The organism is Streptococcus toyakuensis, assembly GCF_024346585.1.
GTDB classification, from domain to species: Bacteria; Bacillota; Bacilli; order Lactobacillales; family Streptococcaceae; genus Streptococcus; species Streptococcus toyakuensis.
In genome coordinates, this window is the sequence record NZ_AP024523.1 from 115343 (window position 1) to 173013 (window position 57671).

54 protein-coding genes and 1 pseudogene (2 of these 55 running past the window's edge) are annotated in these 57671 nt (G+C 38.8%); 40 read left to right on the plus strand and 15 right to left on the minus strand.

Going from position 1 to position 57671, the window contains the following annotated elements; genetic code table 11:
• Positions 1–2182, plus strand: partial view of a type I restriction endonuclease subunit R gene (locus STYK_RS00565; RefSeq protein WP_261805047.1) — the 3' portion only. 1181 nt of this gene lie to the left of the window's left edge; only the last 2182 of its 3363 coding nucleotides appear in the window; its start codon lies off the left edge, out of view; the stop codon is at positions 2180–2182.
• A 2-nt stretch (positions 2183–2184) separates the two neighbouring features.
• Here the strand turns inward: STYK_RS00565 and STYK_RS00570 are convergent, their stop codons facing one another.
• Positions 2185–3426: a Fic family protein gene (locus STYK_RS00570; protein WP_261805048.1), complete on the minus strand. Its 1242-nt coding sequence runs from the start codon at positions 3424–3426 to the stop codon at positions 2185–2187.
• Positions 3427–3685: 259 nt separating this feature from the next.
• Here STYK_RS00570 and STYK_RS00575 point away from each other — a divergent pair, with 259 nt between their 5' ends.
• From STYK_RS00575 to STYK_RS00585, 3 genes are all read left to right on the plus strand, one after another.
• Positions 3686–4762: a bacteriophage abortive infection AbiH family protein gene (locus tag STYK_RS00575; RefSeq protein ID WP_261805049.1), complete on the plus strand. Its 1077-nt coding sequence runs from the start codon at positions 3686–3688 to the stop codon at positions 4760–4762.
• On the plus strand, positions 4759–5925 hold the full coding sequence (locus tag STYK_RS00580) for a restriction endonuclease subunit S (protein ID WP_261805050.1): 1167 nt from the start codon (positions 4759–4761) through the stop codon (positions 5923–5925). Before STYK_RS00575 ends, STYK_RS00580 begins: the two co-directional genes overlap by 4 nt.
• A gap of 173 nt (positions 5926–6098) precedes the next feature.
• Positions 6099–7700, plus strand: coding sequence for a type I restriction-modification system subunit M (locus tag STYK_RS00585; protein WP_261805051.1), 1602 nt, complete (start codon positions 6099–6101; stop codon positions 7698–7700).
• 327 nt (positions 7701–8027) lie between these two features.
• Here the strand turns inward: STYK_RS00585 and STYK_RS00590 are convergent, their stop codons facing one another.
• Positions 8028–8783, minus strand: coding sequence for a hypothetical protein (locus tag STYK_RS00590; RefSeq protein WP_049531669.1), 756 nt, complete (start codon positions 8781–8783; stop codon positions 8028–8030).
• 284 nt (positions 8784–9067) lie between these two features.
• Between STYK_RS00590 and STYK_RS00595 the strand changes: the two genes are divergently transcribed.
• The 4 genes from STYK_RS00595 to STYK_RS00610 are packed head-to-tail and all read left to right on the plus strand — an operon-like array spanning position 9068 to position 12789.
• Positions 9068–9841, plus strand: coding sequence for a hypothetical protein (locus tag STYK_RS00595; protein WP_261805052.1), 774 nt, complete (start codon positions 9068–9070; stop codon positions 9839–9841).
• A gap of 13 nt (positions 9842–9854) precedes the next feature.
• The gene (locus tag STYK_RS00600) at positions 9855–11360 is read left to right on the plus strand and encodes a serine/threonine-protein kinase (RefSeq protein WP_261805053.1); all 1506 of its coding nucleotides are present in this window, start codon (positions 9855–9857) and stop codon (positions 11358–11360) included.
• A 16-nt stretch (positions 11361–11376) separates the two neighbouring features.
• Positions 11377–12039 carry a hypothetical protein gene (locus STYK_RS00605; RefSeq protein WP_261805054.1) on the plus strand — a complete coding sequence of 221 codons (663 nt, stop codon included), beginning with the start codon at positions 11377–11379 and terminating at the stop codon, positions 12037–12039.
• A gap of 60 nt (positions 12040–12099) precedes the next feature.
• Positions 12100–12789: a DNA/RNA non-specific endonuclease gene (locus STYK_RS00610; protein ID WP_261805055.1), complete on the plus strand. Its 690-nt coding sequence runs from the start codon at positions 12100–12102 to the stop codon at positions 12787–12789.
• A gap of 98 nt (positions 12790–12887) precedes the next feature.
• On the opposite strand, the gene STYK_RS00615 is transcribed toward STYK_RS00610, so the two are convergent.
• From STYK_RS00615 to rpmF, 3 genes are all read right to left on the minus strand, one after another.
• A complete protein-coding gene (locus tag STYK_RS00615; protein ID WP_261805056.1) occupies positions 12888–14129 on the minus strand; it encodes a hypothetical protein in 1242 nt (413 codons plus the stop codon).
• 286 nt (positions 14130–14415) lie between these two features.
• Positions 14416–14565: a 50S ribosomal protein L33 gene (rpmG, locus tag STYK_RS00620; RefSeq protein WP_001265622.1), complete on the minus strand. Its 150-nt coding sequence runs from the start codon at positions 14563–14565 to the stop codon at positions 14416–14418.
• Positions 14566–14580: 15 nt separating this feature from the next.
• A complete protein-coding gene (rpmF, locus tag STYK_RS00625) occupies positions 14581–14763 on the minus strand; it encodes a 50S ribosomal protein L32 (protein WP_000290417.1) in 183 nt (60 codons plus the stop codon).
• 316 nt (positions 14764–15079) lie between these two features.
• On the opposite strand from rpmF, the gene STYK_RS00630 reads away from it, so the two are divergent.
• The 6 genes from STYK_RS00630 to ilvD all read left to right on the plus strand — a co-directional run bounded on the left by STYK_RS00630 (position 15080) and on the right by ilvD (position 22481).
• Positions 15080–17110 carry a BglG family transcription antiterminator gene (locus STYK_RS00630; protein WP_261805057.1) on the plus strand — a complete coding sequence of 677 codons (2031 nt, stop codon included), beginning with the start codon at positions 15080–15082 and terminating at the stop codon, positions 17108–17110.
• 3 nt (positions 17111–17113) lie between these two features.
• Complete coding sequence (locus STYK_RS00635; RefSeq protein WP_000912474.1) at positions 17114–17398, plus strand: PTS sugar transporter subunit IIB; 285 nt, start codon at positions 17114–17116, stop codon at positions 17396–17398.
• 12 nt (positions 17399–17410) lie between these two features.
• Positions 17411–18757, plus strand: coding sequence for a PTS ascorbate transporter subunit IIC (locus tag STYK_RS00640; protein WP_000975289.1), 1347 nt, complete (start codon positions 17411–17413; stop codon positions 18755–18757).
• A gap of 3 nt (positions 18758–18760) precedes the next feature.
• Entirely contained in the window at positions 18761–19618 is an 858-nt protein-coding gene (locus STYK_RS00645; protein ID WP_033687490.1) for a transketolase, read from the plus strand.
• Entirely contained in the window at positions 19615–20547 is a 933-nt protein-coding gene (locus STYK_RS00650; protein WP_101782272.1) for a transketolase family protein, read from the plus strand. The genes STYK_RS00645 and STYK_RS00650 overlap by 4 nt, the downstream gene beginning before the upstream one ends.
• Positions 20548–20777: 230 nt before the next feature.
• Positions 20778–22481 carry a dihydroxy-acid dehydratase gene (gene ilvD / locus STYK_RS00655; RefSeq protein WP_000137346.1) on the plus strand — a complete coding sequence of 568 codons (1704 nt, stop codon included), beginning with the start codon at positions 20778–20780 and terminating at the stop codon, positions 22479–22481.
• Positions 22482–22646: 165 nt separating this feature from the next.
• Here ilvD and STYK_RS00660 read toward each other — a convergent pair whose 3' ends face one another.
• On the minus strand, positions 22647–22988 hold the full coding sequence (locus tag STYK_RS00660; RefSeq protein WP_001204052.1) for a metal-sulfur cluster assembly factor: 342 nt from the start codon (positions 22986–22988) through the stop codon (positions 22647–22649).
• Between the two features lie 123 nt (positions 22989–23111).
• Here STYK_RS00660 and STYK_RS00665 point away from each other — a divergent pair, with 123 nt between their 5' ends.
• From STYK_RS00665 to STYK_RS00730, 14 genes and pseudogenes are all read left to right on the plus strand, one after another.
• On the plus strand, positions 23112–23963 hold the full coding sequence (locus STYK_RS00665) for a helix-turn-helix domain-containing protein (protein ID WP_084954125.1): 852 nt from the start codon (positions 23112–23114) through the stop codon (positions 23961–23963).
• A 197-nt stretch (positions 23964–24160) separates the two neighbouring features.
• The gene (locus STYK_RS00670; protein WP_033687967.1) at positions 24161–25408 is read left to right on the plus strand and encodes an MFS transporter; all 1248 of its coding nucleotides are present in this window, start codon (positions 24161–24163) and stop codon (positions 25406–25408) included.
• Positions 25409–25589: 181 nt separating this feature from the next.
• The gene (gene hisS / locus STYK_RS00675) at positions 25590–26870 is read left to right on the plus strand and encodes a histidine--tRNA ligase (RefSeq protein ID WP_000775866.1); all 1281 of its coding nucleotides are present in this window, start codon (positions 25590–25592) and stop codon (positions 26868–26870) included.
• Positions 26870–27337 (plus strand): hypothetical protein, encoded by a 468-nt coding sequence (locus STYK_RS00680; protein WP_261805058.1) that lies wholly within the window; start codon positions 26870–26872, stop codon positions 27335–27337. The genes hisS and STYK_RS00680 overlap by 1 nt, the downstream gene beginning before the upstream one ends.
• Positions 27338–27346: 9 nt before the next feature.
• Positions 27347–27553, plus strand: a complete 207-nt coding sequence (locus STYK_RS00685; RefSeq protein ID WP_020900531.1) for a helix-turn-helix transcriptional regulator — start codon at positions 27347–27349, stop codon at positions 27551–27553.
• Positions 27553–27741: a hypothetical protein gene (locus STYK_RS00690; RefSeq protein WP_112444826.1), complete on the plus strand. Its 189-nt coding sequence runs from the start codon at positions 27553–27555 to the stop codon at positions 27739–27741. The genes STYK_RS00685 and STYK_RS00690 overlap by 1 nt, the downstream gene beginning before the upstream one ends.
• Entirely contained in the window at positions 27728–27925 is a 198-nt protein-coding gene (locus STYK_RS00695) for a hypothetical protein (RefSeq protein WP_033682914.1), read from the plus strand. Before STYK_RS00690 ends, STYK_RS00695 begins: the two co-directional genes overlap by 14 nt.
• Positions 27922–28669: pseudogene (locus STYK_RS00700) on the plus strand (DUF3169 family protein). The gene STYK_RS00695 and the pseudogene STYK_RS00700 overlap by 4 nt, the downstream one beginning before the upstream one ends.
• A gap of 10 nt (positions 28670–28679) precedes the next feature.
• Positions 28680–29504: an ABC transporter ATP-binding protein gene (locus STYK_RS00705; protein ID WP_033687477.1), complete on the plus strand. Its 825-nt coding sequence runs from the start codon at positions 28680–28682 to the stop codon at positions 29502–29504.
• On the plus strand, positions 29497–30195 hold the full coding sequence (locus STYK_RS00710) for an ABC transporter permease (RefSeq protein ID WP_261116182.1): 699 nt from the start codon (positions 29497–29499) through the stop codon (positions 30193–30195). The genes STYK_RS00705 and STYK_RS00710 overlap by 8 nt, the downstream gene beginning before the upstream one ends.
• Positions 30196–30204: 9 nt before the next feature.
• Positions 30205–30846, plus strand: coding sequence for a CPBP family intramembrane glutamic endopeptidase (locus tag STYK_RS00715; protein ID WP_000771205.1), 642 nt, complete (start codon positions 30205–30207; stop codon positions 30844–30846).
• 17 nt (positions 30847–30863) lie between these two features.
• Positions 30864–31094, plus strand: a complete 231-nt coding sequence (locus tag STYK_RS00720) for a hypothetical protein (protein ID WP_000832184.1) — start codon at positions 30864–30866, stop codon at positions 31092–31094.
• Between the two features lie 154 nt (positions 31095–31248).
• Positions 31249–33012 (plus strand): aspartate--tRNA ligase, encoded by a 1764-nt coding sequence (gene aspS / locus STYK_RS00725; RefSeq protein ID WP_261805059.1) that lies wholly within the window; start codon positions 31249–31251, stop codon positions 33010–33012.
• Positions 32990–33931, plus strand: coding sequence for a YitT family protein (locus STYK_RS00730; protein ID WP_261805060.1), 942 nt, complete (start codon positions 32990–32992; stop codon positions 33929–33931). The genes aspS and STYK_RS00730 overlap by 23 nt, the downstream gene beginning before the upstream one ends.
• A gap of 28 nt (positions 33932–33959) precedes the next feature.
• On the opposite strand, the gene STYK_RS00735 is transcribed toward STYK_RS00730, so the two are convergent.
• The 5 genes from STYK_RS00735 to STYK_RS00755 all read right to left on the minus strand — a co-directional run bounded on the left by STYK_RS00735 (position 33960) and on the right by STYK_RS00755 (position 39421).
• Positions 33960–34946, minus strand: a complete 987-nt coding sequence (locus tag STYK_RS00735) for a LacI family DNA-binding transcriptional regulator (protein ID WP_261805061.1) — start codon at positions 34944–34946, stop codon at positions 33960–33962.
• Between the two features lie 9 nt (positions 34947–34955).
• On the minus strand, positions 34956–35756 hold the full coding sequence (locus STYK_RS00740; protein WP_153199358.1) for a DUF1189 domain-containing protein: 801 nt from the start codon (positions 35754–35756) through the stop codon (positions 34956–34958).
• Positions 35757–35901: 145 nt separating this feature from the next.
• Positions 35902–36744, minus strand: coding sequence for a sugar ABC transporter permease (locus STYK_RS00745; RefSeq protein WP_261805062.1), 843 nt, complete (start codon positions 36742–36744; stop codon positions 35902–35904).
• A gap of 1 nt (position 36745) precedes the next feature.
• Positions 36746–38038, minus strand: a complete 1293-nt coding sequence (locus tag STYK_RS00750; protein ID WP_020902369.1) for a carbohydrate ABC transporter permease — start codon at positions 38036–38038, stop codon at positions 36746–36748.
• Between the two features lie 111 nt (positions 38039–38149).
• Entirely contained in the window at positions 38150–39421 is a 1272-nt protein-coding gene (locus STYK_RS00755) for an extracellular solute-binding protein (RefSeq protein WP_261044098.1), read from the minus strand.
• Between the two features lie 485 nt (positions 39422–39906).
• Between STYK_RS00755 and malQ the strand changes: the two genes are divergently transcribed.
• The 3 genes from malQ (at position 39907) to STYK_RS00770 (ending at position 44159) form a co-directional block, all read left to right on the plus strand.
• Complete coding sequence (malQ, locus tag STYK_RS00760) at positions 39907–41424, plus strand: 4-alpha-glucanotransferase (RefSeq protein WP_261805063.1); 1518 nt, start codon at positions 39907–39909, stop codon at positions 41422–41424.
• Positions 41425–41449: 25 nt separating this feature from the next.
• Positions 41450–43708, plus strand: a complete 2259-nt coding sequence (glgP, locus tag STYK_RS00765) for a glycogen/starch/alpha-glucan family phosphorylase (protein ID WP_261805064.1) — start codon at positions 41450–41452, stop codon at positions 43706–43708.
• 244 nt (positions 43709–43952) lie between these two features.
• The gene (locus STYK_RS00770; protein ID WP_000265676.1) at positions 43953–44159 is read left to right on the plus strand and encodes a hypothetical protein; all 207 of its coding nucleotides are present in this window, start codon (positions 43953–43955) and stop codon (positions 44157–44159) included.
• Positions 44160–44264: 105 nt separating this feature from the next.
• On the opposite strand, the gene STYK_RS00775 is transcribed toward STYK_RS00770, so the two are convergent.
• The gene (locus STYK_RS00775) at positions 44265–45113 is read right to left on the minus strand and encodes a putative RNA methyltransferase (protein WP_261805065.1); all 849 of its coding nucleotides are present in this window, start codon (positions 45111–45113) and stop codon (positions 44265–44267) included.
• Between the two features lie 151 nt (positions 45114–45264).
• On the opposite strand from STYK_RS00775, the gene STYK_RS00780 reads away from it, so the two are divergent.
• Positions 45265–45543: a DUF6110 family protein gene (locus STYK_RS00780; protein ID WP_261805066.1), complete on the plus strand. Its 279-nt coding sequence runs from the start codon at positions 45265–45267 to the stop codon at positions 45541–45543.
• A 1-nt stretch (position 45544) separates the two neighbouring features.
• A complete protein-coding gene (locus tag STYK_RS00785; protein WP_261805067.1) occupies positions 45545–47608 on the plus strand; it encodes a heavy metal translocating P-type ATPase in 2064 nt (687 codons plus the stop codon).
• A gap of 75 nt (positions 47609–47683) precedes the next feature.
• Here the strand turns inward: STYK_RS00785 and tyrS are convergent, their stop codons facing one another.
• Positions 47684–48940: a tyrosine--tRNA ligase gene (gene tyrS, locus STYK_RS00790; protein ID WP_261029228.1), complete on the minus strand. Its 1257-nt coding sequence runs from the start codon at positions 48938–48940 to the stop codon at positions 47684–47686.
• A gap of 140 nt (positions 48941–49080) precedes the next feature.
• On the opposite strand from tyrS, the gene pbp1b reads away from it, so the two are divergent.
• The 7 genes from pbp1b to STYK_RS00825 all read left to right on the plus strand — a co-directional run bounded on the left by pbp1b (position 49081) and on the right by STYK_RS00825 (position 56610).
• Positions 49081–51564, plus strand: coding sequence for a penicillin-binding protein PBP1B (gene pbp1b, locus STYK_RS00795; protein WP_261805068.1), 2484 nt, complete (start codon positions 49081–49083; stop codon positions 51562–51564).
• A gap of 82 nt (positions 51565–51646) precedes the next feature.
• Positions 51647–52558, plus strand: a complete 912-nt coding sequence (locus tag STYK_RS00800; RefSeq protein WP_261805069.1) for a DMT family transporter — start codon at positions 51647–51649, stop codon at positions 52556–52558.
• A 228-nt stretch (positions 52559–52786) separates the two neighbouring features.
• Positions 52787–53485 (plus strand): 2,3,4,5-tetrahydropyridine-2,6-dicarboxylate N-acetyltransferase, encoded by a 699-nt coding sequence (gene dapD / locus STYK_RS00805; protein WP_049493502.1) that lies wholly within the window; start codon positions 52787–52789, stop codon positions 53483–53485.
• A gap of 67 nt (positions 53486–53552) precedes the next feature.
• Positions 53553–54683, plus strand: a complete 1131-nt coding sequence (locus tag STYK_RS00810; protein ID WP_261805070.1) for an N-acetyldiaminopimelate deacetylase — start codon at positions 53553–53555, stop codon at positions 54681–54683.
• An 11-nt stretch (positions 54684–54694) separates the two neighbouring features.
• Positions 54695–55234 carry a 5-formyltetrahydrofolate cyclo-ligase gene (locus STYK_RS00815; protein WP_150922924.1) on the plus strand — a complete coding sequence of 180 codons (540 nt, stop codon included), beginning with the start codon at positions 54695–54697 and terminating at the stop codon, positions 55232–55234.
• Positions 55218–55898: a rhomboid family intramembrane serine protease gene (locus STYK_RS00820; RefSeq protein WP_150922923.1), complete on the plus strand. Its 681-nt coding sequence runs from the start codon at positions 55218–55220 to the stop codon at positions 55896–55898. Before STYK_RS00815 ends, STYK_RS00820 begins: the two co-directional genes overlap by 17 nt.
• Positions 55899–56082: 184 nt before the next feature.
• Positions 56083–56610 (plus strand): AAA family ATPase, encoded by a 528-nt coding sequence (locus tag STYK_RS00825; protein WP_000426562.1) that lies wholly within the window; start codon positions 56083–56085, stop codon positions 56608–56610.
• A gap of 136 nt (positions 56611–56746) precedes the next feature.
• On the opposite strand, the gene galU is transcribed toward STYK_RS00825, so the two are convergent.
• Both galU and STYK_RS00835 read right to left on the minus strand, forming a co-directional pair.
• Positions 56747–57646 (minus strand): UTP--glucose-1-phosphate uridylyltransferase GalU, encoded by a 900-nt coding sequence (gene galU / locus STYK_RS00830; protein ID WP_261096833.1) that lies wholly within the window; start codon positions 57644–57646, stop codon positions 56747–56749.
• Between the two features lie 21 nt (positions 57647–57667).
• A protein-coding gene (locus STYK_RS00835; RefSeq protein WP_214614879.1) for an NAD(P)H-dependent glycerol-3-phosphate dehydrogenase crosses the window boundary here: on the minus strand, positions 57668–57671 show its 3' end. It continues 1013 nt past the right edge of the window; only the last 4 of its 1017 coding nucleotides appear in the window; its start codon lies beyond the right edge, outside the window; the stop codon is at positions 57668–57670.

A 57671-nucleotide genomic window follows, 5' to 3' on the forward strand; every position in this document is an offset into this window, starting at 1 on the left:
CATTGAAGCCATCCGTGAAGCCAGTCGCAAGCGCCAGTCGGGCTATATTTGGCATACGACTGGTTCAGGAAAGACCCTGACCTCTTATAAGGTTTCGCGCAATCTGCTCCAGATTCCATCTATCGAAAAGACAATCTTTGTGATTGATAGGACAGACCTTGACCAGCAGACGACCAGTTCTTTTCAGTCTTACGCAGAGAACGATATGATCGATATCGACGAGACCGATGATACACAGGAATTGGTTAAAAATCTAGCTTCTGATGACCGCCGTGTCGTTGTGACGACCATCCAGAAAATCAATGCTATGATTCGTCAGTTTGATGAAGGTCGTCACCAAAGGGTCTACAATCGTATCAAACAACTCAAACTAGCCTTTGTCGTCGATGAATGCCATCGCGCAGTGACTCCTGAACGCCAGCGCCACCTAGAGCATTTCTTTACAAATTCTCTCTGGTATGGGTTTACAGGAACTCCTATCTTTACAGAAAATAAACGTGAACAAAAAGGAGACCTTGCTCAGACGACCGAAGAGCAGTACGGTGACTGCCTCCATCAATATACCGTCAAAGAAGCCATCCATGACAAGGCGGTTCTTGGCTTTAATGTAGAGTATCAGACAACCATGCCTGGTTGGGCAGAAGATGAGATTGACGAGGAGCGTTATGATGACGAAGGTCATATGCTTGCAGTTTTAGATGCCATTCTCAATCGCTCAAGACGCAAACTCGGCTTCCAAAATGGGGTAGGAAAAACCTATGAAGCTATTTTGACCGTCAAAAGCATCGCCCGTGCGCAGGCCTATTATAACCTGATTAAGCAAGTCAAAAATGGAGAAAAGTCTTTAAGCATTTCGGAAAATGTTAAAAAGGTCTTACCAGACTTTCCTAAGGTTGCTATTACTTACTCTGTGACAGAAAATGAAGCAGACTCCTACGTCAACCAAGCCTACATGGAGGAGAGTTTAGAAGACTACAATGCCATGTTTGGTACCCACTTTAGCCTAGTAACCATTGCTTCCTACAATAGTGACCTCAACGACCGTCTGGCCCGTAAGAAAGAACGCTTTGCCTTCCGTGAAGAGCAGTTGGACTTGGTTATCGTGGTGGACCGCTTGTTGACAGGCTTTGATGCCCCTTGCCTATCGACCCTGTTCATGGACCGTCAGCCCATGAAACCCCAGCATATCATTCAGGCCTTTTCACGAACCAACCGCCTCTTTGATGAAGGCAAGAAATTCGGTCAAATCGTTACCTTCCAAACGCCTGACCGCTTTAAAGAAAAAGTGGATGAAGCTCTGAGCCTTTACTCAAATGGTGGCGAAACCAGTGTCTTAGCCCCAGAATGGCAGGAGGAGAAGGCCAAGTTTCTGGAGAAGGTTCATCAACTACTGGCTATCGCTCCAAGTCCAGAGCAGGTACCTGATTTGGATACAGCGACAGATGCAGAATTAAAACGCTTTGCCAAGGCCTTCCAAGAATTTGACAAGCTCCTATCCTCTATACAAGTCTATTCGGACTACGATGAGAAAGTCATCCTCAGAGAGATTGGTCTCAGCCTAGAAGACATCGAGAACTTTGCCGGCCAATATCAAAATGTCATCGAAGAACTCCGCAGACGCAGAAAAGAAGACCAAGAAGATGAAGGGGTTCTCCTAGATATCGAGTATGAGCTCGAATCCATCCGCACCGACGAGATAAACTATCACTATATCCTCTCTCTCATCCAATCCCTGATTGAAAATCGAGAAAACCTCATCGGTAAAAAGGAAAAGAGTCTGGTAGATAACTATATCGAAGATTTGAACAAATCCAATCCTAAGTTATCCAGCATCATCTCCAAACTCTGGCAGGATGTCCAAGCTGATGCCAAGAGCTATCAGGGACAGTCTGTAACCCATAAGTTGGATGAGATGATTGAGCTAACTACCCAGCAAAAGATTCGTGAAACGGCAGATTATTGGCAGATAGGAGAGGATGAACTCCAGTTCGTAGTGGACAACTACCGCATCGGACGCGACAAGCAAAATGGTGAAAAAGCCATCACAGAATCTCAGGACTACCTCGCCTATAAGGAAGCCCATGGAGACAAGGCACTACCAAAACTCAAATACAAAAAAGCCCTCAAAGAGGACTATATGCGCATGATTTCAGAGGATATCCTACCGCTAAGGGGGAGATAGGCTTAAAAATGGTCAGAAAGATAATGTTGGGAAGGTTTTCTACCAATTAGGGTCAAAATTCCCCTCTCTTCAAGATGCAAGAAAGCATCCTTGACCTTTTTCTTAGAGTAATGATGGTTGGACTGATTGGCCAGTTGGATGATGCTTCTATCTTCTATACCATCTCTCTTATCATCGACAAAGAGCTTGGACTGAGCGAGTAGAAACAAGATGTATTTCTCGACTTCTTCCAGCCCTTCTGTTTGCTCTATCTTAACTTTATAGCGATGCAGTTGTTCTTGTTTTTCAAGGAGGGTTTGGATAATATTTTCCTGTCCTTCCTTGATAAAAGTTAACAAGGTTTCAACGAAGAAGGTAGCATCGGCACGGTTGAGATGATCACCAGTATTCCTAAAAGCCTTATAATAGTCTTGCTTATGGTGATTGATTTGTTGGGATAAAACTAACCCTGAAAATTTATCGAGCTTTCTCGACAAGTACTTGGCAAGGATATAGTGGCCTGTCCGACCGTTACCGTCATAGAAGGGATGAATATTTTCAAAAAAATAGTGTCCAGCACAAGCCTTGACAAGGTTTGGGATAGAATGGTCGTTTATAAAACGAATCCACTCTGTCAGCATAACCTGAATCTGTTCCTCCTTTTGAGGTGGGATATAGATGACTTTGCCAGTCTTGTCGTCTTGGATAAAGACCGATTTCTGTCTAAAAAACTCTCCATCAAGTTGATCCTTTGGCGAGATTTCTCCTTGTGTTAATTGATCATAAATCCCTCTGATATCTTCAAGTGATTGGATTTGGAGAAATTCATCCTTAAGGATTTGTTGGTACATTCGCAAGGTGGAAAGATGTTTGATTTGTTCGGTCTTATAGGGGTCTTCCTCTAGGAGTTTCTCCACATCGACCAACTCTTTACGAGTTGTATGGATACCTTCGATTTCATTTGTGGAAATAATCGATTGGTAGAGTTGTTCTTTATAAAACTGATCGTGGGCAATCTTAGGGAGGGTATCAGCTATTTCGCTAATTCGTTGAGACTGCTGTGAGATAGTTTCCATCAGTTGGGAAATCCCAAGATGCAGGGTAACAAATAAAGGGTATTGACTTGTTTTGACAGTATCGCGTTGCATTAAATGAGGATAAAGAGATGTTCTAATGGAACTATATCCCTGTAAGCGTAGTTGATATTCTTCCTCATATTGGTCACGATGACTGTAGTAGATTTTTCTAAGTTCTCTATAGTTCATATGTAGTCATCCTCGCATTTCAACGTTTTTTAACATTATATCACAAAATCAGCTCTTCTATTGTTTCAAAATAGGAAAAATTGAAGAATAGAATAGCATAGTTGCCGTTCTAAAGTGCAAAAATGGCCAAAATTGAACAATAGAAATGACAGATGGACATCCTAAAGTGTAAAAACTGCCAAAATTGGAGAATAGAAATCAAAAAAGAAGATCTAAAGTGTAGAAATAAGAAAATGGAGTAATATAAAAGGGGGATAGAGTGGAGAAATTATTTATTATCGGAAATGGTTTTGATATAGCACATGATTTAAAGACAAATTATCTATATTTCAAAAAGTTTGTTTATCAGCAGGCTTATGGGAAGGATGAGTTGTTAGAGTCGTTGCAAAGTGAAGATGCCATAAAATTATATCTAAATAGAATTGATGAAGAAATATTGCTAGAAGAAATTGATGATGATACAATACCTGAGATGCAAATGGGATCAGATGGGGGAGATTTATATCCAGATGATGTAGATTTGTATAAGTTATTGTATCAGTTAATGGGTCAAATTACAGGAACTGAGAAATTTTGGTCTGATTTTGAAGAGAAATTAGCAGATTTTAATAAAGTGTCTATTGTTAATACAGATTGTATATATAACGCTAGAGATTTGGATGGCAGTATAATAGCTAGTAATGCTAATGAAATAGGAGAAACTCTAGCTAAATATGTATTATATTCTTTAAATAAATTATTTAAATTGTGGATAGAAGAAACATATTTTGAATGGACTGATAGAATTCTTAGAAATGGTGAAAATTCGTGTTATAAATTGTTAAAAGCTACAGTTTTGAAAAACTCTGATGCAACATTTCTAAATTTTAATTATACAAAAACGTTAGAAAATTTATATAGAATTTCTGAGCAGAACATTTTTCATATGCACGGCGTTATTGGTGTGAGTCAATTTGTTTTTGGACATGGTCATGATGGTGAGGAAGACGATTTTAATCCTTTAAATGTAGGAGCATATATGGAAGAAGTTGTTAATAAGTTAAAGAAACCAGTTGATAGTATATTAACTGATAATATACAGTTTTTCAAAAGTTTAAGTTCTATCAAAGAAATCTACTTCATTGGTTTTAATATTCGGGATGAGAATGGAGTGGATGCTCCGTACTTTAAAGAAATTTTTAAACAGACACCGGATGTGAGCATTTATGTAGACAAGTTCAATGAGAAGTATGAAGATAATATTAAGGAAATACTTAAGGTATGGGGGGCTCGTAAAGCTTATCAATTGCAATTTATCGATACAGATAAAGATGAAATAGTTGGAGGAGTAATATGACAAGGAAACCAAGTTATCGCTTTGTGGGACATACTGAACCTTGGGAAGAGAAGAAGTTGAGTGATGGTATCTCCAAAATAGGAGATGGTATTCATGGGACGCCTGTTTATTCTGAAGATGGAGATTGTTATTTTATAAATGGAAATAATCTTGTCGATGGGAAAATTTTTTTATTTCCAGAAACTAAAAAAGTTCAAAGTAACCAATTAACAGTGTCAGATACTAGTTTAAAAAATACTATTTTGATGTCTATAAATGGAACAATAGGCAGTTTAGCGTGGTATAGAGATGAGAAAGTAATGTTGGGGAAAAGCGTAGCTTATTTAACAACTGAGGAATTTGATAGAAAATTTATATATAGCATTTTACAAACTCCTAAGATTGTGAAACATTTTAATAATAATTTAACTGGTACGACTATAAAAAATTTAGGTCTAAAGACTATTAGAGAAACTGTCATTTCCCTCCCCTCCCTTCCAGAGCAAACTGCCATTGGTTCTTTCTTCCAAGATATTGATCAGCTTATTAGCCTTCAACAGCGTAAGTTGGAGGTGCTCAAAGAGCAGAAGAAAACCTACCTCAAGCTCCTCTTCCCAGCCAAAGGACAAACCAAACCAGCCCTTCGCTTCGCAGGATTTGAAAATGAGTGGAAGGAAGTTAAGTTGGGGGATTTTGTAGAAATATCTAAAGGGATTCAGCGTAATAAAGAGTTTCTATCCCCAAATGCAGATAGCAAGAACTGCTACCCAGTGTATAATGGTGGTAAACAAGAATCTGGTTATACAGATGAGTTCAATCGTGAGGGGAATATAATGATATCTGAAGGTGGAGCCTCAGCTGGATTTGTGAATTATTTTGATGGGAAATATTGGTCTGGGGGCCATAATTTTACAATTGATGAATTAGAAAATGATATTTACTATGTTTTAGCCCTCTTAGAATCACAGCAACAAGAATTGTATTCGTTACAAGTTGGTTCTGGACTTCCAAATATACAGTTAAATTCATTAAAAAAAGTTATCATTACCTTTCCTGCTTTCCTAGAACAACAAGCCATCGGTTCTTTTTTCCAAGACCTAGACAAGGTCATTGCCAAGCAAGAGGAAAAAGTCAACCAGCTCAAAGAAAGCAAACAAACCCTACTCAGAAAAATGTTTATCTAAGATACAAAGACCGTCAAAAGCCCAGTAAAAATAGGAAACTGGCACAGTCTTTGATGAAGAGCAGACAGTTTATCTTTTTTACCCAGCTTTTAGGTCGTGTTCAATTCAGAAAGATACCAAGACCATAAAAAGCTACACTAAACGAATGAAAGTAGAAATTGATAGGAGACCCTATGTCACAAACAGATTTATCAAGAGAACTCTACCAATCCCTCTGGAATGCGGCAGATATCCTGCGTGGCCAGATGGAAGCCAATGAATACAAGTCCTACCTCTTGGGCTTGATTTTCTACAAGTACCTATCCGACAACATCCTCCAAGCCGTCTGTGATAACTTGGACGAGACTTTTGAGTCCTTCCAGCAAGCGCAGCTTCTCTATGAGGAAAACTTTGCGGATGCAGATGTCAGTGAAGATCTCATTGAGGTCTTAAATGACGATCTGGGATATGTGATTGAGCCTTCTCTGACCTTTACCAAGCTGGTTCAGTCTATCCACGAAGGAACCTTCCAGCTAGAGTCCCTAGCCCAAAGTTTCCGTGATATCGAGCAGGCCAATGAAAAATTTGAAAATCTCTTCGAAGATATCGACCTCTATGCGAAAAAGCTAGGCAACACCCCACAAAAGCAAAACAAGACCATCTCTGAAGTCATGAAACAGCTCAACGACCTCAATGTGTCTGGTCATGCTGGTGATATCTTGGGTGATGCTTATGAGTACTTGATTGGCCAGTTTGCCAGCGATTCTGGAAAAAAGGCTGGTGAGTTCTATACACCTCAAGCAGTCTCTCACCTCATGACTCAGATTGTCTTTGCAGGTCGTGAGCATCAAAAGGGGATGTCGGTTTACGACCCGACTATGGGTTCTGGTTCTCTCTTGCTCAATGCCAAGCGCTATAGTAAGGAAGCTTCGACGATTTCTTACTACGGTCAGGAGTTGATTACTTCGACCTTCAACCTTGCTCGTATGAATATGATGCTTCATGGGGTCGCGATTGAGAACTACCACCTCAGCAACCACGATACCCTAGACGAAGATTGGCCGACTACCGAGCCGACAGACTTTGATGGGGTTTTGATGAACCCACCCTATTCACTGAAATGGTCAGCAGATAGTGGCTTCCTGCAAGATCCTCGCTTTTCAAGTTATGGAGTTCTGGCGCCTAAGTCTAAAGCAGATTTTGCCTTCCTCCTTCACGGTTTTTACCATCTCAAGCACAATGGTGTCATGGCTATCGTCCTTCCTCACGGAGTTCTTTTCCGAGGAGCAGCCGAGCAAAAGATTCGCCAGCACCTGCTAGAAGAAGGCGCTATTGATACAGTTATCGGCTTGCCAGCAAATATCTTCTACAACACCTCTATCCCGACGACCATTATCATCCTTAAAAAGAATCGTACCAATAAGGATGTCTTCTTTATCGATGCCTCAAAAGAGTTTGAAAAAGGGAAAAATCAAAACAATATGACCGAAGACCATATTGCCAAGATTTTGGAGACCTATCAAAAACGCGAGAATGTCGAGAAGTTTGCTCATCTAGCCAGCTTTGAAGAGATTGTCGAAAATGACTATAACCTCAACATTCCACGCTATGTCGATACCTTCGAGGAAGAACCAGTTGTTCCCCTCACCGACCTCACCGACCAGCTCGCAGAGATTGATAAAGAGATTGGAGAGGTAGAAGCCAGACTCGCATACATGCGCAGCCAGCTAGTAGGCACAACACCAGAAGCCCAAGCAGAATTAACCGCCTATCTCGAAAAATTGAATGAGATTTAGAGAGTAGGCTAAGAATGAAAAAACGCAGGACGGTCTGAGCCTGCGTTTTGGTTTCTGCAAATGTTCCGAGAATTATTTTTCCTTCCTAAAATATAATGTTGATTAAATTTGTTTTTTAAGACGATTGTCACGCGAAAAAGTAAATTTGATTGATAATTAAAATCATTGATTTTATCGTGTTTCTAAGATATATTTTAAAATATTCACGCGAAAATCACGCGAATATTTGTAATCAAAATTCAATTAAAAAACATAGTCATTCGAATGATTTGCCTTGCAATGTAGTGAAATTAACAAAAGAAAAAACTCTTCCTATAATTTTTAGTTTTATCCTTGACTTCTTCTAAACATAATTGAAGAACTAGATACAGTTTTAATTTGTGGATGGTTGTTATAGAATTCGATTTGCCCAATAATAGCAAGATCATAATTTTGATGTTGGTCTATTTTATCCTTGTTTTTCCCTCTATATATAGTTGTCTTTATTTTCCACTCGCCATCTTGTTTGGTCTTCACAATCAATCTGTATTGAGTCTCCCCCAATTTAGTTTTAAATTCTTTAACTTCTAAATGGACGCTCCCATAAAATAGAAAGACGTTATTTTCTTCGTCCTTATCAAACCAGCTCTTCAAAGATTTTCTGGGGATACATTTTCTAGTATTAGGTTGACCTTCTCTTCCGACTAATATTGTAAAAGGATTATCGCCTTCATCATTAGCAGGAATTTGATTTTCTTCTCGTTCTCTTGGCAACATTCGATTTAACATTGCTTCAAGTCTATCTTGCATCTCCTCCTCACCTAAATTACTAACGTAATCCTTGATTTCCTTCCTGGATACAGATTCATATTTGAGAGAACAATCTGCCATATGACCTGACGACGGTAATGTAGACAAAAAAGCTCTTTTTTTTGATGTTTTATGAGTAAATGCTAGCTCAGCAATCCTACATTCTGGACAAAATATTCTACCCCGGTAACTCGATATATCTCCACTTTTTTGTTCATATTCCTTTTCTAATTCATCTAAATTATGAAGTCTTTGATCCCCAGTGAAATAGAATTCTTTAAATTTCTCTCCCATTTTACCTACTCCTTAACTCGATAATATTTCATATATACTATATTATACCTAATTCAAAGAAAATGCTATTATAAACTTGAAAGTAAATTATAGAAATCTTATTTTTGGTTAAAATATTGATAAACAGAAGAAATTAATAATATCGTAAGAGCTATAAATAATTAATTCTACTAGTTAAGAGCAATATTTAGCATCATACATCTAAATTAATTTTATAATGAGTTATTACTTCAACAAACCAACTCCTTTACACATTGATGGTATAATGATATGGAGGAATTACTATGAAAGAGAATTTAAACCCTAATATTGACCCACGTATAAAATTCAAATTGTTACCACCAGCTACTATTATTAAAAATTTTGTTGATGGAGAGCCCGATTGTAATTATGAGAACTATTTACTAGAGCTACTTAATAAGTCATCTCATTTTAAAGATAAAGGGCAATCTCCTTTCTCTAAACCGTTAAATGAAAATAATGGTCAATGTGATGCAATCTCGAAAAGTTATGAAATAGACTTTAAACTATTATCATCTAGCACTAGATTACAAGCTAGTCATTTGTTTTCTATGGGTATTAGCAATTATGGTGGTGGTATAATTGGTACTCATGAAAGTAAAAAGAAATTCGGTGAAGTAAAAGCTACTCAGATTCATGTTGCATTCCGAACAAGAGATATATCAGAGCTCACTCGATTAGGGGAAAACTTTTTAAATATTAGAAAGTATGGTATTGAAAGAGATATCATAAAAGTGTTGAAAATGCTGGAAAAACAGAAAAACCTTTTATTATTTTTTCCATATTCGTTTAAGCTGATTGATATACTCGAGACAGATAATTCGGATGATATTATTGTAAGTGCGTTAAATTATGATTTTCACTCACTATTTGAATACAGAAGTTTAAAAGCAAAGGAATTTGAGACTTATTTTGTAACTATATTTCAAGATAGATTTTATATTTTTTCTATTCTTGACGACACCCTCTGTTTAATTGAGAAAGTAGATTGTATGTCACTGCCTACATTTATTAAATTAAAGAATTACCATCTATAAGGAGGACGAGTTATTGATCAATCCAGATTTTTACAAAAGAGTAGCAAAGATATTCTGTGGAGATGAGATGGGGATGTTTACTTATAAATCAGGACCTCAGCTAGTTTCTTTTTTCAATACCCATTTCCATACTCAAGATAGTTATGGTCAGGGTTTTCCTACAAGATGGATATATGTTAATGATAAGCTATTGGACTTTTCATCTAGAGGCATTATCAATTCATTTTTCAACCTTATACTCAGCAAACAATATCTTTTAACAGAGCGTCAGATAAGTGAAGTGGATGCTTTAGAGCATCAGCAGAAAATAATAAATGAATTAGATAAAATTTGTTCTGTTTATTCTTTAAAACTCTCAAGAAGAGGAAATGAATTTTATTTAGTAGAAATTGATTTAGATTTAGTTGAGATTGGAAAGGGTGGCTTTGCTGATATTTATTTCCAAAAATCTACAGGATTAGTGGTAAAAAAACTAAATGAGGAATCTGTGAGACGACAATCGTTGAGAAGTAGGTTAAAAAGAGAGTATGAAATAACTAAGTCTTGTTCGGATATTGAGAGCATTATTCGAGTATTTGATTTCGATAGTAGTAATTGTTCATACACAATGGAAAAAGCCGATGATACATTGGGAAATTATATTGAAGCAAGTGAGCTGACAGAGGACTCTAAGCTCAATATATTGCGTCAAATACTTTATACTATGTCTCTTGTCCACCAAAGAGATGTTCTGCATAGAGACTTAAGTCCAACCAATGTTTTCTTCGTGAATGGGATAATTAAGATTGCTGATTTTGGATTAGGAAAAAACCTAAATACTCTGACATCTCATCAAACAACGGACACAACTTCCTTTGGTCAACTCTTTTATTGCGCGCCAGAGCAATTAATACTTTTAAAAGATGCTGATAAACGAAGCGATGTGTATTCACTGGGACGTATTATTAATTTTGTTATGACTAAGAATCCTAATATTTTTTCTCATTCACTTCGTTCTGTTAGTGAAAAAGCTACGAATTTAGAACCTGATTATAGGTATCAAGATGCTACCGAAATGTTGAAGGCATTAAATGCATGGTTGAGCATTAGAAGCGACGAAACATTTAAGAAAACAATATGGGGAAAAATTAATCACGGTATTTTTGATGATGACATAGAAAACTATATTTATGAAATGCCAGCAAGAGAGTTATGTCAAGCATGCATCAAAAAAAGTGATGTTTTTATTGAAAGCTTAATGGTCTTTATGAAGTTAGATGATACGCACGCGATTTATATCATTCAGACGATTCATTCTAACTACGAGCAATATTTGAAGCGATTTGAAGATGCAGATCCTTTCGCCACTCTTTCTTATAGAATTTTAAAGGGACAATTTTCCTTCAATGTCAATGAAGTGGCTGCTCAGATTTTACACTATGTGGCTTATGAAGTTGGGCGCTTTTCTGCTCAGCATAATATAGATAACTTGATTGAAAATGGGATTGAACCAATGATTGAGTCCATATTAGAAAGGTAGATTAGGAGGAAATGTAATGACAAATGATGAATATTTCAATGAAATAGAGACATATTTTAATAAATTAAGAGAATATCGTGAAGAATCAAAGTCAATAGCTGCAGATATTATTGGTGAAAATTTTACTGAAGATGATATTTTTTTTATTTCTGCACTTAACAGACGAGTTCAATTTATTGATGGAATAATAGACTTATTAAGAACGAGAAATCTGACTTGTGCAGGAATCTTAGTACGAACACAACTTGATAACCTTATGAGAGTCTTCGCGGCTTTTATATCAGAAAACAGAAGATTATTTATTAAAGAGACTTTAAGTGGTAAAAGTATTAGAAATTTGAAAGATAATCAAAACAGAAGGATGACTGATACCAATCTTAAGAAAAGGATGTCAGAGTATTATCCTGAGATTGAGGAAATTTACAATAAATCATCTGGTTATGTTCATTTGTCTGAAGTCGCATTTCATCAGGCTTTTTGGACAGAACAATCTGATGGAGATTTTGGAATTAGATTTTCAGTTGGTTTGTCTCCTAGGGAAGAACTAAATCCTATTCTAATTGAGTGTGCTGAAGTATTCTGTTATTTTACTGAGATTGAATATGATTTTTACCAAAAAATCATTGATTCAAAAAAAGTTTTTGATAATAAACAAAAAGATATTTTAGAATTAACGTGAGCTATATTAAACTATCAATAATGACGAAGATAAAAATAAATAATAGGGGAAAAATGAATTATGACAACAAATAGTATTAGCTCATATATCACATTGATATCGATTGCTCATAACCAATTTGGTGATGAGTTGAACATTGATAATTGGGACTGTGAGTTTAAAAATTGGGAAATGCAGTTAATTTCAAATGGTAAATATTATACTTTTTTGAAGAAAGTAGAAATAGATTGTAGAGTAACCAAAGAACCTATATATCGGGAAAACCCAATAATGTGGAAGATTATACTTAGAAAAAATCCTAAAACTAACTATTTCGTTGCTTCTCTAAGTAATGTTAACCATGTTAAGGACAGAAGTCATAATCCTGATGACCCATCCATTCCAGGTGAGAATACAAAAGATCGAGGGCATTTTATTGCTGACTCATTTGATAAGTATTTACTTACAAATGATGAACGTAATGCTAATAACTCACAATCCAATCAATTTTTTGCTATAAATAATAAAAGCAATATCTCACCTCAAGATTTTAGAGCAAATCGAAACTCCAAGGAATATGCTGGACAGTTGAGATTCGAGCAAAAAGTGAGAAATTATCTTGAGAAAAGTACTAATGCAAATGAAGAAGTTTATTATGAAATTGAGGAAATTAAGATAGAAGAAAAGGTATTAGGTCGCAGAATATTCATTCATTGGGATCAAAGTGATGAAGCTGATATTCATGTATTTATTCCAGAAGACCGTGATTGAAAGTTTATACGTATATTAAAAAGAGCAATATTGCTCTTTTTTGATTTTAGACGTATTGCTTATTTGTAATTTTTCCATTTGGCTATAAGATATCTTTTTCAATTATTTTTTACATCAATTCGAGGTAGTAATTTTGTAATTTCATCAAAAGCAGACTTTTTCATATCCATAAATTTTCTATAGTTTGGAACTGATATTACATTTCCATCGGTTATTCCTCCACCTATTGGTCGTAACTGACAATAAAAGAAATGATTTTCTAGTCTTTCCATAACATTATTAGCAAAATCTTCCCCCTTTTCTTCTTTAAATAATTTTCTAAACAATTTCTCCCATGCTGCATCATATTTACGAAAAACAAAAACCGGTTTTTGTGATTCCTTATTATATAAATATTTATAGATTCTTCTCAGTACAATGAACGCACCCAACTTAGATAAGTCTGAATTGAGAATAATCTTTTCACCAATGCCATTTTCACCTAAATTAGGTTGAGCACATGAAAAAGGATAAATTTCTAAATTACATATTTGTTGAGCGATCTTTTCAATTTCCTTTTGCTTTCCTTCCAGTTCTATAAAATCTAATACCTTATTTATCTGAATGAGTTGAGAATAATACTCTCTCAAATAGTAATAATTTTCTAACAGATTTTTTTGACTTTTTTTAGAATTGTTTTTGAAATTAAACTTAGATTTTAAATCAAACATATGTTTAATTTCACTCATTAAATTGCTTTGATTACTATAAATGATATCTTTGACGTCTTTAATACTTTTTAATTTATATCTTCTTTCTATAATTGATTTAACATCAATTTCCTTTTCTTTATATCCTTTTAAGATCTTTTTAATATTTTTAATAGTTTTCTTTTTCTCAGTACCAGCTATCAAAATCTCGGTTTTTCCATAATATCCTTTTAGGCTTGTTTCCTCGAGACCTTTATCAATTTGATTATCTTGATAAGCCCCTAAATAGCCTCTAGGATTTTCCAAACAGTGGAAAATAGTAGCTGTATCTATATCTCCATGAAAATGAGTTGGAATTTGGTAGCGCATATTCAAATGACTACCTGCTTTTTCTATTTCTTTTTTTAAGTCATCTGATAGAATCTTCAGCCAAGAGAAGTCCATAGTTGTTTCAGACTTCTCAACTTTTTTTAGAAATTCATTAATCAGATTGTTACCCTTATCTTGATGCCAAGGGCTAAACTGTTCTAAAAAAAATTTCTTATCTTTAAAGTAAAAAATCTCTACGTTGTCTTGGGGTATGATTTCTTTAAAATAATCTTCTAAATCTGATTTTAATTGTTCCAAATCTTGATCTTCATGATTTTTCATGATATGTCCATCCTACTTTATTGATTTATTACTATTAATTCTTTAAACCTATTATACTACAGTATTTCTACATTAGTTCAAAATCAATTTTTTAGAAATTGAAGAATGTATTACATTTAATTTTGTTGCGAAGTTAGTTCTTCCTGTTTCTTATATATTCGAACCTCTAATTTATTTCATAAATAATGTAGTCATTCGAATGATGTTTATTGTAATGTACTGAAATTAACAAAAAGAAAAAACGCATATTATGCGTTTTTCTTCTGTATTGATTCGTATTGAATGCTTACTTAACTTCTGTAAACACAACGTGTTTGCGAAGTTTTGGTGAGTATTTCTTCAATTGAAGACGGTCTGGAGTGTTACGTTTGTTTTTAGAAGTAAGGTACAAGCGTTCACCAGATTCTTTGTGTTCAAGTGTAATATTTACGCGCATGGTATCTCCCTTCTATTATTCAGCTGATGCAGCTTTAGCGATTTTACGTCCTTTGTAGTATCCTTTAAGTGATACACGGTGAGAACGTGAGTAATCTCCAGTAGTTTCGTCAAAGTTCACAGATGGAGCTGTTACTTTGTAGTGTGTACGACGTTTGTTTTTCTTCGCTTTTGAAGTGCGACGTGCAGGTACTGCCATTTTGATTTCTCCTTTAGGTATTTATATTCGATTCAATCTACTGATTTTCATCAACCATACTAGGATAACACATTTTTTTTGTAAAGTAAAGTTACTTGACAAAAAAAGATGAAAAAATTAGAAGATATTACTCAGTTGATATTACTAAAACCTAAATGATATCATTTTGTTTTTAAAAATTAATAGAAAGTTGACAAATAATCACTAAAAAGTTTCAGCCCAATAATTACTTGTAGGAGGTGAGATTATATTGTGCTGAAATATTCTTTTATTCTTATAACTTTTACACTATAATTGTAGTTAGAAAGGAAGAGAAATGTTTGATTATAGAGCACTAGTTATTTTGATGACTTTGATGGATCATTGTGAGCTATCATTATATGAATTATCTGTTAAGGTGAGCTTACCTATAAAGGAAGTCAAAGAAGGAATAGATTATTTAGTGCCTTATCTAGCTAATAAAGGGATAGTGCTGGATAAAAAACAAGGTCGCTATAGTTTATCAAATCGTACGAAGCAGTCTTTGACAGATATTATTAAGTCGGATGAATTGGTTTTACCAAAGTCGACTCGCTTAGCATTAATCTATCTTTACACTTTTTGCCGATTAGATTTTATATCGAATAATCATTACCAAGACTTTTTGAAAGTAAGTAAGAATACAACCTTATCTGATATTCAATCATTAAGAAAGATTATGTTAGATAATGATTTGGAGCTAGGGTACAGTAGAGCAAAAGGTTATACTTTACACGGCTCAGAGTGGAATAAGCACCGTTTAGCTTTTCAAATGGTTAGTGAGTTGCTGGAATCCTCCATAGGGATTTGGGGGTTGGATTATGTTTTATCCAGTTGGGGGTATTCATTAACTTATGATTTGATTAATCAGGTAGTTAAAGATTATTATGAAAAGCTACAGCTAGTACCTATTGTTAATCAATTAAAAGTTTGCCTTTTCGGTTTAGTATTCATTATATGTAGGTATCAAAGGGATGTTGAAAGAGTATGTCTTTCAGAGACATTAGTATCTCCTATTATTCAAGATATAACGACTATTTTATTGGATACAGTAGTTGATTTGGGAATTATAGATACGGTATTTTCAGAGGATGATTATCGCTATATCACAGTTTTATTATCAAGTTGCTTTGAAGGTGAAGTAGATGTTGCTTCGGTTTACTTTAATCAATTAACAGAGGCTATTATAAGTAGAATGGAAGATATTTCTTTGTTACATTTTAAACAAAGAGAAGTATTGAGAGAAAATCTTCGCCGCCACCTTATACCGGCTTATTATAGATTAAAATTCGGCTTACCTAGTTCAAATGAATATGTGTTGCATGTTAAAGAACATTATCCTGATTTATTTGAACTAGTAAAAGATTCTTTGACTCCCTTGATGGACGCTATTGACAAGCCCATACCTGATAGTGAAACAGCATATTTTGTTATCCATTTCGGAGGTTATTTAAAGAAAGCAGATACTTTGCCTCAAAAATGCTATAAAGCAGCAATCATTTGTCCTAATGGTGTTAGTTCTTCATTGATGTTAAAAGAGAATCTATTAGCATTATTTCCTCAAATTGAGTTTATAGGAACCTCAAAGATTGATGATTTACAGGTGAAAGCTAGTAGTGACTATGATATGGTTTTTTCTACCATAAAGGTGGAGACAGAGAAGCCAAATTATCTAGTTTCTGTTATGATGACGGAAGAACAAACAACACAGTTAGTTGAATTGGTATCAAAAGATTTCCCAGATACAGGTTATCGAGATATTGAGCTGAATCAGATAATTAGCATAGTAAGACGATATAGTGTAATCACACAAGAATTAGAGTTAAAATTAGCATTAAAGAGGTATCTCTATCAAGAAATGAACAGAAAGGAAGTGTTACCATTGTTAGAAGAATTAATTACAAAAGAAACTTATCAGGTTAGTTCGGAAAAATTAGGATGGAAGGAGGCGATTCGTTTAGCAGCTAAACCGCTTTTGGATCAAGATAAGATAACTGAGAACTACCCTGAGGCAATGATTCAAAAAGTAGAAGAGTTTGGACCTTTTATTAATTTAGGGAAGGGAGTAGCAATTCCTCACGCTCGGCCAGATGAAGGTGTGAATGAAATAGGAATGTCAATGTTAGTTTTGGAAGAACCGATTTATTTATTGGATAATCCAGAACAAGAGGTAAGATTGTTGATTTGTATTGCAGCCATTGATAATGAGAGTCATTTAAAGGCTTTGTCACATTTAACAACAATTTTAAGAGATAAAAATCATGTTCAAACTTTAATATCATCAAAAAACTATGATGACATTAAAATGATAATTAAACAGGAGGATTAGATAATGTTAAAAATTGGTACAGCTTGTGGTTCAGGATTAGGTTCAAGTTTTATGGTACAGATGAATATTGAATCTGTATTGAGTGATTTGAATGTTTCGGATGTAGAAGTTGAACATTATGATTTAGGTGGAGCAGATCCAAATGCAGCTGATATTTGGATTGTTGGTCGTGATCTAGCTGATTCAGCTAGTCATCTTGGAGATGTTCGTATCTTAAATAGTATTATTGATATGGACGAACTACGAGAATTAATTACTAAAATTTGTGAAGAAAAAGGACTTATATAGGAGGCTAGCGTCATGATGAAGTTCATATTGGATATTGTTAGTACACCAGCTATTTTAGTAGCTTTAATTGCAATCTTAGGATTAGTTCTTCAGAAGAAGAAATTACCTGATATTATTAAAGGTGGAATTAAGACCTTTGTTGGTTTCTTAGTTGTATCTGGTGGTGCAGGAATTGTACAAAATTCTTTAAATCCATTTGGTACCATGTTTGAACATGCTTTTCATTTATCTGGAGTTGTGCCGAATAATGAAGCAATTGTAGCTGTAGCTTTAACAACATATGGCTCAGCTACTGCAATGATTATGTTTGCAGGCATGGTGTTCAATATCTTAATCGCTCGTTTTACTCGATTTAAATATATCTTTTTAACAGGGCACCACACTCTATATATGGCATGTATGATTGCGGTCATTTTATCAGTTGCTGGCTTTACTAGCTTGCCTCTCATCTTACTAGGAGGATTAGCACTCGGTATTATTATGAGTATTTCCCCGGCATTTGTGCAAAAATATATGGTTCAATTAACTGGAAATGACAAGGTGGCTTTAGGTCATTTCAGTTCTTTGGGATATTGGTTAAGTGGTTTCACTGGTAGCCTTATCGGTGACAAATCAAAATCAACAGAGGACATTAAATTCCCAAAGAGTTTAGCTTTTTTACGTGATAGTACTGTTAGTATTACTTTATCTATGGCAGTTATTTACATTATTGTAGCTATCTTTGCAGGGTCAGAATATATAGAAAAAGAAATCAGTAATGGTACAAGTGGTCTAGTTTATGCTTTACAATTAGCAGGTCAATTTGCAGCAGGTGTATTTGTTATTTTAGCAGGTGTTCGCCTTATTTTGGGTGAAATTGTTCCAGCCTTTAAAGGTATTTCAGAGCGTCTTGTACCTAATTCAAAACCTGCTTTGGATTGTCCGATTGTTTATACTTATGCACCTAATGCAGTCCTAATTGGATTTATCTCTAGTTTTGTTGGTGGTTTAGTAAGTATGGCAATTATGATTGCTTCAGGAACGGTTGTCATCTTACCAGGCGTTGTGCCTCATTTCTTCTGTGGAGCGACTGCAGGTGTCATTGGGAATGCATCTGGTGGTGTTCGTGGAGCCACTATTGGAGCATTTTTACAAGGTATTTTAATTAGTTTTCTTCCAGTCTTTTTAATGCCAGTTTTGGGAGGACTTGGTTTCCAAGGGTCAACTTTCTCAGATGCAGATTTTGGTCTATCAGGAATTATTTTAGGAATGTTGAATCAATTTGGCTCACAAGCAGGCATTGTTATTGGTCTTGTTCTTATTCTAGCAGTTATGTTTGGAGTATCCTTTATTAAAAAGCCATCTGCAAAGGAGGAATAAGGGATGATTTTAAGTGAAAATAGAGAAGATGAGTTAAGAAAATTTGCAACAAAAATCCGATTAAATACTCTTAGAACATTGAATCATCTTGGATTCGGCCATTATGGAGGGAGTCTGTCTATAGTAGAAGTTTTAGCAGTGCTTTATGGTGAAATAATGCCGATGACTCCAGAAATATTTGCGTCACGAGATAGAGATTATTTTGTTTTATCCAAGGGACATGCTGGACCAGCTTTGTACAGCACACTCTATTTGAATGGTTTCTTTGACAAAGAATTCTTACATTCTTTAAATACAAATGGAACCAAATTACCGTCCCATCCTGATAGAAATCTAACGCCGGGCATAGATATGACAACTGGCTCTTTAGGACAGGGAATTAGTGTTGCAACCGGACTTGCATATGGTCAGAGAATAAGAAAAAGTCCCTTTTATACCTATGCTATTGTTGGAGATGGTGAGTTAAATGAGGGACAATGTTGGGAGGCTATACAGTTTGCTTCTCATCAACAGTTATCTAATTTAATTGTATTTGTAGACGATAACAAAAAACAATTAGATGGTTTTACAAAGGATATTTGTAATCCAGGTGATTTTGTAGAAAAATTCTCAGCATTTGGGTTTGAATCCATTAGGGTCAATGGTTCAGATATTAGAGAAATTTATGAAGGGATTATCCAATTAAAACAGTCAAATAATTCATCCCCTAAGTGTATTGTATTAGACACTATTAAAGGTCAAGGAGTTCGAGAGCTGGAAGAAATGAAATCCAATCATCATCTTCGCCCTACTGTAGAGGAGAGACAAATGTTAACTTCAGTTGTAGAAAGATTAAGTCAGGAATTGGAGGAAACAGAATGATGAGAAGTGCGAAAGAATTACGACATGTGTATAGAGATTTCCTTCTAGAAGCTAACCAAAGTTATTCTGATATAGTAGTTTTAGAAGCAGACTTGTCAAGTTCGATGGCTACTAATAATCTTGAAAAGGACTTTGGAGACCGTTATGTGAATGTTGGGATCATGGAAGCAGAAATGGTCGGGCTTGCAGCAGGTTTATCTATTCAGGGGTTTAGACCTTATCTTCATACATTTGGCCCTTTTGCTTCACGAAGAGTATTTGATCAATTATTTATTTCTCTTGGGTACGCACAATTGGATGCCACTGTGATTGGCTCAGATGCAGGAGTAACGGCAGAGATGAATGGTGGAACACATATGCCATTTGAAGAAATTGGATTGTTACGTTTAATTCCTAAATCAATCATTTTTGAAGCAACTGATGATATCCAATTTCGTGAAATCTTGAACCAGACATTAGAATTAAAAGGACTAAAATATATTCGAACAATTAGAAAAGCTCCAGAGGCTGTATATCAAGGTGGAGAAGATTTTTCTAAAGGCTACATTGAGTTAAGACACGGTGAAGATGTTGTAATAGTTGCTTCTGGCATAATGGTTGCTCCAAGTATTCGAGTTGCGGATGAACTGTCTAAATTAGGTTATTCAGTAGGTGTGATAGATTTATTTAGAATCAAACCGATACCAGAACAGATAAAAACAATGTTAAGCGGAAAAACTATATTTACTGTAGAAAACCACAATCAGATAGGTGGAATTGGCAGTGCTTTATGTGAATTATTCTCTGATGATGGAATAACAAAAATTCATCGGATGGGTGTTCAAGAAAGATTCGGTCAAGTAGGGAAAATGGATTATCTTCTTAATGAGTATGGTTTGAGTGAATCGAATATAAAAGAGAAAGTTTTAGCGTTTTATAATGCAAGATAGATATTAAATACACTTATCTGAAAGAACTTCTGTAAAAATTACATTACGTTATTTAAAGCGAGCGGATTAAAAGCATATTCTGGTAATCAGAAAGTGCCCTGATCCGCTTTGTTGTTTTTAATTTAAAATGTTTATATGTGTATAGAATTTTCTGAAAATTCAAGAATTTTCTTCTGTTCATTGCTTTTAAAATGTGCTATAATAGTAAAAACTGAAATGGGAGGGAACAAATGACTGAATTAGATAAACGTCACCGCAGTAGCATTTATGACAGCATGGTAAAATCACCAAACCGTGCCATGCTTCGTGCGACTGGTATGACAGATAAGGACTTTGAAACACCGATTGTAGGGGTTATTTCGACCTGGGCGGAAAATACACCATGTAACATTCACTTGCATGATTTCGGGAAATTGGCTAAAGAGGGTGTCAAATCAGCAGGTGCTTGGCCTGTGCAGTTTGGGACTATCACTGTAGCGGACGGGATTGCTATGGGAACGCCTGGTATGCGTTTCTCTTTGACATCTCGTGATATCATCGCGGACTCTATCGAGGCGGCGATGGGTGGTCACAACGTCGATGCCTTCGTCGCTATCGGTGGCTGTGATAAGAACATGCCTGGTTCTATGATTGCCATTGCTAATATGGATATTCCAGCTATTTTCGCCTATGGTGGAACCATTGCACCAGGAAATCTTGATGGCAAAGACATCGACTTAGTTTCTGTTTTTGAGGGTATTGGAAAATGGAACCACGGTGATATGACAGCTGAGGACGTGAAACGTCTTGAATGTAATGCCTGCCCTGGCCCTGGTGGCTGTGGTGGTATGTATACTGCTAATACCATGGCGACTGCTATCGAAGTTCTCGGTATGAGTTTGCCAGGCTCTTCATCTCACCCAGCTGAATCAGCTGACAAGAAAGAAGACATCGAAGCAGCAGGACGTGCTGTTGTTAAGATGTTGGAGCTCGGTCTCAAACCATCAGATATCTTGACTCGTGAAGCCTTTGAAGATGCTATCACTGTAACTATGGCTCTCGGTGGTTCTACAAATGCCACTCTTCACTTGCTTGCCATTGCCCATGCTGCCAATGTTGACTTGTCACTTGAGGACTTCAATACAATTCAAGAACGTGTGCCTCACTTGGCTGACTTGAAACCATCTGGTCAGTATGTCTTCCAAGATCTCTATGAAGTTGGTGGTGTGCCTGCGGTTATGAGATACCTCTTGGCAAATGGTTTCCTTCATGGAGATCGCATCACATGTACTGGTAAGACTGTCGCTGAGAACTTGGCTGATTTTGCAGACCTCACTCCAGGTCAAAAAGTTATTATGCCACTTGAAAATCCAAAACGTGCGGATGGTCCGCTTATCATCTTGAACGGGAACCTTGCACCAGACGGTGCGGTTGCCAAGGTATCAGGTGTTAAAGTGCGTCGTCACGTTGGTCCAGCTAAGGTCTTTGACTCAGAAGAAGATGCTATCCAGGCTGTTTTGACAGATGAAATCGTTGATGGCGATGTAGTCGTTGTTCGTTTCGTTGGACCTAAAGGTGGTCCTGGTATGCCTGAGATGCTGTCACTTTCATCAATGATCGTTGGTAAAGGTCAAGGAGACAAGGTGGCCCTCTTGACGGATGGGCGTTTCTCTGGTGGTACTTATGGTCTGGTTGTTGGACATATCGCTCCTGAAGCTCAGGATGGTGGACCAATTGCCTACCTCCGTACAGGCGATATCGTTACTGTTGACCAAGATACCAAAGAAATTTCCATGGCTGTATCTGAAGAAGAACTTGAAAAACGTAAGGCAGAAACAACCTTGCCACCACTTTACAGCCGTGGTGTCCTCGGTAAATATGCCCATATCGTATCATCTGCTTCACGCGGAGCCGTGACAGACTTCTGGAATATGGACAAGTCAGGTAAAAAATAAACTCATACTCTTCGAAAATCTCTTCAAACCACGTCAACGTCGCCTTGCCGTACTCAAGTACAGCCTGCGGCTAGTTTCCTAGTTTGCTCTTTGATTTTCATTGAGTATCAAAAAGCAAGCCAACTTCGGCTTGCTTCTTTTCATCTTCAAAAGTGATTTGCCTGCTTAACGAGGTGGTAGTCCAAGGGCAATACGGCCGTAGCGACTGATTCGTGTGATCTTCCATGCAGGCGACCAGGTAACTTCAACCTTGACATCTTCTATCCCCTCGATTTGTTTTAGACCTGCCACGATTTCAATAGGCAAGCTTTCTGCACAATCGCAGGCAGTGTCAGTGAAGGTCATGACAATCTTGCAGAGCCCAGTTTCATCCAGATTGATTTCATAAATCAGTCCTAGATTGTAAACATCCAATTCCACATCTGTATCAAAAACCTTCTCTAGTTTTTCGATAATTTGGTCTTGTAAGGCCAAAGCGCGGTCATTGATTTTGATATCGTCTCTCATAGCAGTCCCTCCACCTGATAAATATCCTCTATTTTCTCATAATTCTGACAATTTGGCAAGTTTTTGATGAATTTTCTGAAAAATATGATAAAATGAAGAAAATACGGAATTAAGGGGAAGTCTATGGAGCAGATTGGAAAAGTCTTTAGGCAATTACGAGAGTCAAGAAATATCTCACTGAGACAAGCAACTGGGGGACAATTTTCGCCGTCCATGTTGTCCCGATTTGAAACTGGTCAGAGTGAGCTTTCGGTAGAAAAGTTTCTATTTGCCCTAGAAAATATATCTGCCAGTGTGGAGGAAATCCTCTTTCTGGCGAGAGGTTTTCAGTATGATACAGATTCTGAGCTAAGAAAAGAAATCATAGATGTCTTGGATCCAAAGAATATAGCTCCGCTTGAGGACTTGTATCGCAGGGAGTATCAAAAGCATGCCCATTCTCAAAACAAACAGAAACATATTCTAAATGTCATTCTTATCAAGTCTTATATGAAGAGCATGGACGAAAGGGTAGAGTTAACGGCAGAGGAGGGGAAAGTCCTTCATGATTATTTGTTTTCTACCGAGATCTGGGGAATCTATGAACTCAATTTATTTTCAGTCAGTTCACCATTTCTATCTGTTTCTCTTTTCACTAGGTATGTTAGAGAGATGGTACGAAAATCTGATTTTCTAATGGAAGTGTCTGGCAATCGAAACCTGTTTCACACTATACTATTGAATGGCTTTTTAGCTAGCATTGAGTGTGAAGAATTTACCAATGCCTCTTATTTTAAACGTGTTATCAAAGAGCATTTCTACAATGAAAATGAAACCTATTTCCGAATTGTCTATTTGTGGGCTGACGGTCTCCTTGATAGCAAGCAAGGTAGAGTCAAGGAAGGCCAGAAAAAGATGGAAGATGCTGTCCATATTTTTGAGATGCTTGGCTGTAATAAATCTGCTGAATACTACAGAAATACGATCGATTGTTGAATATTTGCAAACCAAGAAAAAAATTTGAAATTTGAAGCGATAGAACTCTTGCCCTCTCTCAGGTTATCAAAGAAGTTCTATCGTTTTTTTGCTTATTTTATGTGTTGCATATATTCAAAAGTTTTCCCTTTCAATTTCTAAGTGATATACTGTAGTCATACTTCATATAGGTATTATAACAAGAAGGGAGATTACCTATGAAACTATTGTTCAGAAATCAAGCTTATCGTCTCTTGACTTTGTCACGCTTCTTCAATGCTTTTGGTGCTTCGATTTTCAATCTGGTCTTTATCGTCTATGCATCGACCTTGCCACAAGCCTCTTTTGCGGTTGCTATGGCGAATATTGTCATGCTTCTTCCGACTCTCTTTACAGTTTTTGTAGGGATTCGGGCAGATTACACGAGGGACAAGGTCAAATGGATGGTCTATAGCGGTTTGTTTCAGGCGGTTTTATTTTTTCTAGCAGCCCTAGTTGTTCAGCAAGCTAGTCTCTTTGCCTTTTCCAGCCTGTGTTTAATCAATGTCATTAGTGATGTCATCAGTGATTTTGCTGGTGGTTTGCGCATGCCTCTCATTAAGGAAAAAGTAGCTGAAGATGATCTGATGGAGGCTTATTCTTTTTCACAGTTCATCACCTATATTTCAGCTATTGGTGGTCAAGCTTTTGGAGTATGGCTCTTAGGTTTATCGGTCAACAATTTTTCTATCGTTGCGGGAATCAATGCCTGTTTTTTCCTCGTATCAGCCTTTGTTCTCTTTTTAGGAAAAAGCAAATTAAGCCTGTCAATTTCATCTGATGACGGTGAAATACTAAAAAATGAGAAGCTTTCTATTAAAGAGCAGTTCCTAACAATTTACCGAAATTTACGCCTCGTTTTTCTTAAAAGTGGACAGAAAAACTTTGGTTTCATGATCTTTGCTGTCTTGCTTATCAATGCCTTGGGTGGCGCTCTAGGAAGCGTTTATAACATCTTCTTTTTGAGCCATTCTCTCTTGAATTTTTCTTACACAGAGGCACTATTTATCGAGCAAGTCTGTGTTTTATTAGCAATTATCATCAGTAGCCTTACGGGAAATGATTATTTTGGGAAGCAGTCCTTGCCTAGATTGATGATGTGGGTGACATTAGGAGTCAGTCTAGTTGGTCTGGCTAACTTATTCAATCAAGTCGTGCTTGGTTTGCTATTTCTCTTTTTAACTCTCTATGTGTCTGGTAAAGTTCCACCAAAGATTAATGCCATGCTCCTGAAAAATCTAGCTCCAGAGGTTCTAGCTCGTACCAGTAATTTTTTGGGTTTATTGTTCACCTTATCAGTACCTCTTGGTACAGCCTGTTTTTCACTTGTAGCTGTATGGAATATACAGTTGACTTGGATTTTATTTGTTGTCCTTTCTTTGCTGGCTATTCTTTTGACAGGTCTTAATCTCAAAAATGATATCTAATACTCTTCGAAAATCTCTTCAAACCACGTCAACGTCGCCTTGCCGTACTCAAGTACAGCCTGCGGCTAGTTTCCTAGTTTGCTCTTTGATTTTCATTGAGTATAAATCCTAATTTTTTCTCACTGTTTTAATCCCTCTATTTATGGTAAAATAAGACTATTAAGTTTAAAGAGGATTCCTTATGAAATTACAAAAACCAAAAGGAACGCAGGATATTTTACCTGCTGAATCTGCCAAATGGCAGTACGTTGAGGGCTTTGCCCGTGAGATTTTCAAGCGCTACAACTATGCAGAAGTTCGCACGCCTATTTTTGAGCATTACGAGGTTATCAGCCGCTCTGTCGGAGATACAACGGATATCGTAACCAAGGAAATGTACGATTTCTATGACAAGGGTGACCGTCATATTACCCTCCGTCCAGAAGGAACTGCGCCCGTTGTCCGTTCCTATGTGGAAAATAAACTCTTCGCCCCAGAAGTGCAAAAGCCGAGCAAGTTCTACTACATGGGCCCTATGTTCCGTTATGAGCGTCCACAGGCAGGGCGTTTGCGCCAGTTCCACCAGATTGGTGTTGAGTGTTTTGGCTCTAGCAATCCAGCTACCGATGTGGAAACCATCGCGATGGCAGCCCATTTCTTGAAAGAAATTGGCATCCAAGGTGTAAAACTACACCTCAATACGCTTGGAAATCCTGAGAGCCGTGCGGCTTACCGTCAAGCCTTGATTGACTATTTGACACCGCTCAAAGAGACCTTGTCTAAGGATAGCCAACGTCGCTTGGAGGAAAATCCTCTCCGTGTCTTGGACTCTAAGGAAAAAGAAGACAAGGTAGCAGTGGAGAATGCACCGTCTATCTTGGATTTCCTTGATGAAGAAAGCCAAGCTCATTTTGATGCTGTGCGTCAGATGTTGGAAAATCTTGGAGTAGACTATATCATCGATACCAATATGGTGCGTGGTCTAGACTACTACAACCACACTATTTTCGAGTTCATCACTGAGATTGAGGGCAATGACTTGACAGTCTGTGCGGGTGGTCGCTATGATGGTTTAGTTTCCTACTTTGGTGGTCCTGAAACTGCTGGATTTGGTTTTGGACTTGGTGTAGAGCGCCTGCTTCTCATTCTTGAAAAGCAAGGTGTGGCCCTCCCTATCGAAAACGCCCTAGATGTCTATATCGCAGTCTTGGGAGACGGAGCAAATGTCAAGGCCTTGGAATTGGTACAAGCTCTTCGCCAACAAGGTTTCAAAGCAGAGCGTGATTACCTCAACCGTAAGCTCAAAGCTCAGTTCAAATCAGCCGATGTCTTTGCGGCTAAGACCCTCATCACCTTAGGAGAGAGTGAAGTCGAAAGTGGACAAGTGACGGTCAAGAACAACCAAACCCGAGAAGAAGTGCAAGTGTCACTTGAGACAATCAGCCAAAACTTCTCAGAAATCTTTGAAAAACTAGGATTTTAATGATAGATAAAGTGGTCAGGAACCTACTCCTGACCTTTTTCTTTTGCAAAATGACAAAAATCATAAACTTTTTGACAAATATGCTTGTCAAAAAGAAAAAGATGTGTTACAATAAATTCAAGTTAAGAAATAAAGAAATAGGAGGGAGTCACATGTGGGTATGGATTTTTTTCCCTTTTCTCGTCTTGATTTATACGAGTCAATCTAAAAAAATCAAGCGGTTAGAGAAGAGGTTAAAGGTAATCGAAAGAAAAGAGAAAGGAAATATAGATATGTCAAGATTATTGCAAGAATTAATTGGGAAAAATCCAACAATCGTTGGACAAGTGTTTGGAACATCTTTATGGGAAGTTGTGGATGTTGATGAGGAATGGGTCAAGCTACGATACGTAGATAAGACGGGAAAAGAAAAAATCAAGTTGCAACGTATTGAGGATATCCAAGCCGTTGAATTTGACGGAGAGTAGGTGTGTGACATGCAACTAAAAAATCGTCTAAAAGAGTTGCGGGCTCGCGATGGCCTTAATCAAACCGAACTAGCCAAGCTAGCAGAGGTTTCCAGACAGACTATCAGTCTATTAGAACGGGATGAATACACCCCGTCCATTATCATTGCCCTGAAAATATCTCAAATTTTCAACGAAACAGTCGAATCGGTATTTCGCTTGGAGGAGGACGAGTGATGAACAAGTATAAAGTGATTTATTGTATGAGTGTTCTTGCCCTTATTGTGAATGCTTTTGCTATGATTGGAACATTACTGGGTTGGTTCTATTTTGTTGAAAGTAAGTATTTGTTTTGGGTTAACTTAGTCCTCTTGTCCATTTTCAACTGGTTAAAGAAAAAGGAGAAAAATGATGAACAAGTATAAAGTGATTTATTATGTAGTTGCCATAGCTTTATTAGTCAGCGTGTGTCTACTAATTGGAACAAATCTAGGATGGTTTGATCTCTATTACAGTGACCAATTTATTTGGGCCTACTTTGCCCTCATCCCAGTCGTTGACTGGATTGAAAAGAAAGCAAACAATTTAGCGAGTGAAAAAGGAGAATGAATATGAAAAAGAATAAGAAAGGTGTCTTGTTATTTTTAATGTCTGTTGTCTTTGGAGGCTTCTTGGGCATGTTTGTAGGGATGTTTAAGGCACGTGCCGAATCCTACGAAGTTATTTTAGATGTAAAAGTCTTGATACCTTGGATATCAGCTATTTGTTTAGTATTAGGTTTCATTAGTCTTTTTTTTGACTTTCAATTTCTTAAAGAAAAGCAGAAAATTTCATTCCTTGTATCAAGAGGAAATGGATGATGATCTGAATGAAAGCTATTATGTGCAAATGTATCGGAATCTTGAGTTTGGAAGTATTGCTTTTAATAGTGCAAGTGTAGTGATTTTATTGGCTCTCTTCATTTCAGCAAGTGAAGTGGTTATACTAAATAGAAGCAATCTAACCTTATCTCTTTCTTTTTTGGGATTAGTGTTGACTTTTAATGCTCAAAAATATTTTTATAAAACCATTGCGATTGTTCGTCAGTTTGATTTGGCTCTTTTCTCTACACCAAAGGATATCTTGAACTATATTAATTCTTATGATGAAGGGGAGCGTCAGGCTAATTTGGAACAGAGTTTTCGAATTTTATTCCAATTAAATCAGTATGTCTTACCAGTCTTATATGTTTTTCTTTTTATCATTTCTGTCTTGACAGGAGAGATTCAGTTACTAGCCTTCTTGCTTGTCGGAGCAATCCATATTTATATCAATATGATGCAGTTACCTATGGTAAAACGCTATTTCAAATAAAGGAGTTTCTATGATTCGTGTTGAAAATGTAAGCAAAAGTTTTGGGAGCAAAAAAGCTCTTCATCAGATTTCTTTTGAGATTAAGGAGGGGGAAATCTTTGGTTTTCTTGGGCCTTCTGGCTCAGGTAAAACAACCATGATTAACGTCTTAACAGGTCAGTTGGCTGCAGATCAAGGTAACACAATTTTGTTAGGCAAGAATTCTCAAGATTTAACCTCAAATGATTTGGAACAAATTGGTATTGTTAGTGATGGCAGTGGTTTTTATGAAAAGATGAGTCTTTACAAAAATCTTCTCATCTATGCTAAGTTATATGGCCTCAAGTCAGATAGAGTAAATCAGGTGCTCCAACAGGTTGGATTGGCAGATGCTAAAGATATTATCGCAGAAAAACTATCTACAGGAATGAAACAACGAATGTTCTTGGCTCGTGCCCTTCTGAATGCTCCTAAGATTCTCTTCCTAGATGAGCCAACTAGTGGCTTAGACCCTACAACATCTAAGATGATTCATATCCTACTTCAAGAATTAAAGCAGGCGGGGACAACTATCTTTCTGACCACGCATGATATGAATGAAGCAACTCTGCTTTGTGATCGCTTATCTCTTTTGAATAAGGGGAACTTAATAGAGTATGGAAGTCCGCAAGATATTATCCAGAAGTACCATGTGGATAAGAAAGTACGTGTGGTTTATAACGATGGACGAGAACAGATAGTTCCATTTGAAGAATTGCCACATTTAGACACGACAGATTTGATGGTGGTCCACTCTTGTGAGCCAACTTTAGAAGAAATCTTTATCAGATTGACAGGAGAAAAGTTAGATGTTTAGAAAATTAAATGCCCTACTATGGTTAAGATTACAAGTTCTTATCAGCAATTCAACTTTGTTGGCGACTCTATTGATGCCTTTTGGAGCGACTGTTCTATATAATGAATTTTTAAATAAGAATGGAGAATTGAGCCTGTTTTTACTATCTGCTAGCTTGACGATGGTCTTGAGCATGGGAAGTGGTTATATGGTATCGATTATGATGGCAGAAGATAAGGAAAAACGAAATCTTAAATCACTCCTCCTAAGTGGTGTGACAGCAACAGAATATACTTTCAGTATGCTCGTTCTCCCTATTCTGATAATGTTACTTGCTATGATTGTACTTCCCATCTATCTTAAAGTAGATCTATCAGGTTATTTATTTGCCTACGTTATCTATTTGCTCCTAGCAACGATTAGTATTATTTTTCTCAACCTTCTAATCGGTGCGGTGTCAGATACTCAATCTAAAGCGCAAGTTTATAGTATCTTCCCTATGTTAATTGTCTCTGTTTTACCTATGATTGCTTCTCAAAATGATACGGTTCAAAAAGTGTTGGATTACTCGTTCGTTGGTCCTATTGTAAATCTTTTAAATAAAAAAGGTGGAGAAATATCTTTTTCTAACATCGGTATGTTACTTGCCTGGGTACTTGTGTTAGGAATAGCGAACCTCTTTGTATTGAAAAACAGCTATAAAGCAAGATAGGAGATTTATATGAAACTACTTAAAAACCTTGGCTGGTTTCTTCTAGCCATTCTATCCTTTGTGTTTATCTATGGTACCGTTCAGAGTGGGGCTGTAGAAGCTTTGAATCTAGGCGCTTCACCCTATGCTACTACCTTGCTTTATGTGGCCTTGGCTGGAGTATATGTGTACGTCATTTATAAATGGTATCAGAAAGGTCCTGTTCATATTGAGAAGAGTGGCTTCAACCGATTTATTTGGCTTCCTGCTCTGGTTTGGTTCTTATCTCTGCTTGTCCAGTTTTTCTTGCCAGATGATCCTTCGGTAAATCAACAAATGGCGACAGACTTGACCTTGGCTCAGCCACTCTTCTCCTTCTTTGCGGTCGTTATTTTTGCTCCTTTGACGGAAGAACTTATCTTTAGAGGGATGTTAGCACGCTACCTCTTTCCTAAGCAGGACAATAGTAAACAAACTCTAATTTTTCTTCTGGTAACTAGTGTTCTGTTTGCCTTGATTCATTTCCCAGGAGATGTGCAACAATTTTTAGTTTATGCTAGTCTTGGTTTTAGCTTGGGCTTGGCTTATATTAGCAGAAAAGGTCTGGTCTACAGTATTTCTCTTCACGCTTTAAATAATTTAGTCGGCTTTTTGATGATTCTCATGCTATAATAGAGTCAGGAGGTCACATGAAACGAGTAATTTTATTAGCAGTGATTCAGGCAGTCGTTCTATTTTTCATCATTGGAGCGCTAGCTTATGCCTTTAAGGGCGATTTCTTCTACAACTATCTAGCAGTTGTATTTGCTCCTATTGCAGGTGTCTTGCGCTTTGGGACAGCTTACACAACGGAAATTGTCTTGCCTCGAAAGGCAGCTGAAATTGCTGAAAAACGTAAAGCAGGCAAAAATTCAAAATAAAAGAGTCCGGTGAAGTTCATCGGATTTTTGTATCAGCGCTAATTTTTAGAGTCTTCACTTGATTTTTAAAGACTGGCAAACTTTTCTGATGATTTTCATGAAGAGCCTGCGCTTTTATGGTAAAATAGTAACAGAATAAAAGAGGAGAGAAACAATGAAACGTAGTATGTATGCTGGTCGTGTTCGTGAGGAACACATCGGACAAGAAATGACCTTGAAAGGATGGGTTGGCCGTCGTCGTGATCTTGGTGGTTTGATTTTTATCGACCTTCGTGACCGTGAAGGAATCATGCAGTTGGTTATCAACCCTGAAAAAGTATCTGCAGAGGTCATGGCAACAGCTGAGAGCCTTCGTAGTGAATTTGTTATCGAGGTGACAGGTCAGGTCGCTGCGCGTGAGCAAGCTAATGATAAGTTACCAACTGGTGCAGTTGAGTTAAACGTGACAGCTCTGACAGTGCTTAATACAGCTAAGACAACCCCATTTGAGATTAAGGATGGGATTGAGGCCAATGACGATACACGTTTACGTTACCGTTACCTTGACCTTCGTCGTCCAGAAATGTTGGAAAATCTTAAACTTCGTGCTAAGGTGACCCACTCTATCCGCAACTACTTGGATGAGTTGGAGTTTATCGACGTGGAGACACCATTCCTTTCTAAGTCAACTCCTGAAGGGGCGCGTGACTATTTGGTGCCATCTCGTGTTAATAAAGGGCATTTTTACGCTCTTCCTCAAAGTCCACAAATCACGAAACAGCTCTTGATGAATGCTGGTTTTGACCGTTACTACCAAATCGTTAAATGTTTCCGTGACGAGGACTTGCGTGGTGACCGCCAGCCTGAGTTTACCCAGGTCGACTTGGAAACATCTTTCCTTACTGAGCAAGAAATCCAAGATATCACAGAAGGTTTGATTGCGCGCGTGATGAAGGAAACAAAAGGCATTGAAGTCACTCTGCCTTTCCCTCGTATGAAATACGATGATGCGATGGCTCTTTACGGTTCTGACAAGCCAGATACCCGTTTTGACATGTTACTTCAGGACTTGACAGAAGTGGTCAAAGGTGTAGACTTCAAAGTCTTTTCAGAAGCACCTGCTGTAAAAGCCATTGTGGTCAAAGGAGCTGCGGACAACTATTCACGTAAAGACATCGACAAGATGACGGAAGTAGCTAAACAGTATGGTGCCAAAGGTCTTGCTTGGGTCAAGGTAGTTGATGGAGAATTAAACGGACCAGTTGCCAAGTTCTTGACAGACATCCAAGCAGAATTGACAACAGCGCTTGCTCTTGAAGATAAGGACTTGGTTCTCTTTGTGGCGGATACGCTTGAAGTGGCCAATGCAACACTCGGTGCCCTTCGTGGACGTATTGCCAAAGAGCTTGATTTGATTGATAGCGATAAATTCAACTTCCTTTGGGTGGTTGATTGGCCAATGTTTGAATGGTCTGAAGAAGAAGACCGTTACATGAGTGCCCACCATCCGTTCACCCTTCCACAGGAAGAGACTGCTCACGAATTAGAAGGTGATTTGGCTAAGGTTCGTGCCATTGCTTACGATATCGTCTTGAACGGTTATGAGCTTGGTGGTGGTAGCCTTCGTATCAACCAAAAAGACCTTCAAGAACGCATGTTCAAGGCTCTTGGTTTCTCAGCTGAAGAAGCAAATGACCAGTTTGGTTTCCTTCTTGAAGCCATGGACTATGGTTTCCCACCACACGGTGGTTTGGCTATTGGGCTTGACCGTTTTGTCATGCTCTTAGCAGGAGAAGAAAATATCCGTGAAGTTATTGCCTTTCCTAAGAACAACAAGGCAAGTGATCCAATGACACAAGCTCCTTCAACAGTAGCTCTCAAACAACTAGAGGAACTCAGCTTACAAGTAGAAGAAGATGAAACAAGCAAAACGAATTAAGCGGTGGCGCTATTATCTGCGCCGCTTTGCTCATCAGATAAAAATTTTACGTGTCTTACAAAGCATCTCTCGCGAAAAATATGATGAGAAGATTTCGGCCTCTCTGGTCTATGGTTTTTTATCAGCAGTAGCGGTCAATTTCTTTTTCCAACCAGGGCATGTGTATTCGAGTGGTGCGACAGGTCTGGCACAGATTATCTCTGCCTTGAGTAATCACTGGTTTGGTTTTCATATTCCGATTTCGCTGACCTTCTACGCCATTAATTTTCCTTTGATGGTCTTGGCTTGGTATCAGATTGGCCATAAGTTCACCGTCTTTACCTTTATCACGGTATCCATGAGTTCCTTCTTTATCCAGTTTGTCCCTGTAGCAACCTTGACGGAGGATCCCATTATCAATGCCCTTTTTGGGGGTGTTGTCATGGGTTTGGGGATTGGTTTTGCTCTTCGCAACAATATCTCCAGTGGTGGGACCGATATCGTCAGTCTGACCATTCGCAAGAAGACGGGTAAGAATGTTGGTAGTATTTCTTTCTTGGTAAATGGGACCATCATGCTGATAGCTGGTTTGACCTTTGGTTGGAAATACGCTCTCTACTCTATGATTACCATCTTTGTCTCTAGCCGTGTAACAGATGTAGTCTTTACCAAGCAAAAACGCATGCAGGCCATGATTGTGACCAATCATCCAGACAAGGTTATTGAAAAAATACATAAAAAATTGCACCGCGGAGCAACCATGATCCACGATGCAGAAGGAACCTATAATCACGAAAGAAAGGCAGTTTTAATCACTGTCATTACACGTGCAGAGTTTAATGAATTTAAACAGATTATGAAACAGGTGGATCCAGGCGCCTTTGTCTCTGTATCTGAGAATGTTCATATTCTGGGACGATTCGTTGAAACAGAAAATTAGTAACCAAAAAACCAGCTCGAGCTGGTTTTTATTTTTCGATAATTTTGTGGGCAATCAACTGACGGTAACAAATTTGTTTATTGCTTTTAGCATCGCTGATAATCTGGAGGATAGTTTCAAAGGAAACACGACCAAGCTCCAAACTATTGATATCGACATAGGCTGCCAAGTTTAGCTTGGGATTGACTGAGTCGAAGCTGAGGACAGGGACATCCAGTTGGTGTTTTGCGATGTAATCACAGATCCCTGCAGCAAGGAGACTATCAGTTGTAATGATAGCATCAATCTGTGGGTCATGCTGAAAGAGGAGTTGGCTAAACTGATATCCTTTTTCCTCTAGGAATTCATTTGCAAAGTAGGTCAGATTTCCGTCCATAGGCAGTTGGTAATGTTTAAGCGCCTGTTCATAGCCTGTTAAACGGTCTTTGGTCACGAAGAGCTTTTTACTTCCTCCGATAAAGGCAATGCGTTTGCAGCCTTTTTTGATAAAATATTCGGTTGCATCAAAACCAGCTTGGACATTGTCATTGTCAACAAGAGGGATAAAGGGTGAAATGGATTTTCCTAGGATGAGGAAGGGGAACTGCTCATCAGCAACTAGTTTGACCAAGGGATCTTCCTCTTCGGCATAAAGGAAAATCAAACCATCCACACGTTTACCGTAAACCATCTGTGAAATCGCTTTAAGTCGCTCTTTTTCATCTTTACCTGTTGCAATCTGAATAGCATAGTGGTTTTCAGAAGCGACTTGAGCGATACCACGGAGGACAGATGGGAAGAAGGGATTTTGATAGAAGGCGTCTGAGTCGTCAGGAAGGACCAAGCCGATAACTTGGGTATAACTACTTACCAAGCTACGAGCGTTGAGGTTGGGGTGGTAATTGAGCTCCTTCATAGCCTTGCGAACGCGTTTTTTAGTTTCGTCGCTAATGGTTGATTTATTTTGAATAACACGGGTTACGGTTGAAGGTGAAACACCAGCAGCCTTGGCCACATCTTTAATCGTAACGGGCATAAAAATCTCCTATTTATGATAATCTGGATCACGGAAATGCGTTTTATAAAAAATAGTGACCAGATATAGAACAAAAAGAATGTTTTGTATAGTGATGAGGGTTGTCATATTTTGGCCAAATAATCCCAAAATAAGTGTAATCAGAGTTGGTAATCCTAAACAGTTCAAGATAAAATGGTAGCACTCTTTAAAGGTCCTAAATGAAAAGAGGCGTGATTTCTTAGTGATATAGAGGAGAAGACTCGCTCCTAGAGAGACGATAAAGAAATTCAAACCAAAGAGGAAGCTCGCACCGAGAACTAGAAAGAGACTGATATAGACACGATTCTGCTGGTACCAGTCTTTAGAAATGGCTTGGGTCAAGCTGTCTTTACTTTTGAAACTCTCAGTCTGAATCGCTCGGTAAGAGATACGGGTCAGCTCTTTACTTTCCTTGCTGATGACTAGCTCATTCGTATCGAAATGCAGTTGCAAGTTCTTAGGTAATTCCTTGCTTTGACTTGGACCGATCACAATAGAAGGGGCTTGACTAGCTGTTCCTGTATAAGTTAATTTGCCATCAACAATTGTAGCGTGTTCAGAGAGATCCTGTACAACCTTATCTGTCAATGGTTCATAGACATTATCGATAAAGGTTTCTAGCGGATAAGTCTCCTGTGAGCTGTTTTGGATGGCAATAGGTACCATAGATAAGCTGATAAGGAAGATACTGGTAAAGAGAAGCTGAAACCAGTTGAGTCCGAAACGTTTGGACAGGGGCTTACGAAATCCCCAAATACTTGAAAAATATGAAAATGGATATGGAAGCATTTGTATCTTTCTAAAAGGTGTTTTCTATATGAGTATTATTATATAGAGAAATGTACTTTATTTCAAGTCTAGGAGACAAATTGCTTGCTACAAGGATATTTTTACAGTAACAAGTTTTAAAATGAAAAAGGGTGGCGGGGATATATTATCCCTTGTCGCCACCACTTGTAAGTCCTGAAACAAAGTTCTTTTGTAGGAAGAAGAAGAGAATACAGATTGGAAGGGCGATGAGGATAGCACCTGCTGAGAAGTAGGCAATCTTCAAGTTCTTCGCATTGTTGACGAAGGTTTGGAGACCAACGGCAACAGTAAAGTATTCTTTCTCACGAAGCAAGAAACTAGAGAGGATGTAGTCCCCGAAAGGTCCCATGAAGGCCCAGAGAGCTTGTACGGCAACCATTGGGCGAACAAGTGGAAGAACAATTTGCCAGAAGCGACGGAAGTGTCCTGCACCGTCTAGTTTTGCAGATTCGTCTAGAGACATTGGCACTGTATCGAAGTAGCCTTTCATGAGCCAAGCATTCATCGGGATACCACCACCAACGTATAGGAAGATGAGGAACCAGCTGTGGTTAAGGGCGTTCAACATAAGCGCCATAACGAAGAAGGCTGTCAAAGCGGCCATGGTTGGCACCATTTGGATAATCAAGAAGAAGACCAAACTTTGTTTACGAGCCAAGAAGTTGTAACGGCTGTAGGCATAACCAGCAAGTACGATAATACTTGTTTGAACTGCCATGGTAACCAAGGCGATGATCAAGGTATTGAGATACCATGTACCGTATAGGGTTTCAGTAAAGAGTCCTTTAAAGTTATCAAAATTGAAGTTGATGTTCGTATCGAGTTTAAAGGCTGCGACGTTACCTGCTTTAAAGGCTGACATGATGGTAATCAATAGTGGATAGATGATGATAATTGATAGGCCGATCAAGTAGAGATAAGTAAGGGTTTGAGTCAGTCTACGTTTGAGTTTAATTGAGTTATTCATCTTAGACGTCCTCCATATCAAATGCGTGTAGTTTCTTGAATGCGATCATAGAGATTGAGATGACAATGATAGAGATAATCAAGGTAACAGCTGCCGCCATTGAGTATTGAGGAGATGTACCTGTTGTCAAACGGTAGATCCATGAGATCAAGATATCAGTTGAACCAGCTCCACCACCGACACTACCAGGTCCTCCACCATTGAAGAGGTACATGATAGAGAAGTTGTTAAAGTTGAAGGTGTATTGACTGATCAAAGTAGGTGCCGCAACAGCTAAGATCATTGGGAAAGTGATGTTGCGGAATTTTTGCCAAGCATTGGCACCATCAATATAAGCTGCTTCGTAAAGGTCGTTAGGAATAGATTGCAAGATACCCAAAGTCAAAACGTAGATGTATGGGAATCCAAGCCAACCTTGCATCATAATCAAGGCAATCTTAGTCCAAGTTGGGTCTGTTTTCCAAGGAATAAGAGCACCATCAAGGAAAGGAAGGAATTTAGCCAAGATTGGCAATACTTGAGTGTTGATAGCACCAACACTATCGTTAAACATGTTTGAGAATGTCAAGATAGTGATGAAGGCTGGAACAGCCCAAGGAAGAAGGAAAATAACACCAAAGATACGTTTTCCTTTGATAAATGGTTGGTTAGCAATGATAGCTGTGAAGATACCAATCACGATCTGTAAAGTTGAGGCAGATAAAGCCCAAATGATAGTCCAAGAAAGAACGGCACCAAAGGCTGAACGGAAGGTACTCAAGCTCCAGATGTTTGTGAAGTTAGTTAAACCAACCCAGTCCAACAATTTGTTTGGTGGCAAGTGTTGGAAGTCATAGTTGGTAAAGGCAATCATCAAGGTTACGATAACTGGGAAGATAATCGCAAAAGTCATGGCAACATAAGATGGAATGATCAAGAGGTAAGGGAAGCCATTTTCATAGATTCCTTTGACCATTTCTTTAAAAGTAAGAGCTACTGGTATGCCATTGTTAATGTGTTTAGCAGTTGTATGTGCATCCTTGATATTTGCGAAATAAAAGAGTACATAAACGACTACAAAGATTAAATGGAAGGCACCACGAATCAGCATAAAGAGGGAATTATCACGACCTGGTTTGTCACCAAGAGTGATAAGATTGCTCAATTCAGGGGCTGCAAGTGCTAGGAAGTAGAGGACAAATACAAGGGTTACACCAAGGAAGATAAAACCTTTGGCTTTTTGTTTATTGTAAATCTGTCCTAACCCAGGAATGATAGACAGCAGGGCTGCTTTACTAGGTTGTTGCTTTTCCATAATAACTCCTTTCATAGGATACTGGTTTCTAGTTAAAACCCAAACTATATATGTTTTCTATTGATAAATTCAAAGGGGGATTTGAATTCCACCCCCCTTGAACAAATTTTTTTATTCACCAAATTTTTGTTTGATTGTTTCTTTGATCAATGTTACAGCATCGTTAGCAGCTGTTTTCGCATCTTTCTTACCACTTACAGCATCGAAGAGCATATTTTTCGCTGGATCCCAAACTGCAGACATTTGAGAGATGTTTGGCATTGGTTGAGCGTTCTTGAACTGTTTGATAACAGCTGTTGTCAACTCATCGTTTTTACCTTCAGCGTATGAACGAGCCTCAGTGTTAGCTGGGATTTCGTTAGTTTTATCGTATAATACTTTTTGTTGTTCAGTTGAAACAAGGAAGTCTACAAATTTTTGAGAAGCTTCAAGGTTCTTAGTGGCTTGAGGGATGACCCAAGCTTTACCACCACCGAAGGCAGCATATTCTTTTCCATTTGGAAGAGTAGGGATAGTCGCAACACCGTAGTTTACTTTAGCATCTTTAAAGGCTTGAGCTTTCCAAGGTCCGTCGATGATAGCAGCTGTTTTACCTTCTTGGAAATGAGTTTGAATTAAGTTTCCAGAACCTTCTGTATCTTGCATACCTTTAGGCCATTTTTCATACCAAGATTTAGCGTAGTTGATACCTGTAATTGAACCTTCGTTTGCAAGACCGATATCTTTAGGATTTTTACCGTTATCGCCAAATACATAAGCTCCGTTACCAGCAAGAAGTCCGTATGCATAGTAGAAGTTTGTCCAGTCAGCTAGGAAGGCAGTAGTTTTGCCGTCTTCACCAGCGAAGGCATATTTGCTATCTTTAGCAAGGTTTTCTAAGTCAGCAAAAGTTTTTGGAGCTTCTTTTATCAAGTCTTTGTTGTAGTACATAACTAGTGACTCGATAACGGCTGGAGCACCGTAAACTTTACCGTCAGCAGCTGTTACAAGAGATTTAGTTTTATCATCTGTTTTAGCGCTGTCGCTCAATTTCACTTCTGAAAGTTGTCCGTCAGTACCGAGGCTACCTACACGGTCGTATGGAGCCATCATAATGTCAGGGACATTACCAGATTGGTTGTCAAGAGAAAGTTTATCAAGACCTCCTAGAGCATCACCAGTTTTAAGAGTGACTTTTACTCCAGTTTCTTTTTCATAAGCTTTAGCAACTTCTTCAATATAGCTCTTATATCCCTCGTCTACATATACAGTGAGTTCTTTCGCTTCAGATGAACCAGAAGCAGCAGGTTTATCAGCAGTTTTGCTTCCGCAAGCTACCAAAAGCAAGCTAGCGAGTGTAGCAGTTCCAAGCACAGCAGCGCTCTTCATGAATTTAGATGACATAGTGTATTCCTCCTAAAGAATAACAAATTTTATAATGAGGAAACGCAAACGTTTTCCTTTATGGGACTAGTATAGCACAAATAGAAAACGGTTGCAAGTGTTTTTTGTAAAAATTTTAAAAAAATTTCACGGAAAGGGTAAGCGTTTTATTTGCTTATAATAGAAGAAAAGTTAGAAAATATATTTTCATGATTTTACTGAAATTATTTAGGGAAACGATTGCCTAGATTTTGAACAAAAAATAAATTGATCTAGACCAAAGATAGGCTAAGTTGAGCCTTCTATTTGTAGTTGAAGAAGATTTTGTAAATAGAAAAGGAAAATGTATATGTATACATAAAGAAGGACAAGTTTTTTTAAAAAAATAATCAAAAAGTTTCTTAAAAACGCTTGCATTTGTCGGGGAAATACGCTATAATTATCTTAACGCAAACGTTTGCGCCCAAAAATGAAAATTTAAACTACAAATACACGAGGTGTTGTTTATGAAAAAACGTCAAAGTGGTGTGTTGATGCACATCTCTTCTCTTCCAGGAGCTTACGGAATCGGATCATTTGGTAAAAGTGCTTACGACTTCGTTGATTTCTTGGTTCGTACCAAACAACGTTACTGGCAAATCCTTCCATTAGGAACAACTAGTTACGGAGATTCTCCTTACCAATCTTTCTCAGCCTTCGCAGGGAACACTCATTTTATCGATTTGGATATCTTGGTGGAGCAAGGTTTGTTGGAAGCAAGTGACCTTGAAGGAGTTGACTTTGGTAGCGATGCGTCTGAAGTTGACTATGCTAAAATCTACTATGCACGTCGTCCTCTTTTAGAAAAAGCGGTGAAACGTTTCTTTGAGGTCGGAGATGTTAAAGATTTTGAGAAATTTGCTCAAGACAACCAATCATGGCTTGAGCTCTTTGCTGAGTATATGGCTATTAAAGAGCATTTTGACAATCTTGCTTGGACAGAATGGCCAGATGCAGATGCTCGTGCTCGTAAAGCTTCAGCACTTGAAAGCTACCGTGAGCAATTGGCAGACAAGTTGCTTTACCACCGTGTGACTCAATACTTCTTCTTCCAACAATGGTTGAAATTGAAAGCCTACGCTAACGATAACCATATTGAAATCGTTGGGGACATGCCAATCTACGTAGCGGAAGATTCAAGCGATATGTGGGCAAATCCACATCTCTTCAAGACAGATGTCAACGGTAAGGCGACTTGCATCGCAGGATGCCCACCAGATGAGTTTTCTGCAACTGGTCAGCTTTGGGGTAACCCAATCTATGACTGGGAAGCAATGGACAAAGACGGCTACAAATGGTGGATTGAACGCTTGCGTGAAAGCTTCAAAATCTACGATATCGTTCGTATCGACCACTTCCGTGGCTTCGAATCTTACTGGGAAATCCCTGCTGGTTCCGATACAGCAGCACCTGGTGAGTGGGTCAAAGGTCCTGGCTACAAGCTTTTTGCAGCTGTTAAGGAAGAACTTGGTGAGTTAAACATCATCGCTGAAGACCTTGGCTTCATGACAGATGAAGTTATTGAGTTGCGTGAACGTACTGGATTCCCAGGAATGAAGATTCTTCAATTTGCCTTCAACCCAGAAGACGAAAGTATCGATAGCCCACACTTGGCGCCTGCTAACTCAGTTATGTATACAGGAACACACGATAACAACACGGTCCTTGGTTGGTACCGTAACGAGATCGATGATGCGACTCGTGAGTACATGGCTCGCTATACTAACCGTAAAGAATACGAAACAGTGCCACACGCTATGCTTCGTACAGTCTTTTCATCAGTTAGCTTCATGGCAATTGCAACTATGCAAGATTTGCTAGAATTGGATGAGACAGCTCGTATGAACTTCCCATCTACCCTTGGTGGAAACTGGTCTTGGCGTATGACTGAAGATCAATTGACACCAGCTGTCGAGGAAGGTTTGCTTGACTTGACAACAATCTATCGCCGAATCAATGAAAATTTGGTAGAATTAAAGAAATAATACAATATCAGGAGACACCTTAAACATGTTATCACTACAAGAATTTGTACAAAATCGTTACAATAAAACCATTGCAGAATGTAGCAATGAAGAGCTTTACCTTGCTCTTCTTAACTACAGCAAGCTTGCAAGCAGCCAAAAACCAGTTAACACTGGTAAAAAGAAAGTTTACTATATCTCAGCTGAGTTCTTGATTGGTAAACTCTTGTCAAACAACTTGATCAACCTTGGTCTTTACGACGATGTCAAAAAAGAACTTGCTGCTGCAGGTAAAGACTTGATCGAAGTTGAAGAAGTTGAATTGGAACCATCTCTTGGTAATGGTGGTTTGGGACGTTTGGCTGCCTGCTTTATCGACTCAATTGCGACTCTTGGTTTGAATGGTGACGGTGTTGGTCTTAACTACCACTTTGGTCTTTTCCAACAAGTTCTTAAAAACAACCAACAAGAAACAATTCCAAATGCATGGTTGACAGAGCAAAACTGGTTGGTTCGCTCAAGCCGTAGCTACCAAGTACCATTTGCAGATTTTACTTTGACATCAACTCTTTACGATATTGATGTTACTGGTTATGAAACAGCAACTAAAAACCGCTTGCGTTTGTTTGACTTGGATTCAGTTGATTCTTCTATTATTAAAGATGGTATCAACTTTGACAAGACAGATATCGCTCGCAACTTGACTCTTTTCCTTTACCCAGACGATAGCGATAAACAAGGTGAATTGCTCCGTATCTTCCAACAATACTTCATGGTTTCAAACGGTGCTCAATTGATCATCGATGAAGCAATCGAAAAAGGAAGCAACTTGCATGACCTTGCTGACTACGCTGTTGTACAAATCAACGATACTCACCCATCAATGGTTATCCCTGAATTGATCCGTCTTTTGACTGCACGTGGTATCGAGCTTGACGAAGCAATCTCAATCGTTCGTAGCATGACTGCCTACACTAACCACACAATCCTTGCTGAAGCCCTTGAAAAATGGCCTCTTGAATTCTTGCAAGAAGTGGTTCCTCACTTGGTACCAATCATTAAAGAATTGGACCGTCGCGTGAAAGCAGAATACAAAGATCCAGCTGTTCAAATTATCGATGAGAGCGGACGTGTTCACATGGCTCACATGGATATCCACTACGGATACAGCGTTAACGGAGTAGCGGCACTTCACACTGAAATCTTGAAAAATTCTGAGTTGAAAGCTTTCTACGACCTTTACCCAGAAAAATTCAACAACAAAACAAACGGTATCACTTTCCGTCGTTGGCTCATGCATGCTAACCCAAGCTTGTCTCACTACTTGGATGAGATTCTTGGAGACGGTTGGCACCATGAAGCAGATGAGCTTGAAAAACTTTTGTCTTATGAAGACAAAGCAGCTGTCAAAGAAAAATTGGAAAGCATCAAGGCTCACAACAAACGTAAATTGGCTCGTCACTTGAAAGAACACCAAGGTGTAGAAATCAATCCAAACTCTATCTTTGATATCCAAATCAAACGTCTTCACGAGTACAAACGCCAACAAATGAACGCTTTGTACGTGATCCACAAATACCTTGACATCAAAGCTGGTAACATCCCTGCTCGTCCAATCACAATCTTATTTGGTGGTAAAGCAGCTCCAGCCTACACAATCGCTCAAGATATCATCCACTTGATTCTTTGCATGTCAGAAGTTATTGCTAACGATCCAGCAGTAGCTCCACACTTGCAAGTAGTTATGGTTGAAAACTACAACGTTACTGCAGCAAGCTTCCTTATCCCAGCATGTGATATCTCAGAACAAATCTCACTTGCTTCTAAAGAAGCTTCAGGTACTGGTAACATGAAATTCATGTTGAACGGAGCTTTGACTCTTGGTACTATGGACGGAGCTAACGTGGAAATCGCTGAGTTGGTTGGCGACGAAAACATCTACATCTTTGGTGAAGATTCAGAAACTGTTATCGACCTTTACGCAAAAGCAGCTTACAAATCAAGCGAATTCTACGCTCGTAAAGCTATCAAACCATTGGTTGACTTCATCGTTAGCGATGCGGTTCTTGCAGCTGGAAACAAAGAGCGCTTGGAACGTCTTTACAATGAATTGATCAACAAAGACTGGTTCATGACTCTTCTTGACTTGGAAGACTACATCAAGGTTAAAGAACAAATGTTGGCTGACTACGAAGACCGTGACGCATGGTTGGATAAAGTTATCGTTAACATTTCTAAAGCAGGATTCTTCTCATCTGACCGTACAATCGCTCAGTATAACGAAGATATCTGGCACTTGAACTAAGATACAAGATTTATACTAATACACTTTCCTATAAAGCGAATTTCGATTGAAATTCGCTTTTTTTGAATGCTGTGGATTTGGGTCAATCTTGTCTAAAAACAGACAAATCCTAGATACAGTGAAGGTTTAGAAATGCTGGTTTTACTGTCTTTCAGCTTCGAAATCTACTTAAAAATTACCTCATATTTCTTGTATTCGCTTACACAAAGTATTATAATATAATTGTAGGAAAGAAGGTGTTTTTATGTGGAAAAAATATTTTTCAAAATATAAATGGACTGATTTATTTTGGATTCTATTTGTTATTTTAACATGCCTATTGGCGGGTAATAGTAATCTTTACCCCCTTACCCATCAAGAAATCTCTTATCATGGGTGCTTATCGGGAATTACACTTGCCTTATTTCACTTGCTATTTATTGATAAGTTTTTTATTTCGAATCGAAAATAAATGGAGAAGCTAAAAGCTTTAAATGTTTTAGACTTTTGGGATCGATAGTTTAAAAATTGAAATTTAAAACCGCAGATCTTCTTGAAATGCGGTTTTTTGTGTCAATTATAGTACTTTCCCAACAAGAATCTCAGCCTCAATAGTAATCTCTTTCAGTTGGCTCCAGTCAATCTTAGTCTGGTCAACGTGAAAGAGGAGAGGAGTCATACTGAGTAGGGCTTGGAGCTGATCTGCTGTGATAGTCTTAGTCAGAGAGGCAGTTTTACTTGATAGGATGGTAAAGTGTTCTTGGAAATGATTTTTGATATCTTGGTTGGAATAGTCCTTGTTTGTCAGCTGGTCTTGTACCTTCTGACGGATTTCCTTGAGGTGATTTTTAGTTGGAATAACCTTTATCAAGATACCGTCTTTGGATAAAACGCGACGAAATTCTCCATAGTTGGCAGGGGAAAAGATATCAAGCAGGATATCCATGCTAGCGTCTTTTATAGGGAGGCGAGCCAGGTCGCCAACAAACCAATTGACTGCCCAATCGGGTTCGCTCTTAGCAGCGATTTGGACGGAATCTTTGGAGATGTCAAAGGCATAGAAGGTTTTGTCAGGATGACTTTCTTGGAGTTTGCGAGAATAGAATCCTTCGCCACAACCGATATCTAAGACTGTGGTGCTAGTTTCTGAACTGGCTAGCAAGTCAGATACAGCCTCTAAAATAGCCTGATAAAAGCCGGCTTCTAGGATTTGTTGACGATTTTGAAAATTTTCCTTGTCGTAGTTAGCAGATTGCTTGATTTGAGGGGCTAGATTGACATAGCCGAATTTCGCCAAGTCAAAAGAATGGCGATTGCTACATTTGAGACTGTTCTCTACCAGAGTCAGATTGTCTTGACAGATAGGACAGGCAAAGGCAGTAGCAGAAGCAAAACGTTGAAGTTTGGGTTTGAGATTTGTATTCATAGTTTAAGTGTATCAAAAGAGGCAAATGAAAGCAACTTTAGGAATAAGTAGATGGGAGATTCAGTAGAAATAAAACTAATTCTCCAATTTATGAAATGACATTGCTTTTATATCTAAATTGCTATATAATAATGATAAGGAGGAAATAAGTATGTTAAAAGAAGTACTAACCGTCGCAAAAGTTGCGAAAAAATCATCACTCTTTTTGGGTGGTGTCGCATTTGGTACCCTTGGTTTGAAAATCTTAGCAAGTAAGGAAGCTAAAAAAGGTTATTCTAAAGCTTTGGCTAAGGCTTACAAGTTGAAAGACGGGCTAGATGCATCTGTTTCTGTTGTGAAGCAACATGGAGATGATGTCTTGCAAGATGCCAAATATTTGTATGAGCAAGAGAAAAAAGCAGAGCAATTAGATAGCCTTATAGGGGAATAACATGTCTTTTAAAGTGCTACATAGAGGATATCAACATATCCGACTATCATCACCTTTCTCGCTCACCTTGGATATTCAAGACTATCTTCGTTCCTTGGCGAGAGATGAAAAGGGGATCGAGTCTATCCAGTTCTACATGGATCAACAGCACTTTACTCTACGTATAAAAGAAGGCTTCTCTGTATTAGGTAATGCAGAAGCCTTTTTAAAAAGAATTAATAAAGGGAAAGTTTCTGAGTTGATGACTCTTCCCATTCGTAGAGAAGAGAGTGCTTATTCTATTGTTTCAGGTGCAGCGATTAAGCGTGTGCTTTTTCGTAGTTTTGTGCCGTATCCTATTCGCTATATATGGACTTGTTATCAGGCTTTGGGTTATATTAGAGAAGCCTATCAAACACTAGCGCGTAAGGAACTAACGATGGAGGTCTTGGACTGTTCGGCGATTTTATTGTCCTTGTTTATGAACCAATCCAAGACGGCTAGCAATATCATGTTTATGCTTGAATTGGGGAATCATTTAGATCAGTGGTCCTTGAAAAAAACTGCAACAGATTTAGAACAAAGCCTTCTTGCAAAAGAGAGCGATGTATTCCTAGTACAGGGCGATACGGTTGTTAGTATCAAGAGTTCCGATGTTCAAATAGGAGATGTTTTGGTCCTATCTCAAGGAAATGAAATTCTGTTTGATGGACAAGTAGTTTCAGGTTTAGGTATGGTCAACGAAAGTTCCTTGACGGGAGAGAGTTTTCCAGTTGAAAAAAGAGAGTCTGATTTGGTTTGTGCAAATACAGTATTAGAAACTGGAGAGTTACGCATTCGTGTAACCGATAATCAGATGAACAGCCGGATTTTACAACTGATTGAGTTGATGAAGAAATCTGAAGAAAACAAGAAAACGAAACAACGCTATTTCATCAAGATGGCGGATAAGGTCGTCAAATATAATTTCTTGGGGGCTGGTCTGACTTACCTATTGACAGGTTCTTTTTCTAAGGCTATTTCTTTCCTATTGGTCGATTTCTCCTGCGCTTTGAAAATCTCTACTCCTGTAGCTTATTTGACAGCTATCAAGGAGGGGTTGAATCGTGAAATGGTGATTAAGGATGGAGATGTTCTGGAGAAATACCTGGAAGTTGATACTTTCTTGTTTGATAAGACGGGAACAATCACAACTAGCTATCCGATAGTTGAAAAGGTGTTACCTTTTGGGGACTATAGTGAGGAAGATATTATCAGAATCAGTGCCTGTCTTGAGGAACACATTTATCATCCTATTGCTAATGCCATCGTCAAGCAAGCTGAGATAGAGGGAATTGAACATGAGGAAATGCATGGGAAACTCCAATATATCGCAAGTAAGGGGATTAAATCTCATATAGATGGGCAACCAGTTCTTATTGGAAATTATGTCTTGATGCAGGATGAGCAAATTCATATCAGTTCAGAACAAAATGCTTTAATTGAAGAGTACAAGAGTCACTATAATCTCTTATTCTTGGCTTATCAGAATGAATTGATTGGAATGTTCTGTATTCATACTCCTTTGAGAAAAGAAGCAAAAGCAGCCTTGGAGAAACTTAAGGCACAAGGGAAAAAATTGATTCTGGCAACAGGGGACACCTTGGTTAGAACAGAGGAATTAGTCAAAGATTTGCCCTTTGATCAGGTCTATACAGACTTGAAACCTGATGGAAAATTTGAGTTAGTAGAGGAACTGCAGAAAGCAGGTCACACTATTTTGATGGTTGGGGATGGGTTGAATGACTCAGCGGCTCTAACCCTATCAGATATCGGTGTGGTGATGAATGAGAGTGCAGACATTTCTAAGCAGATGAGCGATATCTTATTGTTAGATAATCGCTTGGATTTCTTCCAAGAGTTGGATTGGCTATCATCATCTTTGCAAACACTCATCAAGAAGAATATTCAAGATACCGTTGTCGTAAATAGTAGTTTGATTGGCTTTGGCTTGTTTAATTGGCTCAGTCCTTCAAATCTCTCTATCTTACATAATCTAACAACCTTGCGCATAGTCCTGCGTAGCCTGTCTATTAAGGCTAGATAGATGTGGTTATCAACACCAAAAAGGAGTTACCTTTCTCGAGGTTAACTCCTTTTTTATAGGTAAATGTTGAACAGTTTAGTAAGTCAATACAAAGTATTTTTTCTTACCGCGACGGATAACAGTCAGTTCGTTTTCTAACTTATCTGCATCACTCAAGATATAGTCAAGGTCTTGGATACGGTCGCCGTTTACGTAGATAGCTCCGTTTTGGACATCTTCACGGGCTTGGCGTTTTGAGTTAACCACACCAGATGAAACGAGCAGTTCCACGATATTGTGGTTTTCATCTGCTTGTACTTGGTAGTTTGGTACACCACGAAGTCCTTGTTTGAGCTCTTTAACAGAAAGATTCTTGATGTTTCCTGCAAAGAGTTGCTCAGTGATGTTGAGGGCTTCTTTGTAAGCTTCTTCGCCGTGAACGAGTGTAACGACTTCACGAGCCAAGACTTTTTGAGCTAAGCGTTCGTGTGGAGCTGCTTCAAATTGTTTACGGATGTCTTCAATCTCATCAAGTGACAAGAAAGTAAAGATCTTCAAGAAGCGAACAGCGTCTGCGTCCATAACGTTCATCCAAAATTGGTACATTTCGTATGGAGAAGTCTTTTCAGGATTAAGCCAGACGGCGTTTCCTTCTGATTTACCAAATTTCTTACCAGTTGCATCTGTGATAAGCGGAACTGTGATAACGTGTCCAGTTTTGTCAGCCTTACGACGAAGTAATTCGGTACCAGCTGTCATATTTCCCCACTGGTCAGAACCACCGATTTGTAGCGTCACATTATGGTCTTGGTTAAGGACGAAGAAGTCGTAACCTTGCATGATTTGGTAGGCAAACTCAGTGTAAGAAATTCCTGTTTCGATCCGTTTTTTAACAGACTCTTTACTCATCATGTAGTTGACAGTGAAGTATTTTCCGATATCACGGAGGAAGTCAATGAAGCTGATGCTGCCAAACCAGTCGTAGTTGTTGACCATGACAGCCTTGTTTTCACCATTTTCAAAGTCAAGAAAACGAGAAAGTTGTCCTTGGATAGACTTGACCCAGCCATCTACTGTGTCTTTTGTTTGGAGACTACGTTCAGCATCTTTGAAGGACGGATCTCCGATGAGACCTGTAGCACCGCCAACGAGCGCATAAGGTTTGTGACCTGCTAGTTGCAAGCGACGACTTGTCAAGATTGCGACAAGGTGGCCTAGGTGAAGGCTGTCAGCAGTTGGATCGTAGCCAGTATAATAAGAAACTTGACCTTCTTCTAGGGCTTTACGCAAAGCTTCTTCATCAGTCGTTTGAAAAATCAAACCACGCTCTTTTAGCTCATCAAAAATGTGCATGTGTCTTTTCTCCTTTATAAAATATTGTTTCTACCTATTGTATCACAAACTTGGGCAATAGCCTAGTAGAATAGGGAAGAAAGTGGCTATTTTATTGAAAGTTTACCTTTTATGGTATAATAGATAGAGTGAGGAAATCCATGCAAAATCAATTAAATGAATTAAAACGAAAAATGCTGGAATTTTTCCAGCGATTAAAATCAAAAATAAATCATAAAAAATCAGAGAAAGTCTCAGAAGAGAAGCAGTCGGATGGGACAGGTGGGAGAATTCTGTCTATTCTAGGTAGCATTTTAGTTGCTATCAAGGGAATTTTGAATACTCTCTTTATTCTAGGCTTTATCGGTGGGCTTTTTGGTGCTGGTGTAGCTCTTGGTTATGGAGTTGCTTTGTTTGACAAGGCTAAGGTTCCCCAATCGGAGGACTTGGTCAAGCAGGTTAAAAATATTTCTTCCATCTCAGAAATTGTTTATGCAGATGGGAGTGTCATTGCTTCTATCGAGAGTGACCTACTGCGAACTTCTGTTTCATCTGAGGAAATATCAGACAATCTCAAAAAGGCTATCGTTGCTACTGAGGACGAACATTTTCTTGAACATAAAGGGGTTGTGCCCAAAGCTGTGATTCGGGCGACTTTGGGAACTTTTGCAGGTTTGGGTTCATCTAGCGGGGGCTCGACCTTGACCCAACAGTTAATCAAGCAACAAGTGGTCGGAGATGCTCCGACTTTGGCTCGTAAGGCTACAGAAATTGTCGATGCCCTTGCCTTGGAACGCAGCATGAGCAAGGATGAAATCTTGACTACTTATCTCAATGTCGCTCCCTTTGGTCGAAATCATAAAGGGCAGAATATTGCAGGTGCCCAGCAAGCTGCTGAAGGGATTTTCGGTATCGATGCCAACAAGTTGAGTATTCCTCAAGCCGCTTTCCTAGCAGGTTTGCCACAGAGTCCGATTACTTATTCTCCTTATGAAAATACTGGAGAGTTAAAGAGTGATGAAGACTTAGAACTTGGTTTGAAACGGGCCAAGGATGTTCTCTACAACATGTACCGTACGGGTGCTCTGACTCAAGAAGAATACGACCAGTACAAGGATTATAATCTCAAACAAGATTTCTTGCCATCAGGAACTATCAATGCTGTTTCGAGGGATTACCTTTACTTTACGGCTATGGCTGAAGCGACAGACCGTATGTATGATTATTTAGTTCAACAGGACAATGTCTCTAGTCAGGAGTTGAAAAAGGAAGCAGTTCAAAAGGCCTATCATGAGCGAGCTGAGCAGGAACTAAGTAACGGTGGCTATAAAATCACGACAACAATCAATAAAAAAATCCATACTGCCATGCAAAATGCAGTTGCTAACTACGGTCGTTTGGTAGATGATTCGACTGGCCAGCCTGAAGTAGGGAATGTTTTGATGGACAATAAAACGGGGGCTGTTCTAGGCTTTGTTGGTGGTCGTAATTACCAAATAAACCAAAACAATCACGCCTTTGACACTAAGCGCTCGCCAGCCTCTACAACCAAGCCTTTATTGGCCTACGGTATTGCCATTGACCAAGGCTTGATGGGTAGCGCTAGTATCTTGTCCAATTATCCGACAAAATTCTCTAATGGCAATCCTATCATGTATGTAAATAGTCCAGGTACAGGCATGATGACTTTGGGTGAAGCCTTGAACTATTCATGGAATATCCCAGCCTATTGGACCTATCGTATGCTTCGTGAGAAGGGTGTGGATGTCAAGGGCTACATGGAGAAAATGGGTTACGAGATTCCGGAGTACGGTATCGAAAGTCTGCCTATGGGCGGTGGTATTGAAGTCACAGTTGCCCAGCATACCAATGGTTATCAAACAATTGCTAATAACGGTGTTTACCATCAGAAACATGTGATTTCTAAGATTGAATCACCTGACGGTACAGTAATCTATGAATTCCAAGACAAACCAGTTCAAGTGTACTCGAAGGCAACGGCAACAATTATGCAGAGTTTGCTTCGTGAGGTGATTTCCTCTCGAATCACTTCAAGTTTCCAAACGGATTTAGCTTCTATCAATTCAAGCTTAGCTCGTGCAGACTGGATTGGTAAGACTGGTACAACCAATGAAGATGAAAACATGTGGCTCATGCTGTCAACACCAAGATTGACTCTAGGTGGTTGGCTAGGTCATGACGACAACCGTCCAATGGCTAAGGGGGCTGGGCATTATCGAAATGCCAAATATATGGCTTACTTGGTCAATGCTATCCAACAGGCCGAGCCTGGTGTTTGGGGCAATGAACGCTTTAATCTTGATTCTAGTGTGACCCAATCTCAAGTTCTCAGATCTACAGGACAGAAGCCAGGCAAAGTGTCCGTTAATGGAAAAACAGTTGATCTTTCAGGTTCTACTGTAACGAGCTATTGGGCTAATAAAGCGGGAGCTCCTACAACAAGCTATCACTTTGCTATTGGAGGAAGTGAAGCAGATTATCAAAACGCTTGGTCAAGTATCGTTAGTACATTACCAACTCCTTCTAGCTCAAGTACTAGTTCGAATAACAGTTCAAGTAGTAGTTCTAACAACAGTAGCAATTCAAGCGCTACTAGACCTTCTTCTTCAACGACGAGACGATAAGTTCTTTAAACTTTTCTAGATGAAGTGGCTAATCAATGGATTGCCACTTTTTTCTTTTTTCCTTTCGTGTTACAATAAAGGTATGAATCAGTATCAGAAAAAGATTGTTAAAGGAACTATTTATTCGCTCCTATCCGGCTTAATCTGGGGAATCTGTGGAATTTTAGGAGAATATTTCTTTACTCATTATCAAGTGTCCTCTGGCTGGATTACCTCTATGCGTTTGACATTGGCAGGGAGTCTTGTGCTCATTTGGTCTGCAATGCAATTAAAATCGCAAGTGTTAGATATCTGGCGAGACAAGAAAAATTACCTGCCCTTTCTAGCCTATGCTATTTTGGGGATTTTTTCAGTTCAGTATTTTTTCTATCTCTGTGTAGAATACTCAAATGCTGCGACAGCAACTATTTTACAGTTTATCAGTCCTGTCTTTATCCTCTTTTACAATCGCTTGGTTTATCAAAAACGAGCGTCAAAAAGCGCTATTTTTTATGTTTGGGTTGCCATGTTGGGTGTTTGCCTGATGGCGACAAAGGGGGATCTCTCTCAATTATCCATGACACCACTAGCACTTGTGACGGGTTTGCTGAGTGCCATGGGGGTTATGTTTAATGTTATCTTACCCCAACCTTTTGCGAAGCGCTATGGTTTTGTACCCACGGTTGGGTGGGGGATGATTTTGGCAGGTTTATTTAGCAATGTCCTCTCGCCGGTTTACCAGCTTTCCTTTACTCTGGATATTTGGAGTATCTTGATTTGCCTCATTATCGCTTTTTTCGGGACGGCTTTTGCCTTTTTCATTTCCATGAAGGCAGTGTCCTTGGTTTCTCCTTTAGTGGTTTCTGTTATCAGTGCCAGTGAACCTCTCTCTTCTGCCCTTTTGAGTGTTTTATTTTTAGGCTTGGTAGTGGATTGGTCCCTTCTTCTAGCTATGGCCTTGATTATTTTGCCCATGATTTTCCTATCGATAGAAGAAGCGAAAGAAAGTAAATAAAAAGTCTTTTCTTAATTCTAAAAGTGTGCTATACTAGAATAGTCAATAAAACACGGGGAGATAGTTGTGAAGAGTGTTTTTAGGTTGTATCGGTAGGGGCTTGCTTTTACCGACAGCACGTTTTATCTCACATCCCTAAAAATCATACCTAAAAACAAACAAAAAGGCTTCAAATTTGAGGCCTTTTTTGGTAGAATAGGTATCATTAAAATGAACTAGGAGGCGCTTATGACTGCTACAAAAATGAACGCTCAAGAAATTATCCAATTTATCGCCAATGCCGAAAAGAGAACCAGTGTTAAAGTAACCTTTGAAGGACAACTTGCAACTGCTGTACCAAGCTCTGTTGTCAAACTAGGGAATGTACTATTTGGAGACTGGAAAGATGTGGCTCCGCTTCTCGATGGTTTGGTAGAAAATCAAGACTATGTTGTTGAGCAAGATGCTCGTAATTCTGCAGTTCCCTTGCTAGACAAACGTGCTATCAATGCTCGTATCGAGCCAGGTGCTATTATCCGTGATCAGGTTGAAATTGGTGACAATGCTGTTATCATGATGGGAGCTGTTATCAATATCGGTGCTGAAATCGGTGCAGGAACCATGATTGACATGGGGGCTATCCTTGGTGGCCGTGCTATCGTTGGGAAAAACAGTCACGTTGGTGCAGGTGCCGTTCTTGCAGGTGTGATTGAGCCAGCTAGCGCAGAACCAGTCCGTGTTGGAGACAATGTTCTCATCGGTGCCAACGCAGTGGTTATCGAAGGGGTCCAAATCGGTAGTGGTTCAGTTGTCGCAGCAGGAGCTATTGTTACCCAGGATGTCCCAGAAAACGTGGTGGTAGCAGGTGTTCCAGCTCGTATCATCAAAGAGATTGATGCCCAAACCCAACAAAAAACAGCGCTAGAGGATGCGCTTCGTACCTTATAATTGTAAAAGTAATAAAGAGGCGGAACCCTTCTTCCAGCCTCTTTCTGCTATATCGGAGGATAGATAGATGTTAGATTTGATTCAGACAAGACGAGATTTGCACCAGATTCCAGAGATTGGCTTGGAGGAGTTCAAGACTCATGATTATTTGCTGGATATGATTGAGAAATTGACTGCGGGCAAGGATTTTGTTCAAGTTCGTACTTGGCGGACAGGGATTTTGGTTTATTTGCAGGGAAGTCAGCCAGAGCGTACCATTGGTTGGAGAACAGATATCGACGGTCTGCCTATCGTTGAACAAACAGGCCTTCCTTTCGCCTCTCAGCACCAAGATCGTATGCACGCTTGTGGACATGATTTTCATATGACCATTGCCTTGGGTTGTCTTGAGCGTGCACTGGAGGAGCAACCAAAGAACAATCTGCTCTTTCTATTTCAGCCTGCTGAAGAAAATGAAGCTGGTGGCATGCTCATGTATGAGGACGGCGCTTTTGGAGACTGGTTGCCAGACCAATTTTATGGTCTCCATGTCCGGCCAGATTTGAAAGTCGGCCAGATCGCGACCAATACCCATACTCTCTTTGCAGGGACCTGCGAGGTGAAGATTCGTTTCAAAGGAAAAGGAGGACATGCAGCCTTTCCACATGAAGCCAATGACGCTTTGGTAGCGGCTAGTTACTTTGTGACCCAGGTGCAGTCAGTTGTCAGCCGCAATGTCAACCCAATCGAGGGAGCAGTGGTGACCTTTGGTCTTTTCCAAGCCGGAACAACCAACAATGTCATCACAGACACAGCTTTTTTACATGGAACTATTCGGGCATTGACACAGGACATGAGTCTCTTGGTGCAAAGGCGGGTCAAAACAGTTGCAGAAGGAGTTGCAGCTGCCTTTGATATGGAAGTCGAAGTAGAACTCAAGCAAGGAGGCTACCTACCTGTTGAGAACAATCCAGCCTTGGCGCGTGAACTGATGGACTTTTTTGAAGAGAAAGACGAAATCGAGTTGATTGATATCGAACCTGCTATGACTGGTGAGGACTTTGGTTACCTCCTGTCGAAGGTAGATGGTGTTATGTTCTGGCTAGGTATTGATAGTCCCTACGCTCTTCACCACCCACAGATGAGTCCCAAGGAAGAAGCCTTAGCCGTTGGGGTGGAAGCAGTATCTAGTTTTCTGAAAAAGAAGGCAGCAGAGTAGAGGTGCTGGCTATGAAAGCAGAACTACGCAAGAAAATTTTGCAAGAAATGGAGACTTTATCTCAGGAACAAAAACAGGCTATGGATCGAGATTTAACTGAGCGTTTCTTACAACACCCTTTTTACCAAGAAACCAAGACCATCGCAACTTATCTCTCTTTTCCTCATGAATTTCAAACACAGAAACTGATTGAGCAGGCGCTGAAGGACGGCAAGAAGGTTTTGATACCCAAAACTTATCCCAAGGGGGGCATGGACTTTGTGGTCTATGATTCGCAACAGTTGGTAAAAACTTCTTTTGGATTACTGGAGCCACAGGGAAATTTGGAAGTGGTGGATGCCTCTCAGATTGATTTGATTCATGTTCCTGGTCTGGCTTTTACGACGAAAGGATATCGGATTGGATACGGTGGAGGCTATTATGACCGCTATCTGGAACATTTTTCTGGTCATACTTTGAGTACGATCTATCCTTGTCAAATTCAGGACTTTATCCCTGAAAACCATGATATTCCTGTTCAGGAGGTACTGATTGATGAAGGAAATCTTTGATAGACGTTACCCTGTGACGAGTTTCTTTCTCTTAGTGACGGCCTTGGTATTTCTACTAATGTTGGTGACTACAGGTGGAAATTTTGACAGGGCGGATACCTTATTTCGATTTGGAGCCATGTATGGGCCGGCTATTCGCCTCTTTCCTGAGCAGATTTGGCGTCTCTTTTCTGCCATTTTTGTTCATATTGGGTGGGAACATTTCATTGTCAATATGCTTTCGCTCTATTATCTTGGTAGGCAAGTAGAGGAAATTTTCGGATCCAAGAAGTTTTTCTTTCTCTATCTTTTATCAGGAATGATGGGCAATCTCTTTGTTTTTGTATTTAGTCCCAAATCCTTAGCAGCAGGAGCCTCTACCTCTCTTTATGGGCTATTTGCTGCGATTATCATTCTTCGCTATGCAACGCGTAATCCTTATATCCAACAGTTAGGGCAATCTTATCTGACACTTTTTGTGGTTAACATTATTGGAAGTGTTCTGATTCCAGGAATCAGCCTAGCAGGCCATATCGGAGGAGCAGTTGGTGGAGCATTTCTAGCAATTATCTTTCCAGTTCGAGGAGAAAGACGGATGTATAGTACCAGCCAGAGGTTAGGAGCGGTAGTCTTGTTCGTAGGACTCGCAGTCTTGCTTCTCTACAAGGGAATGAGCTATGTGTAGGGAATGAATAGTTAAATGCGCATGGATTCAGTTGCCAATAAGTCATCTACAAAGATGACTTTTTTGTTGCAAAATTGGAAGGAGCTAGTTTCTTGTATCTTATGATTTGATGAATTTGTCTGATCTTTAATAGACTAAAAAATGCTATAATAGTCAATAATAAAAGAATGGGCGAGGTAGTCGAATGGAAAATTGTGTTTACATCATTTCAGGCCCTCCTGGTGTTGGGAAAAGCACAGTCAGTAAGGAGTTGGCCTATTCTTTTAAGAAAAGTGCAGTAATTGAAGGCGACATGATTTATTTAATGATTAAAGGAGGACTCGTGGCTCCTTGGGAAGATGATGGTTATTACATGGATTTATTTTGGGATAATATCATCAGTCTGATCAATAATTTCATCGACCGAGGCATTACCGTTGTGATAGAATATGTCATTTTTGAAGAGCAACTAAAGAAAATTGCAACCTTCTTAAAAGAAAAACAAATCAGTTTAAAATACTGTGTCCTGCTGGCTGAAGAAGAAACCTTGAAAAAACGAGATTCCTTAAGGAAAGAAATTGAGAGAACAGGCGATTTATCAATCCAGTCAAGAAATGAGTTCCTAGCTAAAAATATCAAAAAAAATCACTTGCTGTTTACAGATCAGTTAGATGCTAGAGAAACGGCTCGGATCATCAAAACGTCAATCAGATTTGTGTTTGAAATTCTGTAGTCAGTGACAAATTACCAAGATTGCGATGGGAGATTGACAGAGATACCTCAGCAATTTTAAATCGCATGCAATTTTAAAGTAAAAGCATCTCTAGAGAACAAATTTTAGAGATGCTTTTTTACATATGCAAGATGGATTATTCTCCCTCAGCCAATTCTTTTCCCAGTTGGATGATGTAATCTTTCAAGTCATCTTTGACTTGTGGGTGCTTGAGGGCGTAGTCAATAGACGTTTTCATAAAGCCAAACTTATCCCCAACGTCGTAACGAGCTCCTGTAAATTCACGGGCAAAAACACGCTGTGTTTTATTGAGCGTATCGATCGCATCGGTAAGCTGGATTTCATTTCCAGCACCAGGAGCTTGCTTTTCGAGAATATCAAAAATTTCCGGTGTCAGAAGATAGCGACCGATAATAGCTAAATCACTTGGAGCATCTTCTGGAGCTGGTTTTTCTACGAAAGTTTCAACGCTATAGAGTCCATTGATCCCTTCTCCTTGAGGAGCGATGACTCCATATGATGAAACGTCTTCGTGTGGTACGGGCATGACAGCAATGGTTGATGCGTGTGTCTTTTCGTAATCATTCATCAGTTGTTTTGTCAAAGGAACGGCGTCCGTGTTTGTGATGTCCATAAGATCATCACCCAGCATAACAACGAAGGGTTCATTCCCTACAAAAGCTTTTGCTTGTAAGACAGCGTCTCCAAGACCACGAGGGTGAGTTTGGCGGATGAAATGAAGGCGCATACCAGTTGCTTCATCTACCAATTTCAATAGATCTGTTTTGCCTTTTTCTTTGAGATTGTACTCAAGCTCAAAGTTTGAGTCAAAGTGGTCTTCAATAGAACGTTTTGATTTACCAGTGACAACCAGAATATCTTCAATACCTGATTTGAGAGCCTCTTCCACGATAAACTGGATAGTTGGTTTATCTACAATTGGCAACATTTCTTTAGCAAGTGCCTTGGTTGCTGGTAAAAATCGAGTCCCGAGTCCAGCAGCAGGGATGACTGCCTTTCTAACTTTTGATGTCATAAGAATCCTTTCTCTAGAGGGTTAA

Coding starts and splice junctions, on each gene's coding strand:
- dapD (WP_049493502.1), top strand. CDS start 52,787: ATGACTGCTACAAAAATGAACGCTCAAGAAATTATCCAATTTATCGCC.
- STYK_RS00770 (WP_000265676.1), top strand. CDS start 43,953: ATGTGGAAAAAATATTTTTCAAAATATAAATGGACTGATTTATTTTGG.
- STYK_RS00705 (WP_033687477.1), top strand. CDS start 28,680: ATGATTCGTGTTGAAAATGTAAGCAAAAGTTTTGGGAGCAAAAAAGCT.
- STYK_RS00645 (WP_033687490.1), top strand. CDS start 18,761: ATGATTTTAAGTGAAAATAGAGAAGATGAGTTAAGAAAATTTGCAACA.
- rpmG (WP_001265622.1), bottom strand. CDS start 14,565: ATGCGCGTAAATATTACACTTGAACACAAAGAATCTGGTGAACGCTTG.
- STYK_RS00650 (WP_101782272.1), top strand. CDS start 19,615: ATGATGAGAAGTGCGAAAGAATTACGACATGTGTATAGAGATTTCCTT.
- STYK_RS00635 (WP_000912474.1), top strand. CDS start 17,114: ATGTTAAAAATTGGTACAGCTTGTGGTTCAGGATTAGGTTCAAGTTTT.
- STYK_RS00785 (WP_261805067.1), top strand. CDS start 45,545: ATGTCTTTTAAAGTGCTACATAGAGGATATCAACATATCCGACTATCA.
- STYK_RS00820 (WP_150922923.1), top strand. CDS start 55,218: ATGAAGGAAATCTTTGATAGACGTTACCCTGTGACGAGTTTCTTTCTC.
- STYK_RS00605 (WP_261805054.1), top strand. CDS start 11,377: ATGACAAATGATGAATATTTCAATGAAATAGAGACATATTTTAATAAA.
- STYK_RS00630 (WP_261805057.1), top strand. CDS start 15,080: ATGTTTGATTATAGAGCACTAGTTATTTTGATGACTTTGATGGATCAT.
- STYK_RS00815 (WP_150922924.1), top strand. CDS start 54,695: ATGAAAGCAGAACTACGCAAGAAAATTTTGCAAGAAATGGAGACTTTA.
- tyrS (WP_261029228.1), bottom strand. CDS start 48,940: ATGCACATTTTTGATGAGCTAAAAGAGCGTGGTTTGATTTTTCAAACG.
- STYK_RS00710 (WP_261116182.1), top strand. CDS start 29,497: ATGTTTAGAAAATTAAATGCCCTACTATGGTTAAGATTACAAGTTCTT.
- STYK_RS00740 (WP_153199358.1), bottom strand. CDS start 35,756: ATGCTTCCATATCCATTTTCATATTTTTCAAGTATTTGGGGATTTCGT.
- glgP (WP_261805064.1), top strand. CDS start 41,450: ATGTTATCACTACAAGAATTTGTACAAAATCGTTACAATAAAACCATT.
- STYK_RS00695 (WP_033682914.1), top strand. CDS start 27,728: ATGAACAAGTATAAAGTGATTTATTATGTAGTTGCCATAGCTTTATTA.
- STYK_RS00690 (WP_112444826.1), top strand. CDS start 27,553: ATGAACAAGTATAAAGTGATTTATTGTATGAGTGTTCTTGCCCTTATT.
- STYK_RS00685 (WP_020900531.1), top strand. CDS start 27,347: ATGCAACTAAAAAATCGTCTAAAAGAGTTGCGGGCTCGCGATGGCCTT.
- STYK_RS00715 (WP_000771205.1), top strand. CDS start 30,205: ATGAAACTACTTAAAAACCTTGGCTGGTTTCTTCTAGCCATTCTATCC.
- STYK_RS00720 (WP_000832184.1), top strand. CDS start 30,864: ATGAAACGAGTAATTTTATTAGCAGTGATTCAGGCAGTCGTTCTATTT.
- STYK_RS00775 (WP_261805065.1), bottom strand. CDS start 45,113: ATGAATACAAATCTCAAACCCAAACTTCAACGTTTTGCTTCTGCTACT.
- STYK_RS00585 (WP_261805051.1), top strand. CDS start 6,099: ATGTCACAAACAGATTTATCAAGAGAACTCTACCAATCCCTCTGGAAT.
- STYK_RS00750 (WP_020902369.1), bottom strand. CDS start 38,038: ATGGAAAAGCAACAACCTAGTAAAGCAGCCCTGCTGTCTATCATTCCT.
- STYK_RS00730 (WP_261805060.1), top strand. CDS start 32,990: ATGAAACAAGCAAAACGAATTAAGCGGTGGCGCTATTATCTGCGCCGC.
- STYK_RS00780 (WP_261805066.1), top strand. CDS start 45,265: ATGTTAAAAGAAGTACTAACCGTCGCAAAAGTTGCGAAAAAATCATCA.
- STYK_RS00640 (WP_000975289.1), top strand. CDS start 17,411: ATGATGAAGTTCATATTGGATATTGTTAGTACACCAGCTATTTTAGTA.
- STYK_RS00755 (WP_261044098.1), bottom strand. CDS start 39,421: ATGTCATCTAAATTCATGAAGAGCGCTGCTGTGCTTGGAACTGCTACA.
- STYK_RS00735 (WP_261805061.1), bottom strand. CDS start 34,946: ATGCCCGTTACGATTAAAGATGTGGCCAAGGCTGCTGGTGTTTCACCT.
- STYK_RS00825 (WP_000426562.1), top strand. CDS start 56,083: ATGGAAAATTGTGTTTACATCATTTCAGGCCCTCCTGGTGTTGGGAAA.
- STYK_RS00670 (WP_033687967.1), top strand. CDS start 24,161: ATGAAACTATTGTTCAGAAATCAAGCTTATCGTCTCTTGACTTTGTCA.
- galU (WP_261096833.1), bottom strand. CDS start 57,646: ATGACATCAAAAGTTAGAAAGGCAGTCATCCCTGCTGCTGGACTCGGG.
- STYK_RS00810 (WP_261805070.1), top strand. CDS start 53,553: ATGTTAGATTTGATTCAGACAAGACGAGATTTGCACCAGATTCCAGAG.
- STYK_RS00800 (WP_261805069.1), top strand. CDS start 51,647: ATGAATCAGTATCAGAAAAAGATTGTTAAAGGAACTATTTATTCGCTC.
- rpmF (WP_000290417.1), bottom strand. CDS start 14,763: ATGGCAGTACCTGCACGTCGCACTTCAAAAGCGAAGAAAAACAAACGT.
- STYK_RS00595 (WP_261805052.1), top strand. CDS start 9,068: ATGAAAGAGAATTTAAACCCTAATATTGACCCACGTATAAAATTCAAA.
- aspS (WP_261805059.1), top strand. CDS start 31,249: ATGAAACGTAGTATGTATGCTGGTCGTGTTCGTGAGGAACACATCGGA.
- STYK_RS00660 (WP_001204052.1), bottom strand. CDS start 22,988: ATGAGAGACGATATCAAAATCAATGACCGCGCTTTGGCCTTACAAGAC.
- STYK_RS00590 (WP_049531669.1), bottom strand. CDS start 8,783: ATGGGAGAGAAATTTAAAGAATTCTATTTCACTGGGGATCAAAGACTT.
- STYK_RS00570 (WP_261805048.1), bottom strand. CDS start 3,426: ATGAACTATAGAGAACTTAGAAAAATCTACTACAGTCATCGTGACCAA.
- pbp1b (WP_261805068.1), top strand. CDS start 49,081: ATGCAAAATCAATTAAATGAATTAAAACGAAAAATGCTGGAATTTTTC.
- STYK_RS00680 (WP_261805058.1), top strand. CDS start 26,870: ATGATAGATAAAGTGGTCAGGAACCTACTCCTGACCTTTTTCTTTTGC.
- ilvD (WP_000137346.1), top strand. CDS start 20,778: ATGACTGAATTAGATAAACGTCACCGCAGTAGCATTTATGACAGCATG.
- malQ (WP_261805063.1), top strand. CDS start 39,907: ATGAAAAAACGTCAAAGTGGTGTGTTGATGCACATCTCTTCTCTTCCA.
- STYK_RS00615 (WP_261805056.1), bottom strand. CDS start 14,129: ATGAAAAATCATGAAGATCAAGATTTGGAACAATTAAAATCAGATTTA.
- STYK_RS00610 (WP_261805055.1), top strand. CDS start 12,100: ATGACAACAAATAGTATTAGCTCATATATCACATTGATATCGATTGCT.
- STYK_RS00665 (WP_084954125.1), top strand. CDS start 23,112: ATGGAGCAGATTGGAAAAGTCTTTAGGCAATTACGAGAGTCAAGAAAT.
- hisS (WP_000775866.1), top strand. CDS start 25,590: ATGAAATTACAAAAACCAAAAGGAACGCAGGATATTTTACCTGCTGAA.
- STYK_RS00580 (WP_261805050.1), top strand. CDS start 4,759: ATGACAAGGAAACCAAGTTATCGCTTTGTGGGACATACTGAACCTTGG.
- STYK_RS00745 (WP_261805062.1), bottom strand. CDS start 36,744: ATGAATAACTCAATTAAACTCAAACGTAGACTGACTCAAACCCTTACT.